Here is a 55,055-nt window from a genome sequence, read left to right as displayed (position 1 = left end):
CTAACTCATTCCCTAAGATGCCCCAGTCTATCCTGAGCGTCTCCGCCGCTTCCGCAGCGTCCCAAGCGCCTCAGCAGCGCCGGTGAAGGGGTATTTACGGATTAGGTCTGGGACCTGCAACCCCCATTTTGAAAAAACTTCGCATTTCTCGGTAGAAACTTCTCAATGTTAATAAAAACAAAAGGTTACCTTTATAATTTAGGCTGCGAACGCGCTTGTATGCCACCTTCTACAGGGGGATCGTAAGCGGTATAGACGGAATCGTACCCAATGCTTGGTATACCCGCAAAACTCGACCCAAAGAAAACGCCGCCCGAGTCCCCTCGGGCGGCGCTATCCATGTGATGATGACCGGTTTACTTCAGATCGAAGCGATCCGCGTTCATCACCTTGTTCCAGGCCGAAACAAAGTCACAGACGAATTTGCCCTCGGCATCCGCCTGACCGTAGACCTCAGCAAGCGCTCGCAATTGTGAGTTTGAACCAAAGACCAGATCGACACGGGTACCAGTCCATTTGACCTCACCGCTGGCACAGTCACGACCTTCGTAGACGCCCTTGCCTGCAGGCTTCCACTCAGTTCCCATGTCCAGAATGTTGGTGAAGAAGTCGTTGCTGAGGACACCTACACGATCCGTGAACACTCCATGCTTGGTGTCACCGAAGTTGGCGCCCAGAACACGCAGGCCGCCGACAAGTGCCGTCATCTCGGGCGCGGAGAGGGTAAGCAATTGTGCGCGATCGACCAGCAGCTCCTCGGGCGAGACGGTGTATTCAGCCTTTTGGTAGTTGCGGAACCCGTCTGCCGCAGGCTCCAGCACTGCGACGCTGTCCACATCCGTTTGCTCCTGAGTAGCATCGGTGCGGCCCGGGGCGAACGGAACCTCGACGTCCTGACCGCCGGCCTTGGCTGCCTGTTCGATCCCGACAGTTCCGGCCAGAACGATCAGATCAGCCAGCGACACTTTCTTGTTGCCCGACTGCGCGTTGTTGAACGCCTGTTGAACACCTTCCAACGCGTCAAGCGCTTTGGATAGTTTCATCGGTTCGTTTACGTCCCAGTCCTTCTGCGGCGCTAGACGAATACGTGCTCCATTGGCGCCACCGCGCTTGTCCGACCCGCGGAAGGTCGAGGCCGACGCCCACGCAGTCGAAACAAGCTCGGACACCGACAGACCGGTCGCCGCGATCTTGGCTTTCAGATCTGCCACATCCGAATCGTCCACGAGTTCGTGATCCACAGCGGGGACGTTGTCCTGCCAAATCAGCTCTTCGGTCGGGGCTTCCGGGCCGATATAGGCCGAACGCGGGCCCATGTCGCGGTGGGTCAGCTTGAACCATGCGCGGGCGAAGGCATCGGCGAATTCTTCCGGGTTCTCGTGGAAACGTTTCGAGATCGGGCCATAAATCGGATCCATGCGCATCGCCATGTCGGCGGTGGTCATCATGGTCTTGACCTTCTTGGTCGGATCACCGGCCGCCGGGGCCATGTCCTCTTCCTTGACGCCGATCGGTTCCCAGATCCATGCGCCCGAGGGGCTTTTGGTCAGGTTCCACTCATATCCGAACAGCAGATCGAAATAGCCGTTGTCCCATTTGATCGGGTTCGCGGTCCATGCGCCTTCGATCCCCGAGGTTGTGGTGTCATCACCCACGCCCGAGCCGAACTTGTTGATCCAGCCAAGACCCATTTCTTCGATTGGTGCGGCTTCGGGTTCGGGACCGACCAGATCGGGATCACCGGCACCGTGGGCTTTACCAAAGGTGTGGCCACCGGCAACCAGCGCGACGGTTTCCTCATCGTTCATCGCCATCCGACCAAAGGTGTCTCGGATATCACGGCCCGAAGCCAGAACATTGGGCTCACCATCCGGACCTTCTGGGTTCACATAGATCAGACCCATCTGAACGGCAGCCAGCGGGTTTTCCATGTCTCGCTCACCAGTGTAACGGCTGTGCGGATTGTCAGTCGGTGCTAACCATTCGGTTTCGGAGCCCCAGTAAATGTCTTCTTCCGGCGCCCAGATATCCACGCGGCCACCGGCGAAGCCAAAGGTTTTGCCACCCATGGATTCTATTGCGCAGTTGCCTGCCAGGATCATCAGGTCAGCCCAGGAAATCTGGTTGCCGTATTTTTGCTTGATCGGCCACAGCAGGCGGCGCGCCTTGTCCAGGTTGCCGTTGTCCGGCCAGCTGTTCAGTGGCGCGAAACGCTGGTTCCCGGTCGAGGCACCGCCACGGCCATCCGCGGTCCGATAGGTCCCGGCACTGTGCCACGCCATCCGGATGAACAGACCGCCATAATGACCGTAATCTGCAGGCCACCAGTCCTGCGAATCCGTCATCAGTGCGTACAGGTCTTCCTTTAGCGCCTTCATGTCCAGCTTCTTGAACTCTTCGGCGTAGTCGAAATCCGGACCCAGCGGGTTCGACGCGGGCGCATGTTGATGCAGGATCGACAAGTTTAACTGGTTCGGCCACCAGTCCCGGTTCGACCGGGTTCCGGCACCATGCATTACAGGGCATCCGCCCGTTTTGGGGTTATCACTTCCGTCCATGTCGATCTCCGATCCTTGCTAAAATCTGGCTCGTTCGCGCGGTAAGAAACGCGGGCGATCAAGAACATATATAGATGACACTTTTACCTCTTTTAGATGCGCGGCTCAAAACGCGCGCATTCCGCAAGAGGTATCGGCGACTCTTGTCTTGTCGTCGCCAGACCTAGCAAATTAAAGCAATGCAAATAAGTTTTCTTTATGGATTATTTCGATAATCAAAAACTATGACTGGGCGCGCACGCGCGTCACTGCAGGACCGGGCAGCAATCAGCTGCCCACCATTAGCGACTGCAGCCCAACCCGATAATTCGGATACATCAGCTTGACGCCCAGCTCATCCTTGATCCGATCATTCCTGACCCGCTTGTTTTCGTTATAAAAGCTGCGCGCCATAGGGGTCATGTCCGCCTCGTCAAACGGCACTTCGGGTGGCAACGGCAATCCCTGCAATTCGGCTGCATAGGCGATGACATCCTGCGGTGGGACGGGTTCATCATCGCACACGTTGTAAATAGCCCCCGGATTAGGCGCAGACATGGACGCTGCAAGAACCTGGGCAATGTCGGCGACATGAATACGCGAAAAGACCTGTCCTGACTTGATTATGCGCCGCATACCCACACGCTTGAGCTTGGAAAACGGCCCACGGCCGGGACCATAGATACCCGCCAGACGAAAGATGTGCGTTGGCAAGCCGGGGACGTTTTGCCACTGCTCTTCGGCCTGCACCCGCCATTTACCCCGCTGGGCTGTCGGCGTCGCCGGGGTGGTTTCGTCCACCCAAGCGCCCTGATGATCCCCGTAAACAGCAGTTGTCGACAGGTAACCAACCCATTTGAATTGCGCCGCCCGTTCGGCGATTTCTTCCCTCAATGCGGCCAGAACCGGATCTCCTGCCGCATTCGGCGCGACCGAGATCAAAAGATGCGTTACGCCATCGAACTGTGGCACTTGCCCCGGCCAGACCACCGGCTCAGCTCCGGATGCCCTGACCATCGGCGATTGGGCCGGGTCGCGCGTGGTGCCAAAGATACGCCAACCTTGAGGTTGCAACAGATGGGACAAGGCCTGCGCCGAGTACCCGTGACCGAAGGAGAATAGTGTGCCTGTCATATTCTCTTAGATGATCCGCAATTCCGGCAGATGCAAGAACTCTACCAAGGATACTTGATTCGAATCCCTCGATGCGCCTTTCTTTTAGTCATGAGTGACAAAACACCAGATCTGCACGCGGCCTACGCGCTGGATTCCCCGGAAGACCACAAGCGCCTATACGCTGAATGGGCCGGGGATTACGACGAAGGCTTTGCCACGCGCGAGGATTATCAGTTGCATATCCACACCGCCCGCGCCTTTGTCAGTGCCGGAGGGCAAGGGCCTGTGCTTGATGTAGGAGCAGGCACCGGCCTGTGCGGTGCGGTTCTGGCCCGATTGGGCGTCGGCCCCATTGATGCCACGGATATCAGCGCTGAAATGCTGGATCAGGCGATGCGTAAGGATATCTACCGCGACGCGATCGAGGCGGATTTGAACGAAGGTATTCCAGTGCCGCGCGACAGCTATTCCGGCATTGTGTCGTCGGGTACGTTTACCCATGGCCATCTTGGACCCAAAGCGCTTTCGGCATTGCTACGCGTGGCCCGCCCTGGCGCTCAGTTTGCTCTGTCTATCAACGCCAAACACTACGAGAAACTTGGCTTTGCCGAGGCATTGCATCGGCTGGCACAAGACCAGATCCGAAATCTGGCTCTGCCAGAGGTGCGTATCTACGGTGATCTCGCGTCGGGGCCCAATAAAGATGACACAGCGCTCATTGCATTGTTCGAGCGTGTTTAGGCTGACTTACCGCCCCTTCCATACAGGATCACGCTTTTCGGCAAAGGCACGGGCACCTTCCAAATTGTCTTCTGAGCCGTACAGAGTATCAACCGTAGGCAACTGCCGCCCGGTGATCCGATTCATGGCGTCCTGAAACTTGGAATCTTCGGCATCCCTTACAATCTCTTTGATTGCGGCATAAACCAAAGGCGGTCCGCTGGCCAAAAGACGCGCCAGTTCCCATGCCCGATCCATCAGTTGATCGCTTGGCACGATTTCGTTCACCAATCCCCAGTTCTTAGCCTCTTGGGGGTCAAACCAGCGTCCGGTCAAAAGCAGTTCCATTGCCACGTGATAAGGGATGCGCTTGGGCAGTTTGACGCTGGCGGCATCAGCCACCGTGCCGGACCGGATTTCCGGCAATGCAAAACTGGCGTGATCCGCCGCGATGATCATGTCTGCGCTCAGAGCCAGTTCCAGTCCACCGCCGCAGGCAATCCCGTTGACCGCCGCGATCACCGGCTTGTTCATGTCCCGCAGTTCTTGCAGCCCGCCAAATCCACCGACGCCATAGTCACCGTCCACAGCATCGCCATCAGCTGCGGCCTTAAGGTCCCAACCGGGGCAAAAGAACTTCTCACCACCTCCGGTCAAGATGGCAACGCGCAAATCGGGATCATCACGGAAATCGCGAAACACCTCGCCCATGACACGGCTGGTCGCCAAATCAATTGCATTCGCTTTCGGACGGTCCAGCGTGACTTCCAGAATTGCGCCATCGCGCTTGGTTTTGACTGGGTTCATAATCTTGCCTTTCGGATCAGAGCGTCCACCGCCACCGCGCCATCTGGCGTGCAGATCAGTGGATTTATTTCAACTTCGCTGACATGGGATGCGTGAGCAATGACATAGGCCTGTACAGCTTCGACCGCGTCCAGGATGGCCTCGAAGTCCGCCGCTGGCTTACCGCGATATCCCGCCAGCATGGGTGCGCAATTCAATTTGCCCAGTGCCTGCTGCACTGCATCACGCGAGGACGGGATCAGCAGAGAAACCGTGTCACGCAGAATTTCTGTCAGCACCCCACCGGCGCCCAGCGTCAGAACAAACCCGTGGGCCGGGTCTCGGGTCACTCCAACCAATAGTTCCGCCACACCGGCGACCGCCATTTCCTCAATGAGGACCTCATCGGTTCCAATATCCGCCGCAACTTCGGCGACAACGTCGGCATCAACCTCCAGTCGTACCGCCGCGTGTTCCGACTTATGTGCTAGCCCAACGCCTTTGACAGCGAAAGGACCGGTCAAGTTCGCCGAAACCTGTGCCGCCAAGCCCGACGGTGCCACAACGCTTTGCGGAACACACACGCCGAATTTCGCCAGTGCCCGCTTGGCTTCTGCTTCGGTCAGAACGCTGTCCGCATCATTTTCCGAAGGCAACAGAACCGGTTCGGCCGTCGTCGCTTTCGACACTACTGCCGCCTCAATAGCAGCAAGGGCTTCATGCAAGCCGGCAAAGGGGACAACACCCCCATCCAAAAGGCGTTTAGCGACGTCTTGGGGCAAAAGTTCTGGCAGAGTCGCCGTCACCGCAAAAGGACGCCCCGCCTGAGCAACGCAATTCAGCGCGGCTTGCGTTGCACATTCCCAATCACTCGCATCCGTATGAGGATAATCGACAATTGCCATGGTGATGGCCTGTTCCGGGCTCATCATGGCGGACCATGCGCGGGTCATGGCCTGCGTGTCACGCCAGATGTAAGTGTGATAATCCAGCGGGTTCGCCAGGGCTACCATCGGGCCCAGAGCATCGCGCAGGTCAGCCTTTTGTGCTTGCGACAAAGGCGGGAAGTGCAGATTGCGCCCCTCGGCCATGTCCGCAGCCAGACTTGCCTCGCCACCGGAGCAACTGATCGACCCCAATCCGTTGCTGTCCAAGCGCCCGGTCACGTGCAGCAGCTTGAGACTCTCCAGAAAGCTTGGAATGTCATCCAAGCGCGCGATCCCCAGGCGGTCCAGAAAGGCTTGCGCGCCCGCATCTCCTCCCGCCAATGAGGCGGTGTGGGAAATCGTCGCCGCCTGCGCATGCGCCGAACGGCCCATTTTCAGCGCGATGATCGGCACGTTTCGATCCCCGGCTTTTTTGGCCAACGCCTCCCACTTTCGAAGATTTCCGAACCCTTCAATATGGACGCCAATCGCCGTGATCCGGTCGTCATCCAACAGGGCCGAGGCAATGTCGGCCTGATGGGTCTGCGCCTGATTTCCGCTGGTCAGCATAAAAGCCAGCGGCAGGGCGCGGCGCTGCATCGTCATGTTGATTGCGATATTCGAGCTTTGGGTCAGGATCGCAACGCCGCTATCCACAGGCTGCATACCGTGCTGGTCGGGCCAAACTGCGGCGCAATTCAACCCGTTGACGAAGCCGTAGCAATTTGGCCCCAAGATCGGCATCTCACCGGCGGCCTGCACCAACCGGGCCTGAAGATCCGCGCCCTGATCGTCTTCGGCGTTTGCCTCGGTAAAGCCTGAGGCAAAACACACGGCGCCCCCGGCATTCATTTTTGAAAGAACACTAATCGCGTCAATTGTTGCGTGGCGATTGATGCCAACGAAGGCAACATCAGGGGCTGAGGGCAGGTCCTCAAGGCTTGCAAAGGCAGTCAGGCCCGCAATCTGACCGGCTTTTGGGTGGACCGGCCAGATGTCGCCCTGAAATCCAAATTTCTGGGCCTGTTCGATCACCGAAGCGCACCAGGCTCCGCCGCCAATCACGGCGATGGACGTGGGATGCAGAACGCGTGAGAGGGAAGACATCAGGCGCTCCCCACCGTCACGCACCGAGCGCCCTCAGCAGATCGCGGCTTATGATATGTCGCTGAATTTCACTGGTCCCATCCCAGATACGTTCAACCCGCGCGTCACGCCAGAAGCGTTCAAGTGGGTAATCGTCCATCAACCCCATACCGCCGTGGATTTGAATGGCAGCATCGGTGACCCGCGCCAACATTTCCGAAGCATAGAGCTTGGCCGAGGCGATCTCGCGGTTAGCGGGCAGGCCTTTGTCCAGCCGATCTGCTGCCGCCAACGTCAACAGATCCGCCGCGTCGATCTCGGTGATCATATCCGCGATTTGGAACGACACGCCCTGAAACTTGCCGATCTTTTGACCGAACTGTTCACGTGTGGCCGAGTAATCCAAGGCATAGTCAAACGCACGACGCGCGCGTCCCACGGACATCGCAGCAACGGTAATACGGGTCGCATAGAGCCAAGTGTTCATAACGTCGAACCCACCGTCGACCTCTCCCAGCACCTGGCTGTCCGGCAGACGACAATCGTCGAAATCCAGCACCATGTTCTTGTAGCCACGATGGCTGACCGACTTGTATCCATCCCGGATCGTGAAACCGGGCGTTCCGCGATCAACCAGAAATGCCGTGATCCGCTTTTTCGGGCCTTTTGGCGTCTGATCCTCGCCGGTTGCGATGAAGACGATGATGAAATCCGCATGCTCTGCGCCCGAGATGAAATGCTTGGTGCCATTGACCACCCAGTCGCCACCATCCCGAACAGCCGCGCACTTCATCCCACGTACATCCGACCCGGCCCCGGGTTCGGTCATTGCCAGCGCATCCATCTTCTCTCCGCGCACGGCGGGCATCAGGTAGCGCTCGACCTGCTCCCCTTCACAGGCCATCAGAATATTCTGCGGACGTCCGAAGAAATGGTTCAGCGCCATGGAACCGCGGCCCAGCTCACGCTCGACCAGAGAAAATTCCAGATGGTTCAGCCCGGCGCATCCAACGCTTTCGGGGAAATTGCAGGCATAAAAACCCAGTTCAATGGTCTTGCGCTTGATCTCGGCCGCGATCTCCTGCGGGACCTCGCCTGTGCGTTCGACCAGTTCTTCATGCGGGTAGATTTCATTCTCAACAAAACTACGAACGGTTGAGACGATCATTTCCTGTTCGTCGGACAATCCATATTGCATCGGGCGTCTCCAAATCCGGTGTTGGGACATATTCTGACGCGGCTTGCTATTCGAAACATGCAGAAATAGATGTTTACCATGCAAGATTGGACTAAATCGCCCTCTGCACCGCAGCATATTGGGGTTCTTCTGTTTGATGGATTCTCGAACCATTGCTTGGCCAACACGGTCGAACCTCTGCGTGCAGCGAACACTCTGGCCGGTCGTAAATTGTATGACTGGCAGTTCCTCGCGTTGGAGGCCGGTCCGGTGACTTCATCATCCGGTTTGCAGGTTGCGCCGCACGGAGCATTGCAAACCGCCAGTGGCGATATGCTGATGGTCATGCCCTCTTATGGGTTCCGCGCACACGGCGGGTGGCAAACCCTGACGAGCCTGCGCTCGGCGGATCAGCGTTTTAAAGTGCTGGCGGGCCTGGACACCGGAAGCTGGCTTTTGGCGCAGGCGGGGTTGCTGGACGGCCATCGCGCCACGATTCACTGGGAAGAGCTGACCGGATTCACCGAGAGGTTTCCCGATGTCGATGCGCGGCGCGAGCGCTATGTCATCGACCGGAATCGCATTACCTGTTCGGGGGCAATGGCGGCCTTTGATCTGGTATTGCACCTGATTGGGCGGGATCAGGGGCAGGCCTTGGCGCTCGAAGTTTCGCAGCTGTTTATGACCCGCGATTCCGCGCGTTCGCACAAGGGCGGCGTTGGTGCGACCAGCGGTTACGTGAACAAAGCGTTAGCCCTGATGCAGGAACATCTTGAAAACCCCCTGCCCGTATCTGAAATCGCAAACCGAGTGGGCCGGTCGCAGAAAGCCTTGTCTGTACGCGTGCAAGCCGAACTGGGTGCAGGCCCTGCTCAGGTCTATCGCCGCCTGCGCCTGAATCTTGCGCGCAAACTCGTAGCAGAAACCGACCTGAGCATCGGTGAAGTTGCCCTGCGCGCGGGCTATGACGATCCCAGCGCCCTGACCCGCGCCTTTAAGGCCGAGTTTGGAACCACGCCGCGCGCGCTGCGGGCCGACTAGGTATACATCTGTTTCTTGTACGCCCTTGTTCGCGTCGTCGCCTCGGCTGATCCGTCGTGATAGGTGCCGAACCACTTGTCGAACGGGATTTCAGAAGTGCCGTAGTTGCACTCGAAATATCGATGATGCAGCTGGTGAAAGAAGTCCCCGGCGCGGGCCGCATCCGTATCTCCGGCCTTTAGCTTTTCAAAGCCGGAATGGGATAGAACGGGGCTAACCTGCTGAAAGTACGCGTGAAACAGAACATGAAGTGGATGCGACGGCACGATCAAGTGGATGAAATAGGTCGTGAAGTACAACAGGTTCTCGTACCAGTGGTTCGAAATTCCCGACCAGGGCCCGATGTTCACGTTCCGATGGTGCACGGCGTGCACGTATTTATAAAGCTTCGGGTGATGCTCGAGCCGGTGCACCCAATAGAAATGCAACCCCGACCACATCGGGATGAACACCATCCAGACCACGAACCACACTGGCGCGCCGGACCATGTCACAGTGGGCACATACCCGTTGGCCATCGCCCAGTAGATAACCCACTGATAAACCGTCGCAACGGTCATCGCGCTGCCCAGCGTCCACCAGATATTGTCCAGAACCTGATTGCGGAAGGTGAATGTACCGTTGTTGCGGGTTAGGTCGCGACGGTCGAACTTTTTGTACATGCCCTGTCCTTTTCGCATGTACAGCCACCAATGCAGACTGCCTGCGACAAGAATCTGGGGCACCATATTCAGTAACCAGATGCGAAACATCCACCCGGGCGCGAAGGTTTGCATTGCTTCAAGCGAGGGAAAGAAGAACGCATAGGCGATGACGGCCAGAGACAGGCACAAGGTCAGTGCCGTGATCTGCAGCCACGCTCCGCTATACCATTTCAGCACTTCAGCGGGGCGCGGCGGCCATTTAAACAAAGGGTTTAAACTTACCGGGCCGTCGGGGTGATAGTGCCAACGGGCGGATTCGGGGTTCTGAGTCGTGTCGGTCATGGTGGTTACCCAGTTGAAGTGGTCAGGTGGCGTAGTCCGAGCCTTCGTCATCCAGCAAGGCTTTGATCTCCCGCAGATGTGCTTCGGCCTGATCAGGATAGTCTTCCAACTCTTGCGCGGTCTTCTCGGCAACCTCTTCCGACAGCACGCGCAATCGTTGTCCCGTCTGCAGCGCGCGGATGTAGGTTTCCGCTGCGCGTTCAAAATAATAGAGTCTATTAAAGGTGTCTGCCGGATCACTGCCAATCACAAGGACACCGTGATTGCCCATAATCATGACCTTCTTCTTAGGGTCCGACAGCATCGACGCACAGCGTTCACCTTCGCTTTCAAAGGCAAGTCCTCCGAACTCTTCATCCACCACATACCGGTTGTAGAAGGTAGCCGTGTTCTGATCGATCGGCGGTAGCGAGCTGTCTGCCAGGGACGCGAGCACCGTTGCAAAGATCGAATGCACATGCATGACGCAACGTGCGTGCGGGCAGTGACGATGGATTGAACCATGCAGACCCCAAGCCGTCGGATCCGGGGCACCGGGTTGGTTCATCACATCGGCATCATTTGCGTCCAGAAACAGCAGATTTGACGCTTTGACCCGTGCAAAGTGCATCTGGTTCGGGTTCATCAAAAACTGCGTACCTTCCGGATTCACCGCAAGGCTGAAATGATTGGCAACGCCTTCGTGCATGTTCAGCCGCTCGACCCAGCGAAAGGTTGCAGCCAGATCAACTCTTTCGGCCCAGTGGTCGATATTGGCGCGCAGGTTGGTGACAGTCATTCCGGGCTCCTTTGCGGATAGCTGAGGACTTTCGGAAATCGTGCCTGCGGCATCAAAAATTGACCAACGAAAAAAACGCAACTATTCCATTAGCTGAACTAATGGCAAGATTATACACATGCAGAAACCACTTCCTCCGCTGGGCTGGCTCCGCACATTCGAGGCAGCCGCCCGCCACCTGTCCTTTACCGGCGCGGCCCGGGATCTGAACATGACCCAAAGCGCGGTTAGTCAGCAGATCAAGTCGTTGGAAGGATACCTTGGACAACCTTTGTTCCTGCGGCGCCCGCGTGCATTGGAGCTGACCGAAGCAGGCATCACCTACCTGCCCGTGGTGCGCGAGGCGTTTCGGACCCTAGTGCGCGGAACTCAGGCCGTGACGGGGGCCCAGAAAAACGCGGTTCAGGTTCAAAGCAACATTACATTTGCCGTGAACTGGCTGGCACCCAGACTGCCAAGCTTCCGGAGCGCGCATCCAGATGTTCAGCTGAACATCTTCACCGAGCTCTGGGAACCCCGCGAAATGGCCGAAGGGGCGGCAGTGGAAATCAGGTATTCATTGCGGCCGTCAGATACGGTTCGAACCGAGTTGCTGAGAACAGACCACTACTACCCGGTCTGCGCGCCGGGATATGAAGTGGCGCTGGAGAACCTGCAACAGCAGCCGCTTTTTGATTGCTCGAACCTGCTGTCGAACTGGCAGGGCTGGCTTGAGGAACAGGGTCTAAACTGGGAAAAGCCTGCAATCACATATTCGACGACCTACTTGGTTAGTTTGTCTGTCGCCATGGCCGGCGGTGGGCTGTGTCTGGCACATGACACCATTGCCTCTGACCAGATTGCACAAGGTCGTTTGGTTGCTCCGTTTGCTCATCGCGCGCCGATGCCCGAAGCCTATTACCTGCTGCTGTCGCCGAGCGCAGAAGAAAGCCCCGGCGCAATTGCCTTTGCCAACTGGGTTCGCCACGAGTTGGAGAGTGACTCACTGATGTAACCGGGCGCTGCACCCGCCCGTCATTGATGCCCTGACGGGCGACTTTTCTGGTTGGGCCGGGCCGTGTTGACGCGCTGCGTGAAGGTTTGATGATACCTGTTCACAAGGGGTTGAACCTTCCTGCGCATTCGGGAAAGTTGGGCCATGGAATACACACCCTTCCCAAGTTGGCCCGATGTCGCCCCCCGTCTGATTGCAGTAGCTGCAGGTCGTGAAGCTGCGGATTTGGTTATTCGCGGCGGAATCTGGGTGAATGTGCACAGCCGCGAAGCGCTGCCGGATCATGACATTGCAATTGCTGACGGGCGCATCGCCTATGTTGGACCCGATGCATCACATTGCACCGGCCCAGAGACTGAGATCATCGAGGCGACCGGGCGCTATATGGTTCCTGGCCTGTGCGACGCTCATATGCATATCGAGTCAGGTATGCTGACACCGGCCGAATTTGCCCGCGCTGTCATCCCGCATGGAACGACCAGCATGTTCACCGACCCGCATGAGATCGCCAATGTGCTGGGGCTGGATGGCGTGCGCATGATGCATGATGAGGCAATGATGCAGCCGGTGAACATTTTCACTCAGATGCCATCCTGCGCCCCATCTGCTCCGGGGTTGGAAACCACCGGGTACGAGATCACCGCTGAAGACGTGGCCGAGGCGATGAACTGGCCCGGTATTATCGGCCTGGGCGAGATGATGAATTTCCCTGGCGTGATAAATGGCGATCCCAAAATGCTGGCAGAGATAGCCGCCACTCAACACGCAGGCAAAACCGTTGGTGGGCATTACGCATCGCCCAATCTAGGGCCTGATTTTGCGGCCTATGTGGCCGGCGGACCTGCAGACGACCACGAAGGTACTTGCGAAGCTGACGCAATAGCGCGTGTTCGTCAGGGTATGCGGTCGATGATGCGACTGGGCTCAGCCTGGTATGACGTCGAAAGCCAAATCACGGCCGTCACAGAAAAAGGATTGGACCCGCGCAATTTCATCCTGTGCACGGATGATTGCCACTCGGGTACGTTGGTGAATGATGGTCATATGAACCGCGTGGTTCGACACGCCATTGCTTGCGGATGTGATCCACTGATTGCCCTGCAAATGGCGACGATCAACACGGCAACCCATTTCGGGCTCGAGCGTGAGATTGGCTCGATTACCCCAGGGCGGCGCGCGGATGTCATCCTCAGCTCTGACCTGAGGGAACTGCCCATCGAGACTGTTATTGCACGCGGTCAGATTGTGGCCGAGAACGGCGTCATTTCCTCAGATTGCCCCCACCTCAACTGGCCTGACAGCGCGCGCAGCACCGTCCATCTGGGGCACAGCCTGACTGCTGCAGATTTTGAAATCGAAGCGCCCGCCGGTGCAAACCGCGTGCAGGCCAACGTGATCGGCGTGGTAGAAAACCAGGCCCCGACCAAAGCTCTGAAAGCTGAATTGCCGATCATCGGCGGATTGGTCGAAGGCGAGGGCGATGTCTGCCATATCGCGCTGGTCGAACGGCACCGTGCCACGGGCGGTGTGACGAACGCCTTCGTTTCCGGTTTCGGATATCAAGGCAAGATGGCCATGGCCTCGACGGTGGCACATGACAGCCACCACATGATTGTTGTGGGTACCGACCGCACACAGATGGCCTTGGCCGCAAACCGGCTGGCCGAAGTGGGCGGAGGCATCACCATCTTCCGCGATGGGGAGGAACTGGCGCTGGTCGAGCTACCCATCGCAGGCCTGATGTCGGACAGCCCGGCTGCGAACGTCGCCGCCAAGGCCGAAGACATGGTTGCCGCAATGGTGGCCTGCGGCTGCACCCTCAACAACGCATATATGCAGCATTCACTTTTGGCGCTGGTCGTTATTCCGGAGTTACGGATTTCGGATCTGGGTCTGGTGGATGTGCGCACTTTTGAAAAGATCGATCTTCTGGAACCACTTGCATGACAATAATAAGAACACCCGACGCACCCAAAGCCGAGCAATTCACTGACCCCAAAGCAGCCGTCGCCCGTTTAGAAGAGCTGTACGAGCAGGCGACCCGTTTTTTGTGCGACAGTTTTGCCGAAGCAATGGAGCAGGGTACGCCAACCGTACGGTTCAGAGCCTATTACCCGGAAATTCGTATCAGAACGTCGTCATACGCCCATGTTGACAGCCGGTTGAGCTTTGGTCACGTCTCGGAACCGGGTATTCACGCGACAACCGTCACGCGCCCAGATCTGTTCCGGTCCTACCTGACCCAGCAGATCGCGTTGCTGATCAAGAACCACGACCAACCGGTCACGATCGGTGCATCCGACACGCCGATCCCGGTGCATTTCGCTGTCGCCAGTAATCCTGACCTGCACGTCCCGCAACAGGGCGCGGCCGGGTTCACATTGCGCGATGTGTTTGACGTTCCCGACCTGACCACCACCAACGATGATATCGTCAACGGGGTTTACGACCACGAAGACCAGGCCGGTCCACTGGCCTTGTTCACCGCCCAGCGCGTGGATTATTCGCTGGCCCGTCTTGCGCATTACACCGCAACCGACCCCAGCCATTTCCAGAACCATGTCCTGTTCACGAACTACCAGTTCTACGTCTCTGAGTTCGAGAATTACGCACGCGAGCAATTGGCAGATCCAGACAGCGGCTACACCAGCTTTGTCTCGACCGGGAATGTCGAAATTACGGACTCAGGGGAAGAGTTGGCACAGCCGCTGAAGTTGCCGCAAATGCCGACCTATCACTTGAAGCGTAACGATGGGTCCGGGATCACGTTGGTGAATATCGGCGTTGGCCCGTCGAACGCGAAAACTGCAACAGATCACATCGCCGTTCTACGGCCCCACGCCTGGCTGATGGTCGGTCACTGTGCCGGTCTGCGCAACACGCAGGCGCTTGGCGACTTTGTTCTCGCCCACGCCTATTTGCGCGAAGACAAGGTTCTGGATGACGATCTGCCGGTCTGGGTTCCCATCCCACCACTGGCCGAGGTTCAGGTCGCGCTGGAAAGCGCGGTGGCCGAGGTCACCGAACTGGAGGGATACGAACTTAAGCGGATCATGCGGACCGGCACCGTCGCCTCGGTCGACAACCGCAACTGGGAACTGCGCGACCAGTCCGGGCCTGTGCAAAGGCTCAGCCAATCACGCGCCATCGCGCTGGATATGGAAAGCGCAACCATCGCCGCAAACGGCTATCGGTTCCGCGTTCCATACGGCACGCTCTTATGTGTATCTGACAAACCGCTGCATGGGGAATTAAAGCTTCCAGGCATGGCATCTGCCTTCTATACCACTCAGGTAAGCCGCCATCTGGCCATTGGAATTCGGGCGATGGAACACTTGCGTGGCATGCCGTTAGAGCGGTTACACAGCCGGAAATTGCGTTCTTTCGACGAAACAGCCTTTCTCTGACGCAAAAAAGCAACGTTTTCCCCATATTTTTAGGGTTTTCCGCGCTACTATTCGTTGTGTTCGGCCACAATATCCCGTTACAGTTACGCGGTGAGGCCCTATGTATCGGGCACGTTAAGGAGACCAAGAAATGGCAAAGCCTATGACAAAGACTCAGCTGGTGGCTGCTCTCGCTGAGGAAATGGGAACCGACAAGAAAGCTGCAAACGCAGCGTTGGAGGCCATGACCGGCCTGATCACCCGCGAAGTTTCAGCCGGTGGCGCAGTAACCCTGCCCGGCGTCGGCAAAATCTACTGCCGCGAGCGCCCCGAGCGCATGGTGCGCAACCCCGCCACAGGCGAGCAGTTCAAGAAAGAAGCCGACAAAGTGGTCAAAATGACCATTGCGAAAGCTCTGAAGGACAGCGTGAACGGCTGATCTCAGCTTTCACTGCAAGCGATTGAGGGCCGCCGATTGGGGGCCCTTTTTCTTTGCCTGATCTCAGTTGACTTGATCAGAGCACCAGTATGCCCCCTCTCACAGGTGGGTATGAACAACCTTGAGCGCATGGTTCAGCATTGCCCGGTTGACCTCTTCATCAGCTAGAGAATTCGGCGCCGGCGTAAGCGAGGCTTTATGCGTCCGTTCACCAACCGGAAGAACACGCCCTTCCATAACGGTTCCCCAAACATTGATGTCGCGGATCATTGCCGGGTCCACACTGAGGGGATTTTCATCCAGTATAGTCAGGTTAGCCCTTTTGCCAGGTTCGATGCTTCCGATCTCATCACCCAGCCTAAGGGCGTAAGCCGCCTCGATTGTAACTCCGCGAAGCGCCATTTCAGCAGGCACCCTCTGATCCGCGCCAGCGATACGACCGGAAGTGGTTTCTCGATTGACAGCACACCACATCAGAAACAGCGGGTCCGCTGGTGCCATCGGCATGTCGGAATGCAGTGACCATGGAATTCCGGTGAGTGACAAGTCGCCTAAGCGAACCATCGAATCCGCTCGTTCCGGACCAAGACCAACTTTTGAGTACTGATCCGCCAGCGCGGTAACGTAATAGGGATTCCCGCTGACGATGGCTCCCAGCGCTCTGATCCGTTCGACCTGATCCCAGGCGCTGACAGCAAAATGCACTAATACGGTGCGGTGATCATATCTTGGGTTCCGGCGTAGATTCGATTCGAGCGTATCAAGAACCCGATCAAGTCCGGAATCACCATTGACGTGAATATGAATCTGATAGCCCGCGTCCCAGTAAATGCGGAACGCACGTTCAAACAAATCGCGATCCATCATCCACTCACCGTCATGGCCATCAAGATAAGGATCACGTACCTGCATCAGCAGCGAATAAATTGCGCCATCTGCAAAAAGCTTTGCCTGCTTTGGCGCAAGACTTGTCATGCCACCATACCAAGAGGCCAGCTTTTCGGTTTCAGCAATGACTTGCGCATCATCCGAATAGGTCGCGACCATCGACTTTGCGTCCACGATAAATGACCAGCGAAATGGCATATCCGGGTTCGAGAAGATTTCGTTGACGCCGTCCTGAACCGGTTTAGACAGAATCCCGCCCGGCTCATTGCCGAAGGTAATGCCTTTGGCGTGCATATAGTCGCGCGTGATTTCCAGACCGGATCGCAGGCGTTCAGGGGTTGCGACCATATTCGCGATGTTAGGTAAAACTGCGAACAGACCCTGTTCCCAAAACCGCGCCTCTTCAAAACTGCTTTGCTCTTTTGCTGACGGGCTGAAAGTTTCGAACTTGTCCCGGGTGACACCGCCACGCTCCATAGCCGCCGAGTTCAGTACCATCTCGTGACATGAGCGCGCCCAAACAAGAATAGGACGTGTTTCGCTGATTGTATCGAGGTCAGAACGTGTCAACGGGCCGTAAAATGCCGGATGATACCCCCAGCTAAGTAATGGTTCGTCTGGATCCGACTTTTCAGATTCCGCTTTGGCAAAACGCTCCATGAATTCTTGTTTGTCCGTGACGCGCGGCACGGTTCCGCTCGGCAAAACCCAATCTTCAATTGCGAGGATTTCAGACGACATTGTTAGGGCAGCAAGCACCGGATGGTCATGTTGTGCAATAAACCCAGGAACGATCACGTTATCAGCGAACGTCGTATCGATTTCGTAAGGCTGTTCGCCTAAAACGCGCTGTACATCTTCCAATGTTCCCGCCCAAAGAATTCTGTCACCGACAACGGCAACCGCTTCGGCCGTCGGGCGCGCATCATCCAGCGTGATGATTTCTCTCGCAGTGTAGATCGTTGCCTGAGGCAGCGAGACGATCGATCCGCCGATATCTTGTAATGATCCGGTTTCCGCCAAAACATGCTGCAAGGGCGTCAATGTTGCAGCAGAAGCAATTCCAGCACCCACGAATCTCCGGCGGCCGATATCTTTCATAGTGAAGTTCCTTCAGACAGTACGGTTGGAATGGAATTCGGATTCAAAATTGAACTACTTCCATTACATTATCTGAATTTCATTCATTGTCTCGCTCTGGCACAAAAAAACCCCACAGAGCATTCTGCGGGGTTTGATTTTTAGCGGCGCATCCGCCGCCTGTCGAAATCCAGGTTTTGGCTTAGTGAACAGTCTCAACCTTATGGAAGTCCAGATCACGATCTTCCGGCATTGAATCGATGCTCAGCACCTCTTTGCGCTTCGTGATCAGAATATAGACCACGCATGCCAAGTACAGACCGACGACCACGGCTCCGATCCACTGAATCTGCAGCCACTGGCTTTGGAACAGCAGGGTGAGAACAAACAACAAAGCGACGTTGCCTGCGACGTAGATCGCTTTACCGAACCGCTCGACTGTCAGGTTCAGGTTGTCTGTATAGAGCCTAATCAGCGAGTCCAGCGAGTTGATCACAAAGGTCACACCCACAATCACCATCGCGATGTTGGTAATGCCCGCAGTGCTGATGCCGTTCAGGTGGTAGTAGTAGAGAACGGTGAACCAGATACCCAGTGGGATCGACGGGAAGATCAGCAATGCAGCGAGCAACTGCCATGTGGTCAAACCACCGACAAATCGCGAAGTGAACTGCCCGATCATGATCGACCACGCGAACCACCAGAACAGGTAGAAGGCGTGATAGTCGGTCAGCGGCAGGACAAACTTGTGCAGATTAGCGAAATAAGCGCTGATGTTGCTGCCGGTTTCAACAAATCCGGTCATACCCATACCGGCTGCGACCCACATTCCGATGATCAGTGCCAGAAACAGGAAGGTAGAGCCGACTGACAAGATTCGGACGTATTTCAGATCGGTCGAGGAATAGGCCGCTGCCAGAATAACCACGAATACGATGATGTAGAAGGTTGAGACCACGGATTCACCGTCTCCGACCTCTGGCAGATAGCCGGGAAGGTAGATCAGAAACAGGCTGGCGGTGAAGGCACAGGTGCCAATAATCACCACGTTGTTGATCAGCTTGACCAGCGGGATCTCAAAGAACTTCACGCGGGGTTCGATGACGCAGAAATAGAACGCCGTCAGGAAGTAGAAGGCCCAGATCAGGAAACCCCAGAACCCGAACTCGATGGCCAGAGGATTGGCGAAGGCATAAGCCGGTTCCTCGGCATATCCGCCGAACTCAGTCAGCGGGAACATGATCAGCCCAACGTCCAATCCGGACGTGAACAGGATCGCAATGAAGGTGAACAGATGTACGGGCGTCACGCCCACACAGCGCAGGTTCCACCACTTCACGACGAAGAAGGCGACCAGGCCCAATGCAAGCAGAACGCCGAAAGACAGAATGTACTCCAAAAGCACCAGCTTTCCTCCCTTGGTTAGTCAGAGTGCCGGCCACATACACTTAATTGACTGATCAATCAACAAACGGGTTATCGCAGAACACAACAGGCGGGACCTGTGGTTTTTTTGACGCGCGGTGCTTGCGCGTTTCAGATATTTCCGAAACAGTCGCGGCGTTTGGGAAAGGGTCACCATGGATCTGCGCGCCATTGCCATGGGGCTGGCATTTGCCTTTATCTGGTCGTCAGCCTTTACCTCGGCGCGGATCATCGTTGCCGATGCCTCGCCCCTTTTCTCACTGGCGCTGCGATTTTTGATATCGGGGTTGTTGGGGGTCGCAATTGCACGGGCGATGGGCCAAAGCTGGAGGCTGACGCGCGCGCAATGGTACGCGACTATTCTGTTCGGAATATGCCAAAATGCCCTTTATTTGGGTCTGAATTTCTACGCGATGCAAACCGTACAGGCTTCGGTCGCGGCGATCATTGCCTCGACAATGCCACTGATCGTGGCATTAGCCAGCTGGACACTGTTTCACGAGAAGCTTCGGCCGCTGGGCGTGATCGGACTGCTGGCCGGTTTCGCTGGCGTAGCATTGATCATGAGCAGCCGGATAAGCGCGGGCGCAGACTTGTTTGGCGTCATGCTGTGCGGGTTGGGTGCGCTGGCGCTCAGCTTTGCGACTCTGGCTGTGCGCGGAGCAACGTCGGGCGGCAATTTCATGATGGTGGTCGGGCTACAGATGCTGGTGGGCTCGGCACTTCTGTTCCTCGCCGCACCCATTTTTGAGACGATCTACATCCACCCGAACGTACCGTGGATGCTGGCCTTCGCTTATACGACGCTGTTCCCTGGCTTGTTGGCGACACTGATCTGGTTCCATTTGTTGAACAGGATCGGCGCGATCCGGGCCGCAACTTTTCACTTTTTGAACCCGGTCTTTGGCGTCGCGGTTGCTGCCGTTCTGCTGGGTGAAAAGCTTGGTCCGATGGATGCGGTTGGCGTGGGCATTACAACGCTGGGCATTCTGGCAGTGCAGCTGTCTCGGCAAACCGATCAGCGCAGCAATGCCTCAACTTGACGCAAGAGCTTCGGTGAATCCGGTTTGACGTTCGAGCCGTACGTCGCGACAACCTCGCCCGCTGGGTCAATCAGAATCTTGTTGAAGTTCCACTTGGGGACAAAGCCCGTCTGCTGGGCAACGGCCTTATAAAACGGATGAGCACCGGCGCCCTTGACCGGGGTGATGTCGGTCATGGGCAAGGTCAGACCATAATTCATCTCGCAGAATTGTTTCACTTCTTTCGCTGACCCCAGTTCCTGATTGAACGAGTCCGAAGGGACGGCCAAAACCACGAGACCTCGATCAGCATAGGTGTCATGGATCTTTTGCAAGCCAGCGTATTGCCCCGTGAACCCGCAATGGGACGCCGTGTTCACAATCAGCACCGGCTGACCTCTCCACCCCTCAAGAGAAAGCGTTCCGCCGTCAATCGAGTCAAACTCACCGGTCAAAGGTGTAGCTTGAACAGCCCGGGCAACCAGCAATAGGACGGATAACAGAAGCAGTCTCAACATGGTGTTACCTCCTTTATTGTGAATTACGCGTGCGTTTGGCATTCGGATCACCCGCACGAGAACGCGAGCAGTCTGAAATATGATTTTGATTTTTGCCCCAGTATGCCCAAATAAAGGCCCAAGTCACATCAACACCGGAGAAGCCATGACCCGCTACACCAAAGACCCCGAGGCCATTGCCGCTCTTTCACCTGAGGAATTCCACGTCACCCAACGCAGCGGCACCGAACGCCCTGGCACTGGAAAACTGTTGGGCAACAAGGAGCCGGGCATATACGTCGATATCGTCTCAGGCGAACCGCTATTTGCCTCGACCCACAAATACGAATCCGGATGTGGCTGGCCAAGCTTTACCAAGCCCATCGTGCACGAGCATGTCGAAGAGATTGAAGATCGCACGCTTGGCATGATCCGGACCGAGGTCCGCTCGAAACATGGGGATAGTCATCTGGGGCATGTGTTCCCCGACGGCCCGCGCGAACACGGCGGGCTGCGTTACTGCATCAACTCTGCCTCATTGCGGTTCATTCATCGCGATGAGATGGAGGCCGAAGGGTATGGCGAATACCTGATCCATGTGGAGGACATCCAATGACCACTGAACGCGCTGTTCTTGCCGGAGGTTGCTTTTGGGGCATGCAGGACCTGATCCGCAAGCTACCCGGTGTGTCTGGCACCCGCGTCGGCTATACCGGAGGCGACGTGCCCAACGCCACCTACCGCAACCACGGCACCCATGCCGAAGGGATCGAAATCATTTTCGACCCCTCGCGGATCACCTATCGCGACCTGCTCGAGTTCTTCTTTCAGATCCACGATCCGACAACAGTGAACCGTCAGGGTAATGATCGCGGGATGAGCTATCGCTCGGCCATTTACTATGTAAATTCTGCGCAAAAACAGATGGCCGAAGACACGATTGCCGACGTGAATGCCAGCGGTATTTGGCCGGGCAAAGTCGTCACCGAGGTCGAACCCGTAGGCGATTTTTGGGAGGCTGAACCCGAGCATCAGGACTACCTCGAGCGCATTCCCAACGGCTATACCTGCCACTTCCCGCGCCCCGATTGGGTTCTGCCCAAGCGCAGCGCGGCTGAATAACCGAATTGGCCCCCTTCCCGCGAGGGGGGCTAACCTGAGGCCACTCTTGGGCGTCCGCTGGCTTCGACCGTGATCATCGCTTCGACGAACACGTCCTGCGCTTCGATGCGCGCGGTGCGTATGTCGCGGTCGACGACCACCCGGATATCTGCCGCTCCGGCCTGTCGCACGGCGCCCTCGGCCTGATCCCGCAAAACCGTCTCCAACAGTTCCAAGGCCTTGTCGGATTCTGTGAAATCCTGCGGCCCCTCTTCCAAATGAACCCGGTAACGCCCTTCAGACGGTGATGTCACGGTTCCTGTTCGACGCAGCGTAAGCCGACCAACAACTGCTCCGATCGCGTTGGCCACACCGGCGTGTTCCGGCAGGATCATGGTGCAATGCAGGCGATCCCCGACAGCCGGATAATAGCTGGGGGCGGATGCGCCGAGACCCACGACATCCACGTTCAGCGATGCGTCCAGCGCGATTAGACCGCGATGCTTTGCCAACCCTTTTTGCGTCAACACGTGCCGGGCCAAGTCCACAGGTGCAAGACCAAAACCGTCAGCTTCTTCGGCAAAAGCAGTCTCTAATAGGGTCAAAGACGTCTGTTCGGTCAACTGATCCACAATCATCTGTGCCAGCTGTTCGGGGCTGCTGGCCAGCCTGTCACCGGTCCCCACACGTTTGCACGCCACCAACTCCAGCGCCTTGTGGGCGGCATCCGCGTCCCATACGTCCAATCGACCCAGAACATGGCTAGCATCCGATGGTGTCACACCCGACACCTGAACAATTCCGCGATCCACCAGACGCGACAGGGCACCGTTCTCCATGCGGGTGCGCAACAGATCACTCAGGGGTAGGACATTTTCACCGAGCCTGTCCAACAAGGCCTCTTCACGCGCACCCAACCCGTCGGCATTGATACCGGGAACACGGCGGGCAAACCGCGTGTCATGCTCTCCCACGGTTGTTGCCCGCAACTGTGTGTCCAGAACGGCGTGAACAATCTCGGGTGCTTCTGACGCAATCAGAGATATCGGCAGCACCCGCCGTGGCCCGAGAAATACGCCGCCGCCCAGCCCTTCGGTGACCACATGCACCTGGCTATCTCCACCCAGTCCGTGGGTGCGCATGGCAACCGCCTCAACCATCGTACGAAATCCGCCGACCTGCGCGCCCGCTGGGTCAATCGCGGGTTTGCCATCCCGAATCAGCGCAACATCCGTCGTGGTGCCGCCAATATCGGACACCAGTGCATTCTCGGCCCCCGTCAACCAGCTTGCCCCAACAATCGAGGCCGCCGGCCCGCTGAGGATGGTCTCAATCGGGCGTTCCCGCGCTTGTTCGGCGCTCATCAGGGCACCATCGCCGCGCACAACCATCATCGGTGCGGTGATGCCCAGATCAATCAAACGATCCTGCGCCCGACCGATCAAACGGTCGATCATGCCGATCAAACGCGCATTCAAAACCGCCGTGACCGCGCGCTTCGGGCCGTTCAATTTGGCCGACAACTGATGAGAGCACGTAACCGGTGCCCCGGTTTTTTCGGCAATGACACGCGCGGCATGCAATTCATGCGCCGGGTTCCGCGTTGCGAACTGCGCGGCAACCGCAAACCCAGAAACATCTTTGTGCGACGCCAAAAAGGCTTCCAACGCATCGACATCCAATGGCGCCGCTTCACCCCCGGCATGGCTATGCCCGCCCCCAATCACCAGCGCCGGATCGCCCTTCAACGCATCCCGCAGCCCATGTTTCTCAAGATCCGCTTCCTTAAACCCGATGTAAATCAGCGCGACTCGACCACCCTGCCCTTCGACCAAGGCATTCGTCGCCAACGTCGTTGACAAAGACGCCATTGAGATCTGCTCCGGCGACACCTGTGCTTGATCCAACACCGCCGAGATCGCATGACCAACCCCAATGGCCAGATCAGCGCGCGTTGTCAGGGATTTAGCCGAGGCGATCACCTCTTTCTCGTCCCGGATCAGCACCGCATCCGTATAGGTTCCACCCGTATCCACCCCCAAAGCCAACGCCATCGGGATCTCCTTCCTGTTCGCTGTTCACGGGTGTAGCGGTTTGGACCGACACGTCCAGCCTGTTTGCGTCACTTACGACAATCGTTTCACCGCCCAGCGCGCGGCGTCCGCCACCGTTGGATCAGGATCATCGGCAAGCGACTGAGCCACAGTCATCAGATCAGCCTGTTGCGAGTTGCCAATTGCGTACAAAACATTGCGCACGAACCGATCCCGCCCAATCCGCTTGATCGGCGAGCCCGAGAACTTGGCCCGAAACGCTGCATCATCCAACACAGCAAGCTCGGCCAACGGCGGCGCTTTAAGATCATCACGTGCTGCATACCGCACATCGCTCGCTGCGATGGCGAATTTGTTCCACGGGCACGCGGCCAAACAATCGTCGCACCCATAAATCCGGTTTCCCAGCTTTTGGCGCAGTTCTTCGTCGACCGGCCCTTTATGTTCGATCGTCAGATAAGAAATGCAACGCCGCGCATCCAACTGATACGGGGCGGGAAACGCCTCCGTCGGACAGGCACTCAAACAAGCTCGACAATTACCGCAATGGTCCGTTTCAGCCATGTCTGCAGGCAGGTCCAACGTCGTAAAAACAGAGCCTATAAAGGACCAATTTCCCCAATCACGGCTTACGAGATTGGTGTGTTTTCCCTGCCAACCCAAACCTGCCGCATGGCCCAAAGCCTTCTCTGGCACAGGCGCGGTATCAACAAAGACCTTTACCTCTCCACCAGCTTCCGCAATCAACCAGCGCGCCAACCGCTTCAGCCGCTTCTTGACCAGATCGTGGTAATCCTTGTTCTGAGCATAAACAGAAATCGCCGCCTTGTCCGGGTGGTTTAGGATATCGGTCGGATCATGGTCAGGCGTATAGCTCTCAGCCAGCATGATGACCGACCGCGCCTCGGGCCACAATGCGGCCGGATCGCCGCGCCAATGGGTCCGCTCGGCCATCCACCCCATCTGCCCGTGATACCCGGCATCCAAAAACGCCTGCAAGCGTGACGGCACTTCGGGCACGTCCCAAGGTCGGCAAACACGGCAAGAGACAAATCCCTCGCTCAACGCCTGCGCCACCAGCTTTTCTTTTAAACCTGATCCGCTCTTCATCTGGCTACAAGTACCCTCGGGGGTGAATTGGCCCACACCCGGCCAAGAGGGGGCAGTCAGCCCGCTACACCCTTACCCTATCAGAAATCCAGATCAGCGTAATGCGGTGGCGGTCGGAACCCAGGAACCTGATCTGCCAATATCGACCGGAACGCAGGTCGTGACTTGATCTTGGCATACCAATCCTTGACCGCCTGAGAACGGTTCCAATCTACATCTGAGATATAATCCAGAGCAGACAAGTGCGCAGCAGCTGCAAAATCGGCCAGACTCATTTGATCCCCTGCCAGCCAGCGCCGGTGATCCAGCAGCCAAGCCATGTAGTCCAGATGATATTTGATCGCCTTTGCGCCCGCCTTGACGTTTTTACTGTCGGGATAGCCTTCGCCGGTCACCTTCTTGTTCACCCGCTCATACAACAGTCGAGATGTGACCTCGTGATGGAACTTGTCATCGAACCAGCCAACCAAACGCCGCACCTCGTACCGCGCTTCAGGTTTTTTTGGCATCAGCGGAGGTTCAGGGCGGGTTTCTTCGATATATTCACAAATGGCCGCACTTTCCGCCATGACCTGTCCATCCAGTCGCAACACCGGGACTTTGCCGGCTGGGTTGCGGCGCAGAAAATCCGGGTCTTGTTCCCAGTATCGTTCCTCGACCAGTTCGACTTCGATTTTCTTTTCCGCAAGCGACAGGCGCACCTTGCGGCAATACGGGGACAGGGGAACATGAAACAGACGCGCCATAATCTTCCAATCGAACCAGTGAATACCCCCCAGCTTTAGCCTTGAGGGGCATAGGGTTTCAATCCTCGAAACAATCCGCACGACCATCTGCGCGGATGGTAGCCGCCCCATCCCGGATAGATGCCGCACGTCTGCGGGTTCGGACCGACGGATCTGTGACGGATCTGTTGCGCGGGGACGGCAGGATCGCCGCCAATCGGGCCGCCTGAACTGACGACAACTTGGACGCACTGGTTCCATAATATCGTTGTGCTGCCGCTTCGACCCCGAAAACCCCCTGACCGGTTTCGGCAACGTTCAGATACACTTCGAGGATTCGCTGCTTGCTCCAGAAGATTTCGACGACGGGTGTAATCGACGTTTCAAGCGCTTTGCGCACCCAACTGCGCCCTTGCCACAGGAACACGTTCTTCACGACCTGCTGGGTAATGGTCGAGGCCCCCCGGCTGCCGCCGTCTTCCAGCGCATCGCGGATTGCTTCAACGTCAAAGCCCCAATGCAGGCAGAAATTCGCGTCCTCGGCGGCCACGGCAGATCTGCCCATAACCGGGGCAATTTCTTCGATCGGCACCCACTCGCGCTCGACCTTCCCCAACCTTCGCCATTCCGACCAGATTGTATGGGTCACCGGCGGATTAACCACCGAGTAAAGCAGGACCAAACCCACGACAAAAGCCACAACGCCCAGGGCGATGCGTGTGACCCAACGGCGAATCCACGGAACCAGTGGCCTTTTTGATTTCGACGCCTTGCTTTTCTTTTTGCTCGACTTGCGCGCTGCTGTTCTTGCCATTTTGTTGCTATACGACGCTGTGGCCGGGTTTGGAACGGTCTATCTTGCCTGATCTGAGCGTTGCGCGGGTATATGATCTTAAGCAAGGCCGGTCCGTAAATTGAAAACCCCGCGTGTCCTGGGTGACACGCGGGGTTTTGTCTTGGTTTTGCCGGAAAAGTTTACTCGGCGGGAACAGCGGCTGCCTCAGTGGTCAGAGGGTGGCTGAGATTGTTCAGCATCTCTTTCGGACAGACCTGCAGGAAGTTGGTCTTTTCGACCTCCCAATGTTGCAGAATGTCGGCGGCCTTGCGGCTATTGGTTTCAGCCTGATGCGCTTCGATCAGCGATTTAAGCTGATCTTCCCAATGGTCGACGGTTACCGGGCAGGTCACCAGCGTTTCCATGTTCATCAGCTGCTCGGCCTTGCCTTCGGGATCGTACAGATAAGCCATGCCGCCCGTCATGCCCGCACCAAAATTGGCACCAATGTTACCCAGGATCACCGCGACACCACCGGTCATATACTCACAACCGTTCGAGCCACAGCCCTCGATCACGACCGTTGCACCCGAGTTCCGCACGGCGAACCGTTCACCCGCTCGACCGGCTGCGAAGAGGTAACCATCGGTGGCACCATACAGCACGGTATTGCCGATGATGGTGTTCTCATCTGCCTTCAGCGGGCTGACTTGCGGTGGGCGGACCACAATGGTGCCGCCGGAGAGGCCCTTGCCGACATAGTCGTTGGCGTCGCCCGACACTTCCAACTTAAGACCAGGCGCCGCAAAAGCACCCAGCGACTGACCCGCGGAGCCCTGTAGTTTGACGTGCAGGTGATCGGACTGGAACGTGTTCCGCATCCCGAAATTCTGCACAATATGGCTGGAGACACGGGTTCCAACAGTTCGATGCGTGTTCTGAATCGCATAAGACAACTGCATCTTCTCGCCGTCTTTCAGGAACCGCGCCGCATCTCGCACAATTTCCGCGTCCAGCGTGTCTGGCACAGCATTGCGGCCTTTGTCGCGGTCATAAACAATGTCATGCGCCCCATCGACAGTGATCAGCAGTGGGTTCAGATCCAGATCATCCAGATGCGCCGAACCCCGGCTGACCTGCGCCAGCAGATCGGCCCGCCCGATAATGTCGTCAATCGAACGTGCGCCCAAGCTGGCCAGAAGCTCGCGTACTTCCTGTGCGTAGAAGGTGATCAGGTTCACGACCTTGTCCGCGTTGCCCGTAAACTTTGCGCGCAGGTCCTCATCCTGCGTACATACACCGACCGGGCAGGTGTTCGACTGGCACTGGCGCACCATGATACATCCCATCGCGATCAGAGCGGCGGTGCCGATGCCGTATTCTTCGGCCCCCATCATCGCGGCCATGACGATATCACGGCCTGTGCGAAGTCCACCATCGGTCCGCAGCGTAATACGATCCCGCAGGTTGTTCATCGCCAGAACCTGATGCGCCTCGGTCAGGCCCATTTCCCACGGCAGGCCAGCGTACTTGATGCTGGTCGCAGGTGATGCGCCTGTTCCCCCATTGTGGCCCGAGATCAGGATAACGTCCGCCTTGGCTTTGGCGACACCGGCAGCAATCGTGCCAACGCCCGAAGACGCCACCAGTTTCACGGTCACCTTGCAGCGCGGGTTGATCTGTTTCAGATCATAGATCAGCTGCGCCAGATCCTCGATCGAGTAAATATCGTGGTGCGGCGGCGGAGAGATCAGCGTCACGCCCTTGGTCGAGTGCCGCAGACGCGCAATCAGGTCGGTAACCTTCATACCCGGCAGCTGACCACCCTCACCCGGTTTAGCACCCTGGGCGACCTTGATCTCCAGCTCTTCACACTGGTTCAGGTATTCGGCGGTCACACCGAACCGGCCCGAAGCCACCTGTTTGATCTTGGCCGAAGGATTGTCGCCATTGGGTTCCGGCACGAAATGCGCCGGATCTTCACCACCCTCGCCCGAGTCGGATTTCGCACCGATCCGGTTCATCGCCACGTTCAGCGTCTTATGCGCCTCGGGGCTGAGTGCGCCCAGCGACATGCCCGGCGTGACAAAGCGTTTGCGGATCGAGGTGATCGATTCCACCTCTTCGATCGGCACCGGCTTGCCCATGGGTTTGAAATCCATCAAGTCGCGCAGATGGATCGGCGGGTTCGACTGCATCTTGGCCGAGTATTGCTTCCACAGCTCGTAAGAGGCGCGGTTACAGGCCATCTGCATCATATGCATCGAGGTCGCTTCCCAAGCGTGGGTTTCACCCGATTTACGGGATTTGTAGAAACCGCCGATGGGCAGCACGTCCAGACCTTTGCTCCATGCCTTGGCGTGGATTTCCTCGGCTTTGGTCTGAATACCGGTGACGCCTATACCCGAAATCCGGCTGGTCATGCCGGGGAAATACTCTGCGACCATCGCACGGCTGAGGCCGACAGCTTCAAAATTCAGACCGCCGCGATAGGACGAGATCACAGAAATCCCCATCTTGGCCATGATCTTCAAAAGACCCTGATCGATGGCTTCGCGGAAGCGGGCAACATTTTCGGTCAGATTACCGTCCAGCAAACCGCGTTCAATGCGGTCCGCCAGTGAATCCTCAGCCAGATAGGCGTTCACAACAGTCGCACCGCAACCAATAAGAACCGCAAAGTAATGAGGATCGACACATTCCGCAGAGCGTACGTTCAGCGAACAGAATGTCCGCAGCCCCTGCCGGGTCAGATGCGAATGCACGGCGCTGGTGGCAAGGATCATCGGCATCGCCACCCGGCCTTCGCCCGAACGCATATCGGTCAGTACCAGATGTCCGGCCCCCGAGCGCACGGCCTCTTCTGCCTCGGCTCTGACACGGGCCAAAGCCGCGCCCAATGCCCCTTGTCCGGGCTCAAAGCTACAGTCAATTTCCGCCAGCGGTGCGTCAAAGTTTTCGACCAGCTTGTCCCATTGGGCGTTGCCTACGAAGGGGCTTTCCAGAACGACGATCTCTGTCTGGCTGCTGTCTTCATCCAGCACGTTCTTGAGGTTCGCAAACCGTGTTTTCAACGACATCACGCGGTATTCGCGCAAAGAATCGATTGGTGGGTTGGTCACCTGGCTGAAATTCTGCCGGAAGAAATGACTGAGCGGGCGGTATTGCTTAGACAGAACTGCCGATGGCGTATCATCGCCCATCGAGGCCAACGCCTCTTTGCCATCTTCGGCCATTGGGGCGAGAATCTGTTCGAGCTCTTCGACAGAGTACCCTGCCGCGATCTGGCGCTTGCGAAGCTCATCCCCGGAAAAGATCGGAGCTTCGGTGACGCCGGCCAGTGTATCGTCCAGATCGTGAATCTTGCCGACCCATTCGCCAAACGGCAGGGCGCGCGCCAGTTTATTCTTGATCTGGGTGTCGCGGAACAGTTTGCCCTTTTTCATGTCGACGGCCAGCATCTGACCCGGACCAAGCGCGCCTTTTTCGGTCACAGTGGCCTCATCAATCGGCACCATCCCGGCCTCGGACCCTGCGATAACCAGACCATCGCCGGTCACCACATAACGCATCGGACGCAGACCGTTCCGGTCCAGACCCGCACAGACCCAGCGTCCGTCAGTCATTGCCAGCGCAGCTGGGCCATCCCAGGGTTCCATCACCGAGTTGCAGTAGGAATACATATCGCGCCACGCCTGCGGCAGCTCAACGGCCTGCTTCGACCAGCTTTCCGGCACAAGCATGGTTTTTGCCATCGGGGCCGAGCGGCCAGCACGGACCAGCACCTCAAAAACCGAGTCTAATGCGGCCGAATCCGACGAGCCGCCCGCGATGATCGGCTTGATATCTTCGGCATAGTCGCCAAAGGTTCCGCTAGCCATGCGGATCTCATGGCTTTTCATCCAGTTGATATTGCCCTTCAGCGTGTTGATCTCGCCGTTATGGGCCAGCATGCGGAAGGGTTGTGCCAACCACCATTGGGGGAAAGTATTGGTTGAGTAACGCTGGTGGTAGATTGCGAAGGCGGATTCAAATCGTTCATCCATCAGGTCTGGGTAGAACACAGCGACCTGCTCAGCCAGCATCATGCCTTTGTAGATGATCGAGCGGCAGGACAGGGAAGCCAGATAAAGACCCGAGATGCCTGCTGCGGCCGCCGCCTTTTCGATGCGGCGACGGATCACATAAAGCTCGCGCTCAAAAGTGTCTTCATCCACACCTTTGGAGTTCGAGATCAGGATTTGCTCGATCTCGGGCCGGGTCGCGTTGGCCTTTTCACCCAAGCAGGTCACGTCTACCGGCACGTGACGCCAGCCGTAGATGTAGTAGCCCATACGCAGAACTTCGGTTTCCACGATGGTCCGGCACTGTTCCTGTGCGCCGAAATCTGTGCGCGGCAAAAAGACCTGACCGACAGCGATCAACTCATCCATTTTGGGTTCGTGACCGGTGCGGCGGATCTGGTCATAGAAGAAAGGGACCGGAATCTGCACGTGGATACCCGCGCCGTCACCAGTTTTACCATCCGCATCCACCGCGCCCCGATGCCAGATCGCCTTGAGCGCGTCGATCCCGGCATCCACCACTTTGCGGGACGCTTTGCCGTCGACCGAAACCACAAGGCCTACACCGCAAGATGAATGCTCTTCATCTTCGGAATAGAGACCGTTTTCAGCCATCCATTTGCGCTTGGCTTCTTCGGCCCGCACCCAATCGGCATCATACTTGGTCATTGGCTGTCTCCTTCTTCCGGTAGGGCATACATGGCTTCGACCTGCGCTTTGGTCATCTGCCGGCGTTCGCCTGCGAACGCGTACCCATCGGGTTTTTTGTCGATATATAGTTCAAGTTTCAGCGGATTGCTGGTGTCATCAAAAAGGCCGGCAGCCATTTGCGTTTGTCCATGCATCTCGCCCGGCAAAGTGATCCGGTACCACAGCGTCGAACCGCAGTCTGAGCAAAACGCCCGCTCGGCCCAATCCGATGACGTGTAAGTCTTTACCGGCCCCAAGGCGGCATAGCCGGGCTCAGCTTCGAAAGTCACCAGCATCGAACTGGTCCAGCGGCGGCATTGATCACAATGGCAAGCCCCCAGCGAATCTCGCGCCGGGGTTGCGGTCACTGTGACCGCGCCACACATGCATTGACCTTGCAATTCGGGCATCAGGCCCTCCTGTCGCTGGGCATTAGGCTACTCGGCAGCAATGGCGGCCTTGGCGTTAAAACGTTCGATGATCGCATCGGCACAATCGCGTCCGTCACGGATCGCCCAGACCACCAGTGAGGCACCGCGCACGATGTCCCCAATGGCATAGACACCGTCCATCTCGGTCTCGCCGGTCTGGAACGCAGCCTTGACGGTGCCCCAACGAGTGACAGGCAGGTCTGGCTGGCCGAACAGGGTGGGCAAATCTTCGGGCTCAAAGCCCAGCGCCTTGATCACCAGATCAGCGTCTTCGACGTAATCTGCGCCTTCGATCACCTCGGGCGCCTGGCGGCCGGTTGCATCGGGCTGACCCAAACGCATCTTTTGCACCATCACACCTGCGACAGCATCGTCGCCGGTGAAACCTTTTGGCGCACTCAGCCATTCAAAAATCACGCCTTCTTCCTCGGCGTTTTGGGTCTCGCGCTGCGAGCCCGGCATGTTCGCCCGGTCACGACGATAGAGGCACTTCACCGACGTCGCACCCTGACGGATCGAGGTTCGCACACAGTCCATCGCGGTATCACCGCCGCCAATCACAACAACCTTTTTGCCTTCGGCATTCAGGCGGCCATTGTCGAAGTCTTCGACCTCGTCCCCAAAGCTTTTGCGGTTCGACGCGGTCAAAAAGTCGATGGCTTTTTCAATCCCGGTCAGACCGCTGCCCGGCATCGACAGATCGCGCGACTTATAGACACCTGTCGCGATGATCACCGCATCATGCTTGGTGCGGATTTCTTCGAACTTGGCGGCATCAACGTCGCAGTTCAAAACAAATTCAACACCACCATCGGCCAGCAGATCGTTGCGGCGCTGAACGATATCTTTTTCCAGCTTGAAGCCCGGAATACCGTACATCAGCAAACCACCCGCGCGATCATAGCGATCATAGACTGTGACCTGAACGCCCGCGCGGCGCAGCATGTCCGCAGCCGCAAGGCCTCCGGGGCCGCCACCGATGATTCCAACGCTTTCGCCACGCTCGGAACCCGGAGCAGTTGGTTTCACCCAGCCTTTGTCCCATGCGGTATCGGTGATGTACTTCTCAATCGTGCCAATAGTGACAGTGCCGTGGCCCGATTGCTCGATCACGCAGTTGCCCTCGCACAGGCGGTCCTGCGGGCAAATACGTCCGCAAATCTCGGGGAACGTGTTGGTGGCCTGGCTGGTTTGATAGGCCTCTTCCAGTCGACCTGTTGCCGTCAGGTGCAGCCAATCAGGGATGTTGTTGTGCAACGGGCAATGCGACTGACAGTATGGAACGCCGCACTGGCTGCAACGGCTGGCTTGTTCCCTAGCCTTTTCTGCTGCGAATTCGGCGTAGATTTCATCAAAATCTTCTCTGCGGTCTTCTGCGGCACGCTTTTCGGGCATGACGCGGTCGATCTGCACAAATTTCAGCATCGGTTGCTTGGCCACGGGTCAAACTCCATGAATTGGCTTGGTCGGGTCTCTTTAAGTGATGTGCAATTGGATGAAAAGTCAACTATACTGACCTAATTTAGGAAAATAGTGAGAAATTTTAGGCTGGCTTGAAAATAAAGGTGTTTTTTAGTTCCGATTCGGACCTATATGCGCACTTTCCTTTTCCACAGCGCACTTATACCCATTGAACGAAACAAGGACGTGACCACAACACGGCAGGGCAGATGGGTCTTTTTCAATTGATTCTTGCGGCAATTATTCAGGGTATTACTGAATTTTTGCCGATCTCATCCTCTGGCCATCTTATCCTACTACCCAGCCTGACCGGACTGGACGATCAAGGCCTGGCCATCGACGTTGCTGTGCATGTCGGCACTTTGGGTGCCGTGATCCTGTACTTCTGGTCCGATGTGAAACAAGCCGTTGCTGGGCTTCCGAGGGCGCTGACAGGCCAGACCGACACACCACAGGCGCAACTGGCCATGGGTCTGATCATCGCCACGATTCCCACCGTGATTGTCGGAGCAATCCTGTTTCAAACCGGCCTGATCGAGGCGTTCAGGTCGATGGCGGTCATTGGCTGGACCATGCTTGTGTTTGGCCTCGTTCTGTATTGGGCGGATCAAAAAGGGCCGCAGACCAAACAGGCAAGCGAATGGGGTCTGCGCGACGCGCTGATCATGGGGCTATGGCAGGTTCTCGCGCTGATACCCGGAACATCCCGATCCGGCATCACCATCACGGGCGCGCGGCAACTGGGGTATACACGCGAGGACGGCGCGCGAATTGCAATGCTGATGTCGATCCCGACCATTCTGGCTTCTGGCGTTCTGCTGTCGGTCGATGTGATCCGTGTAGCAGATGCCCAATTGGCCCGCGATGGCGCAATCGCGGCCTTCTTTGCGTTTATCTCTGCCCTGTTGGCTCTGACCCTGATGATGCGCCTGCTGCGCAGTGTCAGTTTTACGCCCTACGTCGTCTACCGGGTGATCTTGGGCGCGATCCTGCTGATGATTGCCTACGGCTGATCAGGTCCGCAGATTGTTGGCAGAGTTCTGAATGTCGTCGTACTGACCCGAAGGGCGGAACTTCCACAGGTAATCAGGCAGCACGGATTCCAGCGTCGCTGGCTCGATCCCAAGATCGGCAAATCCTTTGGCCCCGTCGGACACAACATTGTCGCGGCGCAGGTTTTTCAGCTGATCGCGCGTCAGGATGTGGTTCGGGAACAACTGGAAGCTGGCGAATTTAATGATGTCCAAAACGCCAGCCATTATGCGGGCCACAAAGAAGGGCATTCCGATAATCACCCGACGACGGTGAATCACATCAAGCATCTGCTGCATCAGTGCCCGAAAGGTTTTCACCTCGGGCCCACCCAATTCGTACACACCTGGCTCAGCGTGACCCAAAACACCCCGAACGGCTGCCTTGGCCACGTCATCCACATAAACCGGCTGGAATTTGGTGTCGGCGCCAACCAGCGGCAGGAATGGTCCCATCCGGGTCATCCCGGCAAACCGGTTGAAGAACTGGTCCTCGGTCCCGAAAATCACAGACGGGCGCAAGATAACAGCGTCAGACATACGGGTCAGCACACCGGCCTCTCCATGCGCTTTGGTACGGGAATAAGCGCTGTCGGATTCAGCGTCCGCTCCGATGGCTGAGATATGCACCATGCGTTCAATGCCTTGCTCGGCCGCCAAACGCGCGATCCGCTCGGCCCCATCGGCCTGCACGGCGTCAAAGGCGTTCTTGCCCAGCTCGTTCAGCACGCCCACGCAATTCACTACCGCATCGGCCCCATGCATCGCGGCTGCGACCGAGGCATCGTCGCGAATATTGCACAAAATGGGTTCAACCTGACCAACCACGCCATAGGGTCTGACAAACATCGCCTCATTCGGGCGCCGCACCGCAACCCGAACGCGCCACCCCTCGTTTGCCATGCGTCGCGTAATATACCGACCGACAAATCCCGATCCGCCATAAATCGTGACCATTTTCGACATGAGAGGGCTCCTGCTTGTGGGTCCTCTTTCGATGTAGCTCTCTGAGCCTTTTCAAACAAGGCGCAATAACGCCGCGCACCAGCGAAAAAACCAACCAATTCAAGCTGAATTTGGAAGCGAGGAAAAAACTTTCAAAAATCTTCCCGAATCTGGTTGACCCTTCCAGCCAGTGGGCTTAAACGCCCCTCCACGACACCTGCCCAGGTGGCGGAATTGGTAGACGCGCTAGCTTCAGGTGCTAGTGTCCGTATGGACGTGGAGGTTCGAGTCCTCTCCTGGGCACCAAATCCCTATAAATTCAGAACACTGACATTTCCTTGGGGAAACTGCGTATCCATGGGTTTTGGTCTGATGCGGGCCGGTCGGATCACCGGCCCTGGCAAGGCCTTCAGGTGACGGATTGTTCTGAAACAACTTCGCCAAATCGCGTAAAAAACTTGCCCGACAGTTTTTTCGCTGTGCCGGCAATCAGACGGCTGCCCAACTGGGCAATCTTACCACCGACGTCGACTTTGGCAGTATAAGCCAAAACAGTTTCGTCGCCGTCTTCGGTCAGCGTCACGTCTGCACCGCCCTTGGCAAATCCGGCGGCGCCGCCTTTACCCTCACCCGTCAGTGAAAACCCGTTCGGTGCATTGCTATTGTCCAGCGTCACAGCGCCCGCAAACCGGGCTTTGACAGGGCCGATCTTCAGGACCACCTTGGCCTCCAGGTCTTCGGGCGAATTCTGGATCAACTCTTCGCATCCCGGAATGCACTCCTGCAGGATTTCGGGGTCGTTCAGAGCCTTGTAAACCACATCCCGCGGCGCGGCGATGCGGACTTCGTCACTCAGTTCCATTCAACTTTCCTTTATTCAACAGCATCTTGGATAAACCAGAAGCGCGGTCTCTGTCGCCTCTTCCGGAGTTTGTTCGGGACGCGCGGGCCACAGGGACCTCAGGCGCTTAAGCACGTTTTTCATCATGGGCCTCCGTTTTTGATTTGTCACTGTTTCGCCAAAGCACAACTTCGGCCAGAATCGACACGGCGATCTCATGCGGATCGATTGCGTGAATGTTCAGACCTGCAGGAGATTTAAGCCGCCCCGCTCTAATCGGGTCCATCCCCTGTGCTATCAGTTTGGCCACCAGCGTTTCAGCCTTGCGGTGGCTTGCCACCATCGAAACGCGCTTGGCATCCGTTTGCAGGGCAGCGGCCAAGGCGGCAGCATCCCCCTTTCCTTGCGAGGCAACAACAACGAAGTCCTGTGGCTCGATTCCAATACCTTCGGTTGATTCCACGTTGAATCGCTGGAAATCTCCGTCTGTTTCGGCCGCTTCGCTTACAAGGACACGGAAACCGGCCAGCGCCCCATGCGCCGCCAGTGCCGCTGCAATCGGCGACTCGCCAAATATCACCAGACGCGGTGCATGCTGATACGGCTCGACAAGCAGATCGACTGTGCCACCCGAGGGGCATCCGCTTTTGAACGTCTGAACACCGTCAGGATCGGTCATGTTCACCACCTTTTCCGAAGGTTTGACCCGGATCATCTGCGGCGCACCGTTGGCCAGCGCCTGCATCGCCGAAGCCCGGACCGCGCGCTGAACGCAAGCGCCACCCAAATGCCCCAGAATTCGCCCGTCTTTCGTGATCGCCGCTTTGCCCCCTGCTTTAGCCGAGGTCGCGTCAGCAGTGCGCAAAACCGTGGCCACGCAAAAGGCTTCATCGGTTTTACGCAGCTGCTCAATCGTGTCGAATATATCGAAATTTGCCATGTGGGCTCCTTTCACAACTTACGGAATTGCGGCTCCAGCGCCGCCAACGCTTCAAGCGTATTGGCGGGCAAGTGCGCATCCAGATACGGTTCTGCGGCCTGCATTGCGGCGGCGATGGGTTGGTAGTCACGCCAGCCTTTCAGCGGATTTAGCCACACGATCCGTCGCGCCTTGCGACGAATACGCCCCAGCACATCGCCCAGCGCCTGCGGGTCGGAACTGCAATACCCGTCTGACAAGATCAGTACGATGGTCCGCCCGTTCAAAGCCCGCGCTCCGTATCCGCTCAGAAATTGCTCAAGACTGCCCGAAATGTCCGTGCCGCCGCCAAATCCCTCGGCCATTAGAGAGAGCCGCCCAGCCGCACGCAGAGAATCGTGGTCGCGAAGCGCATCCGTGACGCGCATTAGGCGGGTATGGAAGAGATAGGCGTCCGCCTCTGTTCCACTGCCGATCAGACCCTTGAGGAAGGCCAGAAAAACCCGGGAATAGACCGTCATCGATCCACTGACATCGCACAGTGCCACGATCCGCATCGGGCGCGGCGGACGGGCGCGACGGTACAGGTCCATTGGTTCTCCGCCCCGCGCAAGGCTGGCCCGCTGTATGCGACGCATGTCCAAAGCAGGTCCTCGAAGCGCCTGTTTGCGCCGACGCGAGCGCCGATCGCGGATAGCGCGCGCGATGGCCGTTGCGGCTTGTTCGGCCTGCCGCCGCGCGTCTTCATCCATCAACTCGCGCAAATCCCGGCGCGACAGGTTGGCCGTACGGGTTGCAATCAGCTTCCCGTCTCTCCCCACGGCCTCCCCATCGCCGGTATCAGGTGCGGCGGCCTGATCCGTACCGGTCTCGGTTTCTTGAGCATCTTGGCTCTCTTGCTGCCAGATCATCGGTTTTGCGGATTGAACCCGCACATGCGCCGTTTGGGCGGTTCCCGCGCGTTGCTTGCCGGTATTGAACCAATAAGCTTCGAACAGCTCATCGAACCGCCGCCAATCGTCAGCGTCGCCAGCCAGCAATACGCAAAGCGCCTGCTGGGCCTGTCTCACATCCGTCGCCTCAACCGCAGCCAGCGCTGCCAATGCGCCACCTGTCTCAGCTGGTCCCACACGCATCCCGTTCATGCGCAAATGTGCGATGAAACCGGACATGCGATCCGACAGACCCGATGCACGAGAAGGGAACCGAGTAACCTGCATCACGCCACCTTTCCGATCAGGCGATCCATCACTTCGGGCGGGGCAGCGTCATAGTCGGCTGCAGTTTTTAGAAGACAAACAAGGGTTGCCTGAACCTCTTCGCGGGATTGCGCCATGTCGTTTACACCCAGCCCCGAAAGGGCCGCCGCCCAGTCCAACATTTCGGCAATGCCGGGGGTCTTTTCCAAATCTTCTTTGCGGAGCGCCTGCACGACGCCAACAATCTGGCGCGCCAGCAGCCCTTCGACTTCGGGCATGCGGGCTTTCAGAATCGCCATTTCCGTTTCCCGCGATGGGTAGTCGAGGAAACTATACAGGCACCGACGCCGCAGCGCGTCCGAAAGGTCCCGCGTCCCATTCGCCGTCAGGATCACGATGGGCCGCGAACGCGCCTTGATGGTGCCGAGCTCGGGAATGGTGATCTGAAAGTCTGACAAAATCTCGAGCAGATAGGCCTCAAACTCCTCATCTGCCCGGTCGATCTCATCGATCAGCAGAACAGGTGGTTCTTCTTCGCTGATTGCTTCCAGCAAGGGTCGCTTTAGCAGATAATCATCGTTGAACAGCTGCGCTTCGCTGGTGCCACCCTGTGCCTCGCTTGCACGGATGGCAAGCAACTGGCGCTGGTAGTTCCACTCATAAATCGCGTGGCTGGCATCGAGCCCTTCATAGCACTGCAACCGGATCAACCGCGCCGCGCGCTGTGTTGCCAACGCCTTGGCGACCTCGGTTTTACCGACCCCAGCCGGGCCTTCCAGCAGCAATGGACGCCCAAGCGTCTGCGCCAGATGCAACGCCATAGCCAATCGGTCGTCGGCAACATAGCCCACCTCGGCGAGGCCTTGCTGTATGTCATGCAAGCTCATGCCATTCTCCCGGATTGCCGCCGCGCTGTATTTCGGCGCGGCGGCCTTTCCTATTAGCCGTGCATTCCCAAACCGTTGGCGATCTTCCAGATACGCCAGTGGTCATGCGGCATGTGGCTCTGAACAAGGCCAAATGGCCGGAATGCATCATGCACCGCGTTCGAGAACGCAGGCACGCCGCCGACATTCGGGCTCTCGCCCACGCCTTTGGCACCGATCGGGTGATGCGGGGACGGCGTCACCGTGTGATCAGTGGTGTAGTTGGGCGTCTCCCATGCCGTGGGCAGGAAGAAGTCCATCAGGGTACCAGTCTTCACATTGCCCATCTCATCATAGGCGATTTCCTGACCCATCGCGATGGCCAGCGCCTCGGTCACGCCACCATGGACCTGCCCTTCGATGATCATAGGGTTGATCCGGGTTCCACAGTCGTCCAGCGCGTAGAACTGCCGAACGTCCCATTCGCCGGTATCCACGTCGATCTCCATGACACAGATATAGGCACCGAAGGGGTAGGTCATGTTTGGCGGGTCATAGTAGCTGACAGCCTCCAGACCGGGTTCCAGGCCTGGGATTGCCTGATTGTAGGCAGCGAAGGCGATTTCCTTCATGGTCTTGAACCGCTCTGGCGCGCCTTTGACTGAGAACCGATCCACGTCCCACTCGACGTCGTCGTCATGCACTTCCAGCAAGTAGGCTGCGATCATCTGCGCCTTGGCGCGGATTTTGCGTGCAGCCATCGCAGTTGCCGCTCCGGCCACAGGTGTCGACCGAGAGCCATAGGTGCCAAGCCCGTAAGGCGCGGTATCGGTGTCGCCTTCCTCCAGCGTGATATCGTCGGCAGGCAAGCCGATCTCACTGGCGATGATCTGGGCAAAGGTCGTGGCATGTCCCTGACCCTGGCTGATCGTCCCCAGCCGCGCGATGGCGGAGCCGGTCGGGTGGATGCGGATTTCGCAGGAGTCGAACATACCCAGACCGAGGATATCGCAGTTCTTGACTGGTCCGGCCCCGACGATTTCGGTGAAGTGCGTTAGGCCAATCCCCAGCAGTTTACGCGTCTTGCCAGCCTTGAAATCCTCGATCCGTTGCGCCTGTTCCGCCCGCAAACCTTCATAGTCCACGGCCTTCAGCGCTTTGTCCCAAGCAGTGTGATAATCGCCCGAGTCATATTCCCAGCCCAGCGCGGACTGATACGGGAACTGATCCTTGCGGATAAAGTTGATCCTGCGCAGCTCGGCCGCGTCCATGTTCAGCTTGATGGCCAGAACCTCGATCATCCGTTCGATGAAATAGGCCGCCTCGGTCACGCGGAAGGAACAACGATAGGCAACACCGCCCGGTGCTTTGTTGGTGTAAACCCCATCCACAGCCAGATAAGCAGTTGGGATGTCATATGACCCAGTGCAGATGTTCATGAAACCAGCCGGGAATTTGGTCGGGTCGGCACAGGCGTCAAATCCACCATGATCCGCCGTGGTATGACACCAGAGGCCAGTGATTTTGCCATCCTTGGTCGCAGCGATCTTGCCCTGCATCCAGTAATCGCGGGCAAAGGCGGTGGACATCAGGTTTTCCATCCGGTTCTCAACCCATTTCACTGGTTGGCCGGTGACAATCGAGGCGACGACCGAGCAGACATAGCCAGCATAGGCACCAACCTTGTTACCAAAGCCACCACCGATATCAGGGCTGATCACCCGGATATTGTGCTCGGCAAGGCCAGAGATCAGGGACACAACGGTCCGGATCGCGTGCGGGGCCTGGAAGGTGCCATAGAGCGTCAGCTTTCCGGTCACCTTATCCATTGAAGCGACACAGCCGCATGTCTCCAACGGGCATGGGTGGGTGCGATGGTAATAGACCATCTCTTCGGCCACGACATCGGCCTCACCTAGAACGGCTTCGGTAGCGTCCTTGTCGCCCTGTTCCCAGGTGAAGATATGGTTGTGGTGTTTGCGCGGGCCATGCGCGCCCTCGGTCTGACCCGCTAGGTCTTCGCGCAGGACAACATTGGATTTCAGAGCCTCAAAAGGATCGGTCAGAACAGGCAGTTCTTCGTACTCGACCTCGACCAGCTCTGCCGCATCCGCTGCGATGTAACGATTTTCGGCGACGACATAAGCGACTTCCTGGCCCTGGAAAAGAACCTTGCCGTCAGCCAGAACCATCTGCTTGTCACCTGCCAGCGTCGGCATCCAATGCAAACCCAGCGGAGCCAGATCCTCGGCTGTCAACACAGCAACAACGCCGGGCACCGCCAATGCGGCCTCTTTGTTCACACTGACAACGCGGGCATGAGCATAGGGCGAGCGGACGAATGCGCCGAACAGCATGCCGTCCAGCTTGATGTCATCGACGTAGTTGCCCTTGCCTTGGGTGAAGCGCACATCCTCGACGCGTTTGCGCGAGCTTCCCATCCCTTTGAGATTGGCGGCGCGTTCTTCGGGGGTCATGGTTTGATCGTTCATTCCGCGGCCTCCTTCCGAGCGTTCAGCATGTCAGCCGAGGCCGAGATCGCCTTGACGATGTTCTGATACCCGGTGCAGCGGCACAGGTTGCCCGCCATACCAAAACGGATTTCTTCCTCGGTCGGGTTCGGGTTTTCCTGTAGCAGTCGATGCGCGCGGGTGATCATCCCCGGTGTGCAAAAACCGCACTGCAACCCGTGATGTTCGCGGAACATCTCTTGCAGAACGCCAAGGCTTCCATCGTCATTGGTCAGCCCTTCAACAGTGGTCACATCGGCGCCGTTCACCTGCGCCACGAAGGTGGTGCAGGATTTAACGGACTTGCCATCGATATCCACGGTGCAGGCGCCGCAATGGCTGGTCTCACAACCAATATGGGGGCCGGTGATTTTCAGATCTTCCCGCAGGAAGTGGATCAACAGCGTGCGCGGCTCGGCCAGTCCTTCGACCTGTTTGCCGTTCACCGTTAGTTTTACATGCATTTTTGACATCGTTGTTCCTCCCCTCAACCCGCGCGGCTTTGCGCACGGTCGATGGCACGGCGCAGCATCACGGCGGCCACGTGTTTTTTGAATTCGACTGGGCCGCGATTGTCGGCCACCGGGTCGATTGCTTCGAGCATCGCGGCGACGCAGCCGCTGACGTCTCCGTCAGCCAGCGCATTGCTTGCGCTTTCGGACCAGACGGGCGTGTCCGCAAGATTGGTCATCGCGACCGAGGCCTGTCCGTTGCCAACCATCACCGCAGCTGCGGCCGTCGCGTAGTCGCCGATCTTGCGTTTCTGCTTCTCGTACGCCTGACCCACCCCGGAGCTTGGCACGGGGATCGAAATCCTGGTCAGGATTTCCTCGTCCTCGCGTGCAGTAAAGTACGCGGCCTCATAAAAGTCCCGTGCTGCCACACTGCGGGTGCCGTCAGGGCCCGATAGTTCAAACGTGGCGTTCAGGCATTGCATCAGGCCCGGCATGTCGTTGCCCGGGTCGCCATTGGCGACGTTCCCGCCAACAGTGCCAACATAGCGGACTTGCGGATCCGCGATCTGCAAAGCCGCCTCGCGGATCAATGGAACGGCCGAAGCCAGACCATCATGGGTGATCAACTCATGCTGAGTTACCATCGCGCCGAGTGTGACGGTATCAGATCCGACCTCGATGCCCTTCAGTTCATCAATGGCTTGCAGATCAACCAGATGGCCCATCTCGGCCATGCGCAACTTCATCATCGGAATCAGGCTGTGCCCGCCTGCGATCACGCGCGCCTCGTCTCCATGTTCCTGTAAAATGCCAATGGCCGAGGCAATATCGCCTGGCCGGTGATACTCAAAACCGGCTGGTATCATGTTTTTCCTCCCTGGGTCCGGACGTTGTGCCTTGGGGGACCTGCGGTAAGGAAAGAACGGTAAGCTTGGCCATTCCAGCCAGTGGAAACGGGGCGCGCGGCTTGTTTCACGAAATGCGAATGAACTGCACGAACTGCGACTACAGGCCCAGCGCCTCGCGTATGTCTGTCAGACGTGATCTGCTGACCGGCACCTTGGTCAACGCGTCGACCCCGTCGAAATAACAGGTTCCGTTGTCCTTGTGCCTCTCAAACCGCGAGACATGTTTTGGGTTCAACAGATAACTGCGATGGGCCCGCAAAAATCCGTCAGGTGCCAGCCGCGATTCAGCTTCGGTAATGGACCACGGGCAGAACAGTTTCTCGGCATTCATGTAAAGAACGGTATAGTGCCCTTCGGCTCGGATGGCCGCGATACTTGACGGTTCAGCGAAAAAGGTCTGGCCTTCGCGCTCAAACGGTACTCCGGCGCGCAGCGCGGTGGGTTCGGGATCGGCCGCTGGTCCCGCAGGTGCAGCGACGGTCGAGGTGGGTTCGATGAAAGTGATGCCGGTTAAAAGGAATGCGCCGCAGATCAGGAAAACGGCCACCGTCACGCCCATCGCCAAAACCTGATTGTTCAGTGCAGGTCCGGCGCGACCCGCGGTATCGCTTGCGACAAAATCGGTCAGGCCAGTGGCGACGAAATGCATCGTGAAGACCGCCAATCCGAAACACACCGTCCCCAGCAGAATGTTGCGCTGTGTTCGGTTGTCGTAAGCCACCCAAATCGCCAACACCGAGAGAACAACCGAAGCCAAGGTTGAAATCACCACATCCCAGGCGTTGTAGACTGGGCGGCACAGCTCCATCCCGGCCATGCCGACATAGTGCATTACGACAATTCCAAGCCCGACGATCACGCCTGCACCGACGATTGTTCCCATCGTCCGGGGGCGAAAGTGCAGTATCAACAGCGCCAGACCGACCATCAGGATCGCAACCAGTGCGGAAATCAGGGTGATCAGGGCGTCATAATAAAACAGGATCGGCAACTGCAGCCCCAGCATGGCCACAAAATGCATCGACCATATGCCACCGCCCAGAATGATCGCGGCCAATGCCACGACCAGCTTGCGTTTTTGGTCGTCCAGTTTTGAGGCCCCATGCGTCAGGTAAAGCCCGGTGAACCCGGCCATCATCGCCACGGCCAAAGACGCCGCCACAAGCCACGTGTTATGAGAGTAGTCCAACATTTGGATTTACGCGCCCTCCCCGACGCGTGGATGACGTTAGCAAACGGATTTAATTGGGACAATTACATGTTGGTACGGAATTCCAGGCGCGAGGGTGCCAATTTCGGGTTTTGCCTATCCGCCCGGTTCCGTCGGTCCCGTTACTGGATAACGGCATTTTCCCATGCCGAAAGGAATTTCGTGCGTTTCAATCCATCCAGAAAGGTCAGCAAAGCAGGATCAAGGCTAATTGTCTCGCGCCCGTCCGCGCCATCACCTGGTTGCAAAAGTGGAAGCAGGCTGGCGTCTTCGGCCACGGCTGGCCGTTCCGTCACCAGAAAACGCAAAAGCATCTCGGCAGCTTTGGGTTCGGGGGTTGCTTTCGACACCATCGCCGTGCGCATCATGACTGTTTGAAAATCGGATGGTAACACCACCTCAAGCGCGTCCTTACCCTCGGTTCGGACGGCGGCATAACTGCCCAGAACATTGTAAGCGACCAGGATCGAGCCATCCGCAAGATCATTGATCATTTCGCCCGAACAGCAATAAAGCCGCACATCGAGGCCGCCCATCACCTCCATCAATCGCCAATAGGTCTCGGACGCACGCGCATCTTGCGTGGCAAACAGATATCCTAGACCAGACTGGCGTACGTCATATGTTCCGACCTTACCGCGAAACGCCTCGGGTCGTTTGCGCAATGCCTCGATCAGGCCCTGCCGGGTTTGGGGGATGGGCTGCCCCTCAAATGCGGTGCGGTTGATCACAATTGTCGCCGGTTCCGAGGTGAACGCAAATAGGCTGTGGTGCCATTGGGCCCAATGGGGTACCGGGACATCGTCGACCGGCAGCGCAAAACCGTCATTGGCCAGTTTCAGTTGCAGGTCCATCGCACTGGATATGATTACATCGAACGCCTCGGGCGTTGCGCGTACGCGCCGGTTGATGTCGGCAGTACCCGAGACAAGATATTCGATACTAATTGCTGGGTTTTCTGCAACAAACCCTTCGATCACCGGGGCGAACAAAACCGTATCGGTGCTGGAGATGACGCGAAGACGCGGGCCGTCCGCCTTTTCATTGAAAACCAATCGATCTTCCCAGTCATCGGCCCATCCAACAAGGGGAAAAACCAACAAAACTAGAGCGATAAGATAACGCATGCGCCCCCCTGTGCCCGATTTTTGAGGATCAGCGAACCGCCATGCGCCGTCGCCACATCCTGCGCAATCGTCAAACCCAATCCGGACCCGATAGTTCCCGCCGCGTTCTGGCCCCGTTCGAACCGGCGCGTTAGTGTATCGATTTCGTCAGGCGGAAAACCGGGGCCTGCATCGCGCACCTGAATTTGGGGTTCGGGATGTGCGTTGATCGTGATCTCTACGGTGCTGTCTGATGGCGCGTATTTTAGGGCGTTATCAACCATGTTTCGTACGGCATTCTGAATCAGGATCGGATCGCCCGAATATGGAACCGACGGCTCACCCGACAAGGAAAGCGTCAGTTCTTTCATTTCGGCAATCGGGATCAGTCGTTGGACCAAATCGCGGATCAGGATGACCAGATCAATCTCTTCACGTTCCAAGTGATCCGCCCGAAACGTGATCATGGCGTGATCCAGCAACTGTCCCGCCGCACGCGAGCTTTCGTCGATGGCTCGCACCATGGCTTTCAAAGCCTCACGGTTGTCTTCTCGTTCAACACGATGAAGGGTCGCCTCGGCATAAGATCTGACGGTTGCCAGTGGAGTTCGCACGCGATGCGCAGCTTCGGCAATAAAGTCCTCGGATTGGCTAAGCGATTGGTCCAGACGACCCATGAGCGAGTTCAACGACATCACCAGAGGCGCCATTTCTTTCGGTACGGGCTTCTTGAACGGGCTTAGGTCTTGGGGCCCCCTGCGTGTGACCGAGGTGGTCAGTTTGTTCAATTGACCGATCGTTGATGATGTGACCCAGAACGAAAGAGCGGCGGTCAGCAGAAAAAACCCGAGCCCCAAATACGCCGCATTGCGCGAAATCTGATCCAGCGTGTCGGATAACGCGTCCTGCGTCTGCCCCAGCGCGACCTCGATCTCGGTCTGACGCCCCAACCCCACCAAGGTTCGGCTGGCGCTGACCTGGCGGACCCGTTCACCGCGCACCTCACCGGTTTGGAAGGCCCATCTTCCCGTGGCAGGGCCTTCTGCAAGGTTCAGATCTTCATAACCGGATAGGAACTCTCCATCTTGGTAGATCGCGTAAAACACCCGGTCGTCCGATGGCGTACTGAGCATGGAAAACGCTGCATAGGGAATGTCTACCTCAAGCTGGCCGTCGCGCAGCGCGGCGGCATCGAGAATCGAAGACACGGACGCCCCCAGAATATCATCCTGTCCCTGCTGGGCGACTTTTGCGGCATAGCTGCGCACTGTCAGGAACAAAAGGATCGCCAGAACCGCTGCTCCCCCGATCAACGTCAACACCAGCCTATTCCTCAAGGATCCTGAAACGGTTGGGCTAGTCGTCATGATCCAGCCTGTATCCCAGCCCGCGCAATGTGGTTATTTTCATACGGGATTTTTCAAGATGCTTTCGCAGGCGTCCGACATAGACCTCAATCGCGTTATCCGACACATTGTCATCATAAGAAAAAAGCCTGTCTGCGAGTTTTTGTTTGGAAAACACCTGACCCGGCGCGTTGATGAACAGCTCGATCATCCTCAGCTCGCGATTACGAAGAGAGAGCGTCGCCCCATCGACGATCAAATGCCCGGCAACCGGATCAAAGACAATGCCGCCGATTTCAATCGTCGACTTCGCACTTCCGGATTTCCGGCGCAGAACGGCTCGGCAGCGGGCTTCCAGCTCGGCATGATCAAAGGGCTTGGTAACATAGTCATCAGCCCCAAGGTCAAGCGAACCGATTCGATCCGAAACCTGGCTGCGCGCGGTCAGAACAATCACCGGAGTGTCCAAACGGCTTGCGCGATGCTGTCTGAGGAACTCGCGCCCGTCCCCATCGGGCAGCATGATGTCCAAAAGGATTAGGTCATATTCCTCGGTCGAAACAAAAGCGCGCGCATCCTCTAAATTCGCTGCATGATCAACGACATGGCCATCCAGCTGCATACGGGAACTGATCGCATTCGCGAGGTCGAGGTTGTCTTCGACAAGCAGAAATTTCATGGGCGGAAACAGTTTCTTTTCGCATGACAGGTTGATGTCAGGTTGGCGTGTTTAGGTGTGGAATAATCTGTGCCGCTGAGCGGCCGGTTGTCAAATGGGAGGACACAATGACAACATTTAACCTGGGCCGTCGGGCCCTGATCGCAGCTGTTGCAGCAATTGGTCTGGTTGGACCTGCCGCTGCCGAAGAAGTCGTGGACAGCATTCACTTTCTGATCCCCGGCGGCGCCGGCGGTGGCTGGGATGGAACTGCACGCGGAACAGGCGAAGCACTGACCAATGCAGGTCTTGTGGGCACAGCGTCCTACGAAAACATGTCGGGCGGCGGCGGTGGCAAGGCCATCGGTTTCCTGATCGAAAACGCAGACAGCAACCACGGCACACTGATGGTCAACTCGACGCCCATCGTGATCCGTTCGCTGACTGGCGTGTTCCCACATAACTTCCGCGATCTGACACTGGTGTCGGGCACAATCGGCGATTACGCAGCAATCGTTGTGGGCAAAGACAGCCCGATCAACTCGATGGCCGATCTGCTGGCCGCCTATGACGCTGATCCGGGTGCGACCGCAATCGGCGGCGGCTCGGTTCCGGGCGGCATGGACCACCTGGTTGCCGCAATGGTCATGGAAGCCGCCGGTAAAGACGCACTGGGCGTGAAATACATCCCCTATGACGCCGGTGGTAAAGCAATGGCGGCCCTGCTGTCGGGTGAGATCGCCGCCCTGTCGACCGGTTTCTCGGAAGCCGTCGATCTGGCCAATGCGGGTGAGGTCAAAATCATCGGTGTAACCTCTGAAGAGCGCGTAGACGCCGCACCTGAAGCACAAACCATGAAGGAACAGGGTATCGACACCACCTTCGTGAACTGGCGCGGTTTCTTTGCAGCCCCCGGCCTGCCCGAGGACAAGCTGGTCGCCTATCAGGAAGCCATCACCAAGATGTATGACACCCCTGAATGGGAAGAAGTTCGTGCCCGCAACGGTTGGGTCAACATCCACAACTCAGGTTCTGATTTCGAAGCGTTCCTGGAAGATCAGGAACAGCAGATCAGCGACCTGATGAAGAAGCTGGGCTTCCTCTAAAGCTAACTACGGCAGAGCGTTTGGTCGCTCTGCCGACCCTAAGAACGAAAAAAGGGAGGGGACATCATGGCGCTGGATCGCTGGATCGCGCTTATTTTGCTGGGTGTTTGCCTGACATACGGGTACGCCGCCTGGTTCACGATGGATGGAAGTCTTCCTCCTTTCATGCAGAGAAACCCAATCTGGCCGAGCACGTTTCCCAAGGTGCTGTCGGTTCTGGGCGCGGTCGCCTGTGTGATTATCTTGCTCGGCCTTGAGAAAAGCGAAGTCAAAGAGGCCGACATCGATTACCGCCGGTTGGGAGAATATCACCTTGGTCAGGCAATCTCGCTGCTGGTGCTGATGGTTGTCTACGCCTTGTGCCTGCGTCCGGTCGGTTTTCTGATCGCAACCTCTGCTTTCCTGATCCTCGGCTCCTTCATCCTAGGCGAACGCAAATGGCACATCATGCTGCCTGTCGCGTTCATCGCAACCGGGGCTGTCTGGTATCTGGTTCAGGAAGTACTTGGTATTTACATGCGCCCCCTGCCGGGCCTGTTCGGAGGCTGACATGCTCGAAGGACTGTTGATCGGCCTGCAAACGGCATTCTCAATTCAAAACCTTCTGATGGTCATCGCGGGCTGCCTGATCGGCACGTTCATCGGCATGCTGCCGGGTCTAGGCCCGATGTCGATCATCGCGATCATGATCCCGGTCGCGATCTCGATGGGCGATCCATCGGCTGCGCTGATCCTTTTGGCCGGCGTCTACTATGGGGCGATCTTTGGTGGATCTACCTCATCCATTCTGCTCAACGCGCCGGGGGTCGCGGGCACCGTGGCTTCAAGCTTTGACGGCTACCCAATGGCCCGGCAAGGCAAAGCGGGCAAGGCCCTGACCATCGCGGCGATTGCCAGTTTCGCGGGCGGTACACTGGGCGCAGTGTTGCTGATGATCTTTGCGCCGGCTTTGTCATCCGTGGCTCTGTTGTTCCACTCTGCCGAGTACTTCGCGCTGATGGTGGTCGGACTTTCCGCCATCGCCGCCTTTGCTGGTTCAGGGCAAGTGGCCAAAGCCATCATCATGACGACCTTGGGGTTAATCATGGCGACGGTCGGCGAAGGTGCCCTGTTTAACTTGCCAAGGTTCACCATGGGCATCATGGACCTGCAATCGGGATTTGGGTTCATAACACTGGCCATGGCCATGTTCGCCCTGCCCGAAGCCTTGTTCCTGGTTCTGAAACCCAAAGACCTGAAAGGCGACGACGGAGAAATCAAAGACCTGCGCGTGACCAAGGCTGAGGCCAAAGCAATCGCCCCGGTAATCGGTCGCCAATCGGTGCAGGGCTTCTTTATTGGCGTCTTGCCCGGAGCAGGTGCCACCATCGCAAGTTTCCTCGGTTACGCGGTCGAGCGGAACATCGCCCCAAAGGAAGAGCAGGAAGAATTCGGCAAAGGTTCGATCAAAGGTTTGGCCGCACCCGAGTCAGCCAACAACGCCGCCTGTACCGGTTCGTTCGTGCCGCTGCTGACGCTGGGCATTCCCGGCTCCGGGACAACGGCCATCCTTCTAGGTGCCCTGATCGCGCTGAACGTGACACCCGGACCCCGGCTTATGATTGACGAGCCCCAGATCTTCTGGGCGGTGATCATGTCGATGTTTATCGGCAACCTTGTGTTGTTGATCCTTAATTTGCCGTTGATCCCCTACATTGCCAAAGTACTGGCGGTGCCGCGCAACTATCTGATCCCGTTCATTTTGTTCTTCACACTGATGGGCGCCTATATCGGGCAAAACAACGCTACCGAATTGCTGATCCTTGTCGGTTTCGGGGTATGCGCAACCGCATTAAAGTTCGCGGATTATCCACTAGCCCCCTTGCTGATCGGGTTCATTCTGGGCGGCATGATGGAGGATAACTTTGCACGCTCGATGCAGCTCTATGACGGCATCGCCTTTATCTGGGAACGCCCGATGACCCTGGGGCTGCTCGTGATTGCGGTTCTATTGGTGCTGCTGCCCAGCTATCGCGCGCGTCGTGCGCGGGCACGGGCAGCGGGCGTAGCTGATGGTGACTGAACCGCTCAGGGGTGTTCGGGTCCTTGATCTGACAAACGTGCTGGCTGGCCCGTATTGTTGTTACCAGCTGGCCCTGATGGGGGCAGAGGTGATCAAGGTCGAACGCCCCGGCAGTGGTGATCTGGCGCGTGTGCTTGGGGCTGATCCTGACCGGAACAAATCCGGTATGGGGGTCAGCTTTCTGGCGCAGAACGCTCAGAAGAAATCGATCACGCTGGATATGAAGTCTCGCCGGGGCAAGGTTCTTCTGAAGCAACTTGTGAAATCGGCCGATGTGTTGATTGAAAACTTCCGGCCCGGTGTTATGAACCGGCTGGGTCTGGGGTATGAGGTTCTGCGCGCCGAAAACCCCGCCTTGATCTATTGCGCAATCAGCGGGTTCGGACAGGATGGACCGCGCCGCGGTGACCCCGCTTACGACCAGATCGTACAGGGGATCAGCGGGGTCATGTCGATCACCGGCGCAGCGGACACAGCGCCCTATCGTGTTGGCTATCCCCTGGCCGACACCGTAGGGGGGCTGACGGCCGCCTTCGCCGTGAGCGCAGCGTTGAACGCAAATCCACGTGGCGCATTTCTGGATATCGCCATGTCTGAGGCCGTGATCTCGACCATGGGTTGGGTTGTGTCCAACTACCTTGTCGGCGGTGTAACGCCCGGTGCGCATGGCAATGAGAACACGACCTCGGCACCCTCCGGCACGTTTGCCACATCTGACAGCCCGATCAACATCGCAGCCAATCGCGATGAGCAATGGCAGGCCCTCGCCCGGTACCTTGGTCGCGAGGACCTGCTGGATCACCCGGATTTTGCAACGCGCGAAGATCGCAAAAGAAACCGCCACGCTTTGCGCGATGAGTTGGAGAAATCCTTGAAATCGCGTCCCGCAAGCGAGTGGGTCAGCGCGTTAAACGGCCTCGGCGTACCCACGGGGCAAGTTCTGACAGTCCCCGAAGCGTTGGCGGACGAACAACTCTCTGACCGGGGGTTGATTGGAACTCTGCACGTGCACGGAGAGGACATGCAGCTGGCTGGCAGCCCTGTGGTGATGGACGGGCACCGAAACATGCCACAGGCCGCGCCGCCAAAACTGGGCGCAGACAATGCTGTGATCTGGTCCGAACTTGGCTTGTCTGCAGACGAGATCGAAGAACTGGCTAAGGATGGAGTAATATGAGTGATGTTTCCGACTGGTGGCGCACCTCCATCATCGATATGGAACCCGGACGCATTGCCTTGCGGGGTGAACCTATTGAGGGGCTGATCGGCAACCTGAGCTTTGCCGAAATGATCTGGTTTTTGGTCCGCGGCGACCGCCCCTCACCCGCTCAGGCCAGTCTTTTCGAGGCGGCACTGGTTGCCGCCGTGGATCACGGACCACAGGCACCGTCCATTGCGACGGCTCGGATGGCTGTAACCTGCGGTTTGCCATTGAACAATGCAATGGCCAGCGCAGTGAACATGCTGGGCGATGTCCATGGTGGGGCCGGTGAGCAGGCGGTTGAGCTGTATCACTTTGTCTGGTCCCACGCGGGCGGGATCGAAACCGGAATTGACGACTGGATCGAAGAACGCGGAAAGATATTACCGGGTTTTGGTCACCGGTTTCACACACCGACTGATCCACGCGCACCCCGGTTGATGGCTTTGGTCTCAGATGCGGTGGAACGCGGCGCGTGTGACGGACATTTCCGCAAAATAGCATTGGATATCGAAGCTGAGCTTGCACACCGTAAAGGCAAACCCGTCCCGATGAATATCGACGGCGCTACCGCCGTTATCTACGCTGAGCTTGGGTTCGAACCCCCGCTTGCGCGAGGATTGTTCTGTTTGTCACGGTCAGTTGGAATACTGGCACATGCATGGGAACAGATGCAGCAGGGCGGCCGCAACAAAGGTCCTACACCACCGAAATATCGCTGGACCTACGATGGGATGGCACCCGAGGAATAGGGCCTCAGGCCTGTTTTTCGACTGGGGGTTCTACGTCAGGCCGAACTGGTTCCGCATTCAATTCGATAACCTCGGGTTCAACGGTTTCCTCAACCTCATCCACTTCGGCCTCAGCTTCCGCTTCGCTGTTGTCTTCCAGCGCGCCAACGATCAAAGGCAGCATGTGAACACCCGTCGCGCTTGCGATTTCCGGCGTCTGCGGTGTCTGCCAGCTGAGCGTGTCAAAGCTGCCGCAATTCTGACAGACAGGAGCCCACTCGGGCTGGATGTCATGACAATTGTCGCAGACCCATTGCGGCCCACGCGGAGCGTTCAACGCCTTGGCCAGCCAACCCTGCACGACCGTGTCCGATGACCCCTCGCCCCGTTCAATGGCGGCCATCAAAGTGTAACCGCGCGCATCCGCTTGTTTTTCGACCACATCGCCCAGCGCCCGGCGCGCCTCGGGGAAGTCTTCGGCAACAATGTTCAACTCCGCCAGAATAAGACGGGTTTCCATGTTTTCGGGATGAATGCGGGTCAGCGCCGTAAAGCGTTTGATACGTTCATGTGGCGTTTCATCCGGCGCAATCTCGGCAAAGACATGGGCCAGATCGGGGTGCGGTTGCACCTCCCAAGCTTTTTTCAGGATCTTGGTCGCATTGCGCGGTTTGCCTTTTTCGATGTAAGCGCGCGCTGCCATTGCCGCCGCAGGAACCAGGTCAGGAGACAGGCGGTTGGCCTCAATCGCGCGTTCCTGCTGTTCGACCGTAGCATCTTCGTCCAGAATCCCTTTGGCCTCGGACAGGGCCAGCACAGCGTCGCGGCGCTTGAACACGTCGCGCGGCAGGTGACCTGATTTTAGCTTGGCGGTAAGTGTCGACCGCGCGCCTGCCCAATCCTGTGCCTTGGTCTGAAGGCCTAACAAAATATCTTGTGTTTCCAGGTGGCGCGGTTTCATAGCCAACGCCTTTTCGGCCAGCTTGCGCGCTGTATCATCATCGCCTTCGGCCAGCTTCTGTTTCATGATGCCACGCACCCCGACAAAGCGTGTCGCGTTGTTTGTCACCAGTTTTTTGTAGGTATCCGCCGCCTTTTTGGTATCGCCGTTCATCTCGGCAGCCTGGGCCACCAGCAGGTTGGTCAACTCGGGTTTATTCAGCAACCGTTCCGCCTTGGTCGCCTTATTCAACGCCACGCGCCCTTCGCCCGAGGCCAGCGCCATCAGACCATCGGCCAGTGCCTGATAGCCGCGCTTTTCGCGGCTGCGGTCGAAATAGCGCGACAAAGCGGTCTCGTCCCCGTTCAGGAAATGAAGTGTCGCAATCAGAAGCGTTAGCAGCTTGAAGAACAACCAGATCGCAAACACCAGAACGCCCAGCGCGATGACCGATTGCAAGGGCCCCAGCGTGTATTCCGTTCCGCCAGCCGTGATCTGCACACCACCGCTGGTCTCCATAAGCAAACCTGCACCCACGGCCAGAAGACCGATAATCGCAACGAAAACTAAAATCTTAAACAGTGACCACAGCATGGCAGGTCCTTCAGTTCGAGTTCACGCTAGGCTGAATCGCATTGGCGGCATCCACCGCGGAAACCCGCGTCTGAGCGGCCTGCTCCCAATCAGCCATCGCTGCCTGCGCCGCTTCGGGCAGGGACTTAAGTTCGGTTAGGGCCGTTGCGACGTCGCCGCTGGACAGGGCCGCTTCGGCGCGCGACAGGATCGCATCCGGGCCATCGCCTTCTTGTGGGGTAACTGAACGTGCCCCGGTCTGCCGCTGCAGGAACGCTACCAAGCCGGTGGTCTTATCCGCATCGCGCGCTTCCGCCAACGCGGATCGCGCCGCAGGTGAGAACGATGCCCGCAGCGCCGAAACGGTTGCAACGCCCTTATCCGCAGGGCCGGAGAGCGCTTCTGGCACATCGACGCCACCAGCTTTCAGTTCTGCAACTAGGTCCGAATAGGGCTGGCCAGCGTCCAGTTGACCATGCAGGCGCGACAGAACCGCAGCGTTGGTCGCGGCCAGAGCCTCGGCCGAGGCTTTCGCCTCAAGCGCTTGCGCGTCCGAAACCATCTTTTCCACCTCGGCCCGCTGCGCCGCCAGTGAATCCTGTAGTTTTTTCAACTCGGCCTCAAAGGCGGCCGAAGCCGCAGGTGACGCACCTTGGGTCAGCGCCTCGCTTTCGATTTTGCTCAGTCGGCTGGCCAGCGGGTCAATTTTGCCCGTCAGCCCATCGACACTGGATTTCAACGTGTTCAGTTCCGCGCCAAGCGGGGTGACCTGATCGGTCAGTGCCGCAATCTTGCTGTCGATATCAGAGGTGTCCGACAGGGATTTCGTCAGCGCCTCAATCTGGCTGGATTGATCGTTCAGCTTTGCTTCAAGCGTCGCAAGCGCGTCCCCATCACCCGATCCAAACAGGCCCGCGCTGCCTGCTGCAAACCCGATCCCCGCCGCGATTACGCCACCCAGCAAAGCGGGGACAAATCCGCCGCGGCGTTCTTCCTGCTGCGATTTTTCAGGGTGCATGTCTTGCGGCGGTGTCGCGTCTTCAACCTTGGCCGGTTCCATGGCGGCTTCGGCTTCGGCTTCGGCTTCGGCTTCGGCTTCGGCTTCGGCTTCGGCTTCGGCTTCGGCTTCGGCTTCGGCTTCGGCTTCGGCTTC

Annotated in this window: 46 protein-coding genes and 1 tRNA gene; 16 read left to right on the top strand and 31 right to left on the bottom strand. The window is 57.6% G+C overall.

The window, feature by feature from the left end; genetic code table 11:
* Positions 1 to 356: 356 nt before the first annotated feature.
* Together katG and ACR0AK_RS22745 are read right to left on the bottom strand one after the other, a co-directional pair.
* Positions 357 to 2,558 (bottom strand): catalase/peroxidase HPI, encoded by a 2,202-nt coding sequence (gene katG / locus ACR0AK_RS22750; protein ID WP_480795102.1) that lies wholly within the window; start codon positions 2,556 to 2,558, stop codon positions 357 to 359.
* Between the two features lie 267 nt (positions 2,559 to 2,825).
* The gene (locus ACR0AK_RS22745; protein ID WP_480795101.1) at positions 2,826 to 3,671 is read right to left on the bottom strand and encodes an SDR family oxidoreductase; all 846 of its coding nucleotides are present in this window, start codon (positions 3,669 to 3,671) and stop codon (positions 2,826 to 2,828) included.
* Between the two features lie 90 nt (positions 3,672 to 3,761).
* Here ACR0AK_RS22745 and ACR0AK_RS22740 point away from each other — a divergent pair, with 90 nt between their 5' ends.
* Complete coding sequence (locus ACR0AK_RS22740; RefSeq protein ID WP_480795100.1) at positions 3,762 to 4,394, top strand: class I SAM-dependent DNA methyltransferase; 633 nt, start codon at positions 3,762 to 3,764, stop codon at positions 4,392 to 4,394.
* Between the two features lie 6 nt (positions 4,395 to 4,400).
* Here ACR0AK_RS22740 and ACR0AK_RS22735 read toward each other — a convergent pair whose 3' ends face one another.
* Genes ACR0AK_RS22735 through ACR0AK_RS22725 form a run of 3 tightly spaced genes read right to left on the bottom strand, consistent with a single transcriptional unit; the run spans position 4,401 to position 8,369 of the window.
* A complete protein-coding gene (locus ACR0AK_RS22735; protein ID WP_480795099.1) occupies positions 4,401 to 5,180 on the bottom strand; it encodes a carnitinyl-CoA dehydratase in 780 nt (259 codons plus the stop codon).
* A complete protein-coding gene (locus ACR0AK_RS22730) occupies positions 5,177 to 7,192 on the bottom strand; it encodes an acetate--CoA ligase family protein (protein ID WP_480795098.1) in 2,016 nt (671 codons plus the stop codon). Before ACR0AK_RS22730 ends, ACR0AK_RS22735 begins: the two co-directional genes overlap by 4 nt.
* 16 nt (positions 7,193 to 7,208) lie before the next feature.
* Positions 7,209 to 8,369: an acyl-CoA dehydrogenase family protein gene (locus ACR0AK_RS22725; protein WP_480795097.1), complete on the bottom strand. Its 1,161-nt coding sequence runs from the start codon at positions 8,367 to 8,369 to the stop codon at positions 7,209 to 7,211.
* Positions 8,370 to 8,447: 78 nt separating this feature from the next.
* Between ACR0AK_RS22725 and ACR0AK_RS22720 the strand changes: the two genes are divergently transcribed.
* Positions 8,448 to 9,389: a GlxA family transcriptional regulator gene (locus ACR0AK_RS22720; protein ID WP_170563812.1), complete on the top strand. Its 942-nt coding sequence runs from the start codon at positions 8,448 to 8,450 to the stop codon at positions 9,387 to 9,389.
* Here the strand turns inward: ACR0AK_RS22720 and ACR0AK_RS22715 are convergent.
* Together ACR0AK_RS22715 and ACR0AK_RS22710 are read right to left on the bottom strand one after the other, a co-directional pair.
* Positions 9,386 to 10,375, bottom strand: coding sequence for a sterol desaturase family protein (locus tag ACR0AK_RS22715; RefSeq protein WP_480795096.1), 990 nt, complete (start codon positions 10,373 to 10,375; stop codon positions 9,386 to 9,388). The two genes, ACR0AK_RS22720 and ACR0AK_RS22715, sit on opposite strands and share 4 nt — an antisense overlap.
* Positions 10,376 to 10,397: 22 nt before the next feature.
* Entirely contained in the window at positions 10,398 to 11,153 is a 756-nt protein-coding gene (locus ACR0AK_RS22710; protein ID WP_170563818.1) for a class II aldolase and adducin N-terminal domain-containing protein, read from the bottom strand.
* Between the two features lie 118 nt (positions 11,154 to 11,271).
* Between ACR0AK_RS22710 and ACR0AK_RS22705 the strand changes: the two genes are divergently transcribed.
* The 4 genes from ACR0AK_RS22705 (at position 11,272) to ACR0AK_RS22690 (ending at position 15,972) form a co-directional block, all read left to right on the top strand.
* Positions 11,272 to 12,147: a LysR substrate-binding domain-containing protein gene (locus tag ACR0AK_RS22705; protein ID WP_480795095.1), complete on the top strand. Its 876-nt coding sequence runs from the start codon at positions 11,272 to 11,274 to the stop codon at positions 12,145 to 12,147.
* 144 nt (positions 12,148 to 12,291) lie between these two features.
* On the top strand, positions 12,292 to 14,094 hold the full coding sequence (ade, locus tag ACR0AK_RS22700; RefSeq protein ID WP_480795094.1) for an adenine deaminase: 1,803 nt from the start codon (positions 12,292 to 12,294) through the stop codon (positions 14,092 to 14,094).
* Entirely contained in the window at positions 14,091 to 15,554 is a 1,464-nt protein-coding gene (locus ACR0AK_RS22695) for an AMP nucleosidase (protein WP_170563826.1), read from the top strand. The genes ade and ACR0AK_RS22695 overlap by 4 nt, the downstream gene beginning before the upstream one ends.
* Before the next feature lie 130 nt (positions 15,555 to 15,684).
* Positions 15,685 to 15,972, top strand: a complete 288-nt coding sequence (locus ACR0AK_RS22690; RefSeq protein WP_039533371.1) for an HU family DNA-binding protein — start codon at positions 15,685 to 15,687, stop codon at positions 15,970 to 15,972.
* A gap of 99 nt (positions 15,973 to 16,071) precedes the next feature.
* On the opposite strand, the gene ACR0AK_RS22685 is transcribed toward ACR0AK_RS22690, so the two are convergent.
* Positions 16,072 to 17,961, bottom strand: a complete 1,890-nt coding sequence (locus tag ACR0AK_RS22685) for an amidohydrolase (RefSeq protein WP_480795093.1) — start codon at positions 17,959 to 17,961, stop codon at positions 16,072 to 16,074.
* A gap of 181 nt (positions 17,962 to 18,142) precedes the next feature.
* On the bottom strand, positions 18,143 to 19,339 hold the full coding sequence (locus ACR0AK_RS22680; RefSeq protein ID WP_480795103.1) for a BCCT family transporter: 1,197 nt from the start codon (positions 19,337 to 19,339) through the stop codon (positions 18,143 to 18,145).
* 181 nt (positions 19,340 to 19,520) lie between these two features.
* Here ACR0AK_RS22680 and ACR0AK_RS22675 point away from each other — a divergent pair, with 181 nt between their 5' ends.
* Entirely contained in the window at positions 19,521 to 20,408 is an 888-nt protein-coding gene (locus tag ACR0AK_RS22675) for a DMT family transporter (protein WP_170563832.1), read from the top strand.
* On the opposite strand, the gene ACR0AK_RS22670 is transcribed toward ACR0AK_RS22675, so the two are convergent.
* Complete coding sequence (locus tag ACR0AK_RS22670; RefSeq protein ID WP_480795092.1) at positions 20,384 to 20,905, bottom strand: glutathione peroxidase; 522 nt, start codon at positions 20,903 to 20,905, stop codon at positions 20,384 to 20,386. The genes ACR0AK_RS22675 and ACR0AK_RS22670 overlap by 25 nt on opposite strands.
* A gap of 145 nt (positions 20,906 to 21,050) precedes the next feature.
* Between ACR0AK_RS22670 and msrB the strand changes: the two genes are divergently transcribed.
* Complete coding sequence (msrB, locus tag ACR0AK_RS22665) at positions 21,051 to 21,500, top strand: peptide-methionine (R)-S-oxide reductase MsrB (RefSeq protein ID WP_480795091.1); 450 nt, start codon at positions 21,051 to 21,053, stop codon at positions 21,498 to 21,500.
* Positions 21,497 to 22,006 carry a peptide-methionine (S)-S-oxide reductase MsrA gene (gene msrA, locus ACR0AK_RS22660; RefSeq protein WP_480795090.1) on the top strand — a complete coding sequence of 170 codons (510 nt, stop codon included), beginning with the start codon at positions 21,497 to 21,499 and terminating at the stop codon, positions 22,004 to 22,006. Before msrB ends, msrA begins: the two co-directional genes overlap by 4 nt.
* 29 nt (positions 22,007 to 22,035) lie before the next feature.
* Here msrA and ACR0AK_RS22655 read toward each other — a convergent pair whose 3' ends face one another.
* From ACR0AK_RS22655 to ACR0AK_RS22625, 7 genes are all read right to left on the bottom strand, one after another.
* Entirely contained in the window at positions 22,036 to 24,039 is a 2,004-nt protein-coding gene (locus ACR0AK_RS22655) for a hydantoinase/oxoprolinase N-terminal domain-containing protein (protein WP_480795089.1), read from the bottom strand.
* A 72-nt stretch (positions 24,040 to 24,111) separates the two neighbouring features.
* Positions 24,112 to 25,149, bottom strand: coding sequence for a tRNA epoxyqueuosine(34) reductase QueG (gene queG, locus ACR0AK_RS22650; RefSeq protein ID WP_480795088.1), 1,038 nt, complete (start codon positions 25,147 to 25,149; stop codon positions 24,112 to 24,114).
* A gap of 80 nt (positions 25,150 to 25,229) precedes the next feature.
* Positions 25,230 to 25,895, bottom strand: a complete 666-nt coding sequence (fzlA, locus tag ACR0AK_RS22645; protein ID WP_480795087.1) for an FtsZ-binding protein FzlA — start codon at positions 25,893 to 25,895, stop codon at positions 25,230 to 25,232.
* A 58-nt stretch (positions 25,896 to 25,953) separates the two neighbouring features.
* On the bottom strand, positions 25,954 to 26,688 hold the full coding sequence (mtgA, locus tag ACR0AK_RS22640; protein WP_170563849.1) for a monofunctional biosynthetic peptidoglycan transglycosylase: 735 nt from the start codon (positions 26,686 to 26,688) through the stop codon (positions 25,954 to 25,956).
* A 161-nt stretch (positions 26,689 to 26,849) separates the two neighbouring features.
* Positions 26,850 to 31,382 carry a glutamate synthase large subunit gene (gltB, locus tag ACR0AK_RS22635; RefSeq protein ID WP_480795086.1) on the bottom strand — a complete coding sequence of 1,511 codons (4,533 nt, stop codon included), beginning with the start codon at positions 31,380 to 31,382 and terminating at the stop codon, positions 26,850 to 26,852.
* Complete coding sequence (locus tag ACR0AK_RS22630; RefSeq protein ID WP_480795085.1) at positions 31,379 to 31,813, bottom strand: GFA family protein; 435 nt, start codon at positions 31,811 to 31,813, stop codon at positions 31,379 to 31,381. The genes gltB and ACR0AK_RS22630 overlap by 4 nt, the downstream gene beginning before the upstream one ends.
* A gap of 27 nt (positions 31,814 to 31,840) precedes the next feature.
* A complete protein-coding gene (locus tag ACR0AK_RS22625) occupies positions 31,841 to 33,274 on the bottom strand; it encodes an NAD(P)-dependent oxidoreductase (RefSeq protein ID WP_480795084.1) in 1,434 nt (477 codons plus the stop codon).
* 230 nt (positions 33,275 to 33,504) lie between these two features.
* Here ACR0AK_RS22625 and ACR0AK_RS22620 point away from each other — a divergent pair, with 230 nt between their 5' ends.
* Entirely contained in the window at positions 33,505 to 34,308 is an 804-nt protein-coding gene (locus tag ACR0AK_RS22620) for an undecaprenyl-diphosphate phosphatase (RefSeq protein ID WP_480795083.1), read from the top strand.
* Here ACR0AK_RS22620 and ACR0AK_RS22615 read toward each other — a convergent pair whose 3' ends face one another.
* Positions 34,309 to 35,292: a complex I NDUFA9 subunit family protein gene (locus ACR0AK_RS22615; RefSeq protein WP_480795082.1), complete on the bottom strand. Its 984-nt coding sequence runs from the start codon at positions 35,290 to 35,292 to the stop codon at positions 34,309 to 34,311.
* Positions 35,293 to 35,490: 198 nt separating this feature from the next.
* On the opposite strand from ACR0AK_RS22615, the gene ACR0AK_RS22610 reads away from it, so the two are divergent.
* Positions 35,491 to 35,577, top strand: a tRNA-Leu gene (locus ACR0AK_RS22610).
* 103 nt (positions 35,578 to 35,680) lie between these two features.
* Here ACR0AK_RS22610 and ACR0AK_RS22605 read toward each other — a convergent pair.
* The 11 genes from ACR0AK_RS22605 to ACR0AK_RS22555 all read right to left on the bottom strand — a co-directional run bounded on the left by ACR0AK_RS22605 (position 35,681) and on the right by ACR0AK_RS22555 (position 47,310).
* Positions 35,681 to 36,133, bottom strand: a complete 453-nt coding sequence (locus ACR0AK_RS22605; protein WP_170563868.1) for an SRPBCC family protein — start codon at positions 36,131 to 36,133, stop codon at positions 35,681 to 35,683.
* Between the two features lie 106 nt (positions 36,134 to 36,239).
* Complete coding sequence (locus ACR0AK_RS22600) at positions 36,240 to 37,052, bottom strand: XdhC family protein (protein WP_480795081.1); 813 nt, start codon at positions 37,050 to 37,052, stop codon at positions 36,240 to 36,242.
* 11 nt (positions 37,053 to 37,063) lie between these two features.
* Entirely contained in the window at positions 37,064 to 38,251 is a 1,188-nt protein-coding gene (locus ACR0AK_RS22595) for a vWA domain-containing protein (protein WP_480795080.1), read from the bottom strand.
* Positions 38,251 to 39,117, bottom strand: a complete 867-nt coding sequence (locus ACR0AK_RS22590; RefSeq protein WP_480795079.1) for an AAA family ATPase — start codon at positions 39,115 to 39,117, stop codon at positions 38,251 to 38,253. Before ACR0AK_RS22590 ends, ACR0AK_RS22595 begins: the two co-directional genes overlap by 1 nt.
* A 53-nt stretch (positions 39,118 to 39,170) precedes the next feature.
* Entirely contained in the window at positions 39,171 to 41,588 is a 2,418-nt protein-coding gene (locus tag ACR0AK_RS22585) for an aerobic carbon-monoxide dehydrogenase large subunit (protein ID WP_480795078.1), read from the bottom strand.
* Positions 41,585 to 42,079, bottom strand: coding sequence for a (2Fe-2S)-binding protein (locus ACR0AK_RS22580; protein ID WP_480795077.1), 495 nt, complete (start codon positions 42,077 to 42,079; stop codon positions 41,585 to 41,587). The genes ACR0AK_RS22585 and ACR0AK_RS22580 overlap by 4 nt, the downstream gene beginning before the upstream one ends.
* A gap of 14 nt (positions 42,080 to 42,093) precedes the next feature.
* A complete protein-coding gene (locus ACR0AK_RS22575) occupies positions 42,094 to 42,927 on the bottom strand; it encodes an FAD binding domain-containing protein (protein ID WP_480795076.1) in 834 nt (277 codons plus the stop codon).
* Between the two features lie 139 nt (positions 42,928 to 43,066).
* The gene (locus ACR0AK_RS22570) at positions 43,067 to 44,161 is read right to left on the bottom strand and encodes an MHYT domain-containing protein (protein WP_480795075.1); all 1,095 of its coding nucleotides are present in this window, start codon (positions 44,159 to 44,161) and stop codon (positions 43,067 to 43,069) included.
* Positions 44,162 to 44,301: 140 nt separating this feature from the next.
* Positions 44,302 to 45,306, bottom strand: coding sequence for an ABC transporter substrate-binding protein (locus ACR0AK_RS22565; protein WP_480795074.1), 1,005 nt, complete (start codon positions 45,304 to 45,306; stop codon positions 44,302 to 44,304).
* A complete protein-coding gene (locus ACR0AK_RS22560; protein WP_480795073.1) occupies positions 45,285 to 46,652 on the bottom strand; it encodes a sensor histidine kinase in 1,368 nt (455 codons plus the stop codon). The genes ACR0AK_RS22565 and ACR0AK_RS22560 overlap by 22 nt, the downstream gene beginning before the upstream one ends.
* Positions 46,642 to 47,310: a response regulator transcription factor gene (locus ACR0AK_RS22555; RefSeq protein WP_170563898.1), complete on the bottom strand. Its 669-nt coding sequence runs from the start codon at positions 47,308 to 47,310 to the stop codon at positions 46,642 to 46,644. The genes ACR0AK_RS22560 and ACR0AK_RS22555 overlap by 11 nt, the downstream gene beginning before the upstream one ends.
* A 107-nt stretch (positions 47,311 to 47,417) precedes the next feature.
* Here ACR0AK_RS22555 and ACR0AK_RS22550 point away from each other — a divergent pair, with 107 nt between their 5' ends.
* From ACR0AK_RS22550 to ACR0AK_RS22530, 5 genes are all read left to right on the top strand, one after another.
* Positions 47,418 to 48,395 (top strand): tripartite tricarboxylate transporter substrate binding protein, encoded by a 978-nt coding sequence (locus ACR0AK_RS22550; RefSeq protein WP_480795072.1) that lies wholly within the window; start codon positions 47,418 to 47,420, stop codon positions 48,393 to 48,395.
* 66 nt (positions 48,396 to 48,461) lie between these two features.
* A complete protein-coding gene (locus ACR0AK_RS22545) occupies positions 48,462 to 48,944 on the top strand; it encodes a tripartite tricarboxylate transporter TctB family protein (protein WP_480795071.1) in 483 nt (160 codons plus the stop codon).
* 1 nt (position 48,945) lies between these two features.
* On the top strand, positions 48,946 to 50,457 hold the full coding sequence (locus ACR0AK_RS22540) for a tripartite tricarboxylate transporter permease (protein WP_480795070.1): 1,512 nt from the start codon (positions 48,946 to 48,948) through the stop codon (positions 50,455 to 50,457).
* Complete coding sequence (locus tag ACR0AK_RS22535; RefSeq protein ID WP_480795069.1) at positions 50,447 to 51,634, top strand: CaiB/BaiF CoA transferase family protein; 1,188 nt, start codon at positions 50,447 to 50,449, stop codon at positions 51,632 to 51,634. Before ACR0AK_RS22540 ends, ACR0AK_RS22535 begins: the two co-directional genes overlap by 11 nt.
* A complete protein-coding gene (locus tag ACR0AK_RS22530) occupies positions 51,631 to 52,410 on the top strand; it encodes a citryl-CoA lyase (RefSeq protein WP_480795068.1) in 780 nt (259 codons plus the stop codon). Before ACR0AK_RS22535 ends, ACR0AK_RS22530 begins: the two co-directional genes overlap by 4 nt.
* A 4-nt stretch (positions 52,411 to 52,414) precedes the next feature.
* On the opposite strand, the gene ACR0AK_RS22525 is transcribed toward ACR0AK_RS22530, so the two are convergent.
* Positions 52,415 to 53,923: a heme biosynthesis HemY N-terminal domain-containing protein gene (locus tag ACR0AK_RS22525; protein WP_480795067.1), complete on the bottom strand. Its 1,509-nt coding sequence runs from the start codon at positions 53,921 to 53,923 to the stop codon at positions 52,415 to 52,417.
* A gap of 10 nt (positions 53,924 to 53,933) precedes the next feature.
* On the bottom strand, positions 53,934 to 55,055 hold a 1,122-nt coding region (locus ACR0AK_RS22520), incomplete at its 5' end, for a COG4223 family protein (protein ID WP_480795066.1).

This window comes from Ruegeria sp. BI12 (assembly GCF_056537985.1).
This window is presented reverse-complemented; position numbering and strand designations above follow the sequence as displayed.

Excerpts from the sequence above, each read along its gene's own strand:
- katG (WP_480795102.1), bottom strand. The coding sequence starts at position 2,558 with ATGGACGGAAGTGATAACCCCAAAACGGGCGGATGCCCTGTAATGCAT.
- ACR0AK_RS22745 (WP_480795101.1), bottom strand. The coding sequence starts at position 3,671 with ATGACAGGCACACTATTCTCCTTCGGTCACGGGTACTCGGCGCAGGCC.
- ACR0AK_RS22740 (WP_480795100.1), top strand. The coding sequence starts at position 3,762 with ATGAGTGACAAAACACCAGATCTGCACGCGGCCTACGCGCTGGATTCC.
- ACR0AK_RS22735 (WP_480795099.1), bottom strand. The coding sequence starts at position 5,180 with ATGAACCCAGTCAAAACCAAGCGCGATGGCGCAATTCTGGAAGTCACG.
- ACR0AK_RS22730 (WP_480795098.1), bottom strand. The coding sequence starts at position 7,192 with ATGTCTTCCCTCTCACGCGTTCTGCATCCCACGTCCATCGCCGTGATT.
- ACR0AK_RS22725 (WP_480795097.1), bottom strand. The coding sequence starts at position 8,369 with ATGCAATATGGATTGTCCGACGAACAGGAAATGATCGTCTCAACCGTT.
- ACR0AK_RS22720 (WP_170563812.1), top strand. The coding sequence starts at position 8,448 with ATGCAAGATTGGACTAAATCGCCCTCTGCACCGCAGCATATTGGGGTT.
- ACR0AK_RS22715 (WP_480795096.1), bottom strand. The coding sequence starts at position 10,375 with ATGACCGACACGACTCAGAACCCCGAATCCGCCCGTTGGCACTATCAC.
- ACR0AK_RS22710 (WP_170563818.1), bottom strand. The coding sequence starts at position 11,153 with ATGACTGTCACCAACCTGCGCGCCAATATCGACCACTGGGCCGAAAGA.
- ACR0AK_RS22705 (WP_480795095.1), top strand. The coding sequence starts at position 11,272 with ATGCAGAAACCACTTCCTCCGCTGGGCTGGCTCCGCACATTCGAGGCA.
- ade (WP_480795094.1), top strand. The coding sequence starts at position 12,292 with ATGGAATACACACCCTTCCCAAGTTGGCCCGATGTCGCCCCCCGTCTG.
- ACR0AK_RS22695 (WP_170563826.1), top strand. The coding sequence starts at position 14,091 with ATGACAATAATAAGAACACCCGACGCACCCAAAGCCGAGCAATTCACT.
- ACR0AK_RS22690 (WP_039533371.1), top strand. The coding sequence starts at position 15,685 with ATGGCAAAGCCTATGACAAAGACTCAGCTGGTGGCTGCTCTCGCTGAG.
- ACR0AK_RS22685 (WP_480795093.1), bottom strand. The coding sequence starts at position 17,961 with ATGAAAGATATCGGCCGCCGGAGATTCGTGGGTGCTGGAATTGCTTCT.
- ACR0AK_RS22675 (WP_170563832.1), top strand. The coding sequence starts at position 19,521 with ATGGATCTGCGCGCCATTGCCATGGGGCTGGCATTTGCCTTTATCTGG.
- ACR0AK_RS22670 (WP_480795092.1), bottom strand. The coding sequence starts at position 20,905 with ATGTTGAGACTGCTTCTGTTATCCGTCCTATTGCTGGTTGCCCGGGCT.
- msrB (WP_480795091.1), top strand. The coding sequence starts at position 21,051 with ATGACCCGCTACACCAAAGACCCCGAGGCCATTGCCGCTCTTTCACCT.
- msrA (WP_480795090.1), top strand. The coding sequence starts at position 21,497 with ATGACCACTGAACGCGCTGTTCTTGCCGGAGGTTGCTTTTGGGGCATG.
- ACR0AK_RS22655 (WP_480795089.1), bottom strand. The coding sequence starts at position 24,039 with ATGGCGTTGGCTTTGGGGGTGGATACGGGTGGAACCTATACGGATGCG.
- queG (WP_480795088.1), bottom strand. The coding sequence starts at position 25,149 with ATGAAGAGCGGATCAGGTTTAAAAGAAAAGCTGGTGGCGCAGGCGTTG.
- fzlA (WP_480795087.1), bottom strand. The coding sequence starts at position 25,895 with ATGGCGCGTCTGTTTCATGTTCCCCTGTCCCCGTATTGCCGCAAGGTG.
- mtgA (WP_170563849.1), bottom strand. The coding sequence starts at position 26,688 with ATGGCAAGAACAGCAGCGCGCAAGTCGAGCAAAAAGAAAAGCAAGGCG.
- gltB (WP_480795086.1), bottom strand. The coding sequence starts at position 31,382 with ATGACCAAGTATGATGCCGATTGGGTGCGGGCCGAAGAAGCCAAGCGC.
- ACR0AK_RS22630 (WP_480795085.1), bottom strand. The coding sequence starts at position 31,813 with ATGCCCGAATTGCAAGGTCAATGCATGTGTGGCGCGGTCACAGTGACC.
- ACR0AK_RS22620 (WP_480795083.1), top strand. The coding sequence starts at position 33,505 with ATGGGTCTTTTTCAATTGATTCTTGCGGCAATTATTCAGGGTATTACT.
- ACR0AK_RS22615 (WP_480795082.1), bottom strand. The coding sequence starts at position 35,292 with ATGTCGAAAATGGTCACGATTTATGGCGGATCGGGATTTGTCGGTCGG.
- ACR0AK_RS22605 (WP_170563868.1), bottom strand. The coding sequence starts at position 36,133 with ATGGAACTGAGTGACGAAGTCCGCATCGCCGCGCCGCGGGATGTGGTT.
- ACR0AK_RS22600 (WP_480795081.1), bottom strand. The coding sequence starts at position 37,052 with ATGGCAAATTTCGATATATTCGACACGATTGAGCAGCTGCGTAAAACC.
- ACR0AK_RS22595 (WP_480795080.1), bottom strand. The coding sequence starts at position 38,251 with ATGCAGGTTACTCGGTTCCCTTCTCGTGCATCGGGTCTGTCGGATCGC.
- ACR0AK_RS22590 (WP_480795079.1), bottom strand. The coding sequence starts at position 39,117 with ATGAGCTTGCATGACATACAGCAAGGCCTCGCCGAGGTGGGCTATGTT.
- ACR0AK_RS22585 (WP_480795078.1), bottom strand. The coding sequence starts at position 41,588 with ATGAACGATCAAACCATGACCCCCGAAGAACGCGCCGCCAATCTCAAA.
- ACR0AK_RS22580 (WP_480795077.1), bottom strand. The coding sequence starts at position 42,079 with ATGTCAAAAATGCATGTAAAACTAACGGTGAACGGCAAACAGGTCGAA.
- ACR0AK_RS22575 (WP_480795076.1), bottom strand. The coding sequence starts at position 42,927 with ATGATACCAGCCGGTTTTGAGTATCACCGGCCAGGCGATATTGCCTCG.
- ACR0AK_RS22570 (WP_480795075.1), bottom strand. The coding sequence starts at position 44,161 with ATGTTGGACTACTCTCATAACACGTGGCTTGTGGCGGCGTCTTTGGCC.
- ACR0AK_RS22565 (WP_480795074.1), bottom strand. The coding sequence starts at position 45,306 with ATGCGTTATCTTATCGCTCTAGTTTTGTTGGTTTTTCCCCTTGTTGGA.
- ACR0AK_RS22560 (WP_480795073.1), bottom strand. The coding sequence starts at position 46,652 with ATGACGACTAGCCCAACCGTTTCAGGATCCTTGAGGAATAGGCTGGTG.
- ACR0AK_RS22555 (WP_170563898.1), bottom strand. The coding sequence starts at position 47,310 with ATGAAATTTCTGCTTGTCGAAGACAACCTCGACCTCGCGAATGCGATC.
- ACR0AK_RS22550 (WP_480795072.1), top strand. The coding sequence starts at position 47,418 with ATGACAACATTTAACCTGGGCCGTCGGGCCCTGATCGCAGCTGTTGCA.
- ACR0AK_RS22545 (WP_480795071.1), top strand. The coding sequence starts at position 48,462 with ATGGCGCTGGATCGCTGGATCGCGCTTATTTTGCTGGGTGTTTGCCTG.
- ACR0AK_RS22540 (WP_480795070.1), top strand. The coding sequence starts at position 48,946 with ATGCTCGAAGGACTGTTGATCGGCCTGCAAACGGCATTCTCAATTCAA.
- ACR0AK_RS22535 (WP_480795069.1), top strand. The coding sequence starts at position 50,447 with ATGGTGACTGAACCGCTCAGGGGTGTTCGGGTCCTTGATCTGACAAAC.
- ACR0AK_RS22530 (WP_480795068.1), top strand. The coding sequence starts at position 51,631 with ATGAGTGATGTTTCCGACTGGTGGCGCACCTCCATCATCGATATGGAA.
- ACR0AK_RS22525 (WP_480795067.1), bottom strand. The coding sequence starts at position 53,923 with ATGCTGTGGTCACTGTTTAAGATTTTAGTTTTCGTTGCGATTATCGGT.